Below are 54339 nucleotides of genomic sequence, written 5' to 3'. Positions count from 1 at the left end.
TCATGGCCTTTGTGGTCATCATGGTCGTGTTCAGCGTGTTCAGCGTGTTCAGCGTGGTCATGGCCTTCATGGTCATCATGATCGCCTTCCAAGGTGTTCGTCACCGACTTGAACTTCAGAGTACAGCTTGCATTTTTGAAACCAAATAGCTCATCTGGCTTGTTTAATTGCGCAATCGCTTGTTCAAATACTTTCTTTTGCTCAGCAGTTTCTGGAGCATGTTCAAAGCCAACCACATCAGCGCCGGGAGCTGTTACTTCAACAAGCAGTTCTTGCCCATCTTGAGCGATGTTCACCTCAACTTTACCGTGCACGTGTGCTTCGTGAGAGCGGAATTCTTCGTTAGCTAGAACATTAGTAGAGACAGTCATACCGATAACAACGGCTAGAATAGTAGGTTTCATGTTTTTTTCCTGAATAAAGGTTAATTAAAAAGTAGTGGTAATTAAGAAATCTTTACAGGAGGTGAACGTGCTAAATAAGCGAAATACAGGCGCTGTAACGAAACGACTGACTCTGTGATTGCGACAGTAAATTCCGAATGGAACTCTGGGATCTGTGGAAGTGAATGCGCCGTTATGAACTGATTTATCGAAAACAGCTCACAGTGATGTGAAGAGTGATGATGTGGGTCGATATCCACAATATGTGTCGCTGCTAACACGCTCAACATGAGCATCAGCCCAAGCAAGAAGCCTGTTTTACGTTTCACATTATTAGGTGTGTTTTTCCACATCAGGATGATTAACCACAGAATTAAAAAAGGATACTGTTATAATATAACAATATCCTTTGGTCAGGTCTCGAAAAAGACGCGAATATCTTATTAAAGGCTCGCTTTAATCAACTCAATAACTTGAGTGACTTCTGAGTCGTTTAATGCTCCTTCTTTAACAAACAATATTTTACCTTGCTTGTCTTGAACGATAATCGCTGAGCTCTCTTCTTTTAAAGCCCATGATGACGCTACGGTTCCGTCTTCATCTAGCACCATAGAAGACCATGGAAATTCTTCTTTGCTACTTTCTGCTGACGATTTAACAAAAGACCCAGTTCCCCAAATCGCATCATCTTGGTTGATGATGGTAGTGGTTTGGTAGCTGTCTTCTGCGAATTTCGATGCTGTAATGGCTGCCATCAGTTGTGCGTTGAGCTCTTTCGAGCTGCTACGGCCAGCAATAGCTTGAACGACGCGAACTTTACCTAGAAGATCATTGGTTGCCCAAGCTTGATATCCAGTATTTCCGTCGTTTAGTACGATTTCACCATAGTTGCTAACATCGACAGCAGGCAGAGTTGCACCGACTGATAGATTATGAGCATTGGCGAAAAGTGGAGAGGCTGCGGCTAAAAAAGCCAGTAGAGTTTTGTTTTTCATTATATTTTTGTTCCGCTTATTGGTTTGCTCTGGAAGTATAATATGAAATTTGAAAAATGCCTCTTTAACTTTTTTATCGTACGGTGTAGATATAAGTTGCAGGCTTGTTACCAAAAGGTATAATGCATCAATATCGAGATGAACAATAGATTATCTTGCTGTTTGCTAAAGGAATTAGCGATTGAATGTGCTTTGAATACGTTGGTGTTCAGGTACGTGGCTGTAGTACTCAAATGGAATTGAGGTTGTATTATGTTAAGAAAATTTTCTACTTATCGTCCACATCAGGTGGCGCGTTTCGTTAAAGTCCTGTTCAAAGGCCAGTTTGCTATAGAGGGTATCGGAGAGTTTCGCTTCGACCAAGGCAAGGTGCTTCTTCCTGAAGTTTCAGACAAACAAAAGCTCACTATTTTTAAAGAAGTTAACGGCACGATTGCTGCGCTGCCGGTGTAACTGACTGTTATAGATTTGCATTGCGTCAAATAGATTTCCAATGAAAAAGGGCTTCCTAGCGGAAGCCCTTTTTTAATGGATGTTGTTCTAGTTTGTATGCCTAATACCAATCGTAGTAAATAACTGTTCATCCTAGCTGGTTAAAACACTCGATAACATCGTTAGAAATTTTGATTGTAGAATAACTACTTATCGAAAATTTCTGCCTTGTTCTCAAGCATTTTTCCTGCGCTATTTATGATCACTTACTTACTGTGATTGGTATAACACATTATTGCGGAGGGAAGCACACACCTGTTCCACCCAATCCACAATAACCATTCGGATTTTTAGCTAGGTATTGCTGGTGGTAGGTTTCTGCGAAAAAATATTTTCCAGCAGGCAGAACTTCCGTTGTGATTTCGTTGCCCAATGATTCAGTCATTGCTCGTTGGTATTCACGTTTAGAGTGCTCAGCGATAGTCTGTTGTTCTTCGCTGAAGGTGTATATCGCAGAACGGTATTGAGTCCCTAAATCGTTGCCTTGGCGCATCCCTTGAGTTGGGTCATGACGCTCCCAAAAGGTTTCAAGTACTTGAGCGAGAGATGTTTGTTCGCTATCAAAAATGACACGAACGACTTCGGTATGGCCAGTTTGTCCGCTACATACCTGCTCATAAGTGGGGTTAATCGTGTATCCACCAGCGTAGCCAACAGATGTTGAAATAACGCCGTTCAACTGCCAGAACAAACGCTCAGCTCCCCAGAAGCATCCCATACCAAGTAGGACTTCTTGTTGAGAACCCGTAGGAGCATTGAGCAAGTCAGTTTGATTGACGAAATGGCGCTCAGTGATTCGGATTGGGTCAGCATTTCCCGGTAATGCGGTTGCTGCGGAAACCAGTTGTTGTTTGTTTAGCATGTTATATTCCTTTTCGCATACGTTTACCGCGTTAGTTAACATTAGATCTAGGTTTATATTAACTGGAGGCTCATATTAACGGCCGGTTAATATTGATTAAGTCTTTACATTAGACCGTGTTATTGCCGGATTTATTGCAGACTCAATGTCGTTTTAGCGGTATGATTTCTTTTCACTTATTAACGTATTGATAACTTCTTCACCAATTAAACATGATAAGAAAAACTTTACCAGTTCTGATTGGCACTCTACTGTCATCGACGCTCGCTTTTGCTGACGTTTCCCTTGATATTAAAGGGTTGGATGGCGCGCTTGCAGATAATGTGGATGCTTATCTGAGTGCGATTCCTGAAGAAGAGTATTCGGTCTCATTAAGATTTCAATCTCGCTTGGAGTCGATGATCAACGAAGCGTTGAATGCATTAGGCTACTACCAACCTAATATCACATTTACTCATTCTGAAGATGATACCGAATTGACTGTTACGGTTGAGCCGGGAGAGCCGGTTGTTATTTATGCTTCAGATATTGTTCTGACTGGTGAAGCCAAAGATGATCCTGATTTTTTGGCCTTAATAGCTAAGAGCAAGTTGTCTAAAGGTTCGATTTTGAATCATGGTAATTATGACTCTTTAAAATCATCGATCCGCAATCTTGGATTAGCGAAAGGTTACTTCGATGGGGCGTATGATCTTAGCAAACTAGAAGTCGCTCCTGAATTAAACCGCGCTTATGTCCGCCTTCATTATAACAGTGGTATTCGTTATCACTTTGGCTCTACTCAGGTTACTGGTAGCCAAATAGAAGAAGAGAAGGTGCAGTCACTTAAACCATTTGAAGATGGCGAACCTTACTCGATAACCAAAGTTGGTGAATACAACCAAAACCTTTCCAATACGGATTGGTTCTCTTCAGTCTTTGTTGAGCCTGATTTAAGTCAATTGGGTGAAGGTCGAGAAATTCCGATGAAGGTAAGCCTTGCTCCGCAAGCGCGGAACCAAATTGAAACGGGTATCGGTGTATCAACAGACTTGGGTGTAAAAGGTACCCTTAAATGGAAGAAACCTTGGGTTAATGAGAAAGGTCATAGTTTTAATAGTAGTTTATCGATCTCCAAGCCTGAGCAGACTATTACGGCGGCTTATAAAATCCCATTGGATGACGTGCTTAATGACTACTATCAAATTAAGTATGGAATGAAGAATCTGGATAACCGTGATACCAAGAGTTTGGAGTCAAACTTAGCCTTAGAAAGGTACTGGCGTCTAGATAATGGTTGGCAACGCACGGTATTCATTCGATACCTAGTCGAAAACTATAAACAAGGTTTACAAGACGATTTGGCGCAGTTTGTGTTGCCAGGTGTCTCTTTCTCACGCACTCGAACCCGAGGCGGTTCAATGCCGATGTGGGGCGATAAACAAACCATCATGGTTGAAGCGGCTGATGATACCTTGTTATCTGAAACCCAAGTCGTACGTTTTCAAGGGCAAACCGCATGGATTCGAAGCATTGGTAATAACCACCGAGGTTTAACCCGCCTTCAATTCGGCGGAAACTTTGCGGACGAATTTGATAAGTTATCTCCTTCTTTAAGATTTTTTGCGGGTGGTGATAATAGCATCCGTGGTTATGGCTATGAGTCTATCTCTCCTCGAGATGAAAGTGGCGCACTAACGGGGGCGAAATTCATTGCAACCAGTTCGTTTGAATACCAATATCGCTTAGTTGGGAATTGGTGGGGAGCGGCTTTCTACGATATTGGTGATGCATTCAATGACACGCCAGAGTGGAAACATGGTACTGGTGTCGGGATTCGTTGGGCGTCCCCCGTCGGTCCTGTGAGTTTAGATTTTGCTTGGGGTCTAGATGCGAAAAAAGGTGATGAGTTCCAACTGCACTTTAGTTTAGGGCCAGAATTATGATCAAAGTGGTGGGTAAGTGTATCAAGTGGGCGTCGATTTCATTGACGTCGATTTTGCTATTGTTAATCGCCCTACTAGGTTTTGTTTTGTTCACCAATTCGGGGTTGAATACTGTGTTGTGGGGCGCCGAAAAAGCATTGCCACAACTGAAAGTGGAAAGTACTAAAGGCGCTCTTTTCCCAAGCTTTACGCTTAACAATGTTCAGTTTAAAGATGATAGCCTACATATCGATACCAAGGTTGAAAATTTGGCATTGGCTATCAATCCGCGCTGTCTGCTCGACCCTCAAGTGTGTGTTGACCGCTTAGCGATTCAAGGGCTGGATTTCGCACTTACTGAATTGCCACTAGCTTCTACAGAAGAGGCAGAACCTACTCCGCCCGTAACATCGGTAAAAACACCACTACCAATCGTCATTAATCGAATCGCTTTATCTGATATCAAACTGAATATCTTAGGTCATGAAATTGAATGGGGTTTGTTCTCTACTGCCCTGAGTATGCAGGGGGAAAAGCTGACAGTATCGCCAACTTTATTCAATGATCTTAAGGTTAAACTTGCAGAGTCTACTGAAGATCCACAATCAGAAATAGTCGAGCCAGATACTGCAACTAAGACAGCTATCGAGTTGCCTGAAGTTTGGATTCCTTTGCAGGTTGTACTTGAGCGTTTTGATCTCAACCGTTTCACTCTAGAACAAGAAGCGCCAATTGTTGTGAATCACCTCGGGTTAGAAGCTCGCGCGGGTAAACACACGGTTGACGTTTCCAGTCTCGAACTCGATATGCCACAAGCAAGCGCGAACCTAACGACGAAGGTTGAGCTCAAGGGCGGCTATCCGCTAGAGCTTTCTTTGGGTGCGTTGGTGAAAGAAACCGATCTTGCTGGTCAGAAACTGTCTCTGAAAGCACAAGGCAGCGTGGCTAAGTTAAGTCTAGAGTCTCAGTTCTCCGAATTGATTGAGGCAAAGTTGTCTGGGGATATTCAACCCTTAGAACCGACTCTGCCATTTGACCTTCTTTTAGAGGGAGGTAAAGCGCAATGGCCTTTGACAGGTAAAAGTGACTACCAAGCTGCAATTGAGAAATTCAAAGCCGATGGTTCATTAGATGGTTTTAATGTGCAGCTTAAAGCTGAAGCCGATGGTAAGGAGATACCTGCCTTAACAATAGATCTACAAGGTAAAGGCACCACGGAACAGATTGAACTTGAACGCTTGAAACTGAATACCTTGGGTGGCGAACTAAATGGTGTAGTTAAAGCTAACTGGAAGAAGCTCGTTAATTGGCAAGCCGATGTGACGCTCAAAGACATTCAACCTGGACTACAGTGGCCAGAAGCCGAGGGTAATATTAGCGGAAGCATCGTCACTTCGGGTGAACTGACACAAGCGGGTGGTTGGGCGATTGAACTGCCTAAGCTCGATATTGAGGGAATCCTACGAGAATACCCTCTGGATATCAAAGGGCAGTTGTCAGCGTCAGATCGCAGCGCGAGCGGTGAACCTAAACTGAAAACCAGTGGTTTGAGCTTGGCTCACGGTGTTAATTCGATTAAGGCTCAAGGGCAACTGGATAAGCAATGGGGTATGGGCGTTGCGATTAATTTCCCACAGTTATATAAGAGTGTTCCAGAGCTGACGGGTAAAGTGATGGGTAATATCCAGCTTAGTGGCCCAACGAAAGAGCCAAAGGTCGATTTCGCGCTTAATGTTGATAAGGTCGATTGGAATAACGAAGCAACACTAGAATCCTTATCACTTAATGGCTCGGTGGTTCCCCTGCCATTGCCTGAAGCTCAAGCCGATCTTGTATTAAAAGCTAAGAACTTGAGTTATCAAGAACAAAATGTGGAAAGCATTGATTTAACCGTGAATGGCGGTGAGAAGCAGCATACCGTAACACTTGATGTGATATCCGACATCGTGTCGACCAGTTTGGCTATCTCTGGAGAATTGATTCAGAAGCCTTCTCTTATTTGGGATGGGTCGTTAGACAGAGTCAGAATTACCACTCAGCAGGGGCCTTGGGTATTAGATCAACCTGTCGCAATTAAGGCGGATGTCGATAAGCAGTATGCCGACGTTCAAGCGCACTGTTGGAAGCAATCGGGTTCGAGTGTATGTCTGGATGAAGACGTGCGTGTCGGAAAGTCGGGCGAGGCCAAATTGGCGATCAACCAATTCGATTTCGAACAGATTAAAGCGCTCATGCCTAAAGAAACGCAATTACAGGGCTTAGTTAATGCGACGGCTCATGCCAAGTGGTCAGAGCAAGGTGAACCTGAGGTGACGGTAAGCGTCGATATGCCGAAAGGTCAGGCTGTTCAACAAGTTGGTGAGCCAATCACACTCGGTTGGGAAAGCGTTGCATTGAATGCCCAACTAAAAGACAACCAACTGAACGCTGACTTTAAGTTGGATGTGTCTGACAATGGTGACCTGTCTGGCACGGTGTCGTTACCAGACATTCTCGCAGAAGACAAAATGGTCGATGCGGCAATTAAGCTGACAACCTTCCATCTGGACTTCTTACAGCCAATCCTCGGCGAATACAGCCTGTTGAAGGCCGATCTTGAGAGTGACCTACAGGTAAAAGGCTCTTTGATGCATCCTCAAGTCTTTGGTCAATTCTCTGTTGATGGTATTCAAGTCAAAGGCGATGTCACACCAGTCGATATTAAAGATGGTCGTATTGACCTCGATTTTGACGGCTACAGCGCGAAGTTAGATGCCAATGTTGAAACACCCGATGGTCACCTTGATATCGAAGGCTCCGGGGATTGGCAGGATCTTAAAGCATGGCACTCTAATGTCAGAGTGTTTGCCGACGAGTTGATGGTTGATATCCCGCCTATGGTTAAGGTGAAGGTCGTGCCTGATATGACCATTGATGTCACACCGGAATTGGCGAAAATCACTGGTGATATCGCATTACCGTGGGGACGTATTGTTGTCGAAGACTTACCACCGTCAGCGATCGGCGTCTCTTCTGATCAAGTTATCTTGAATAAAGATCTTGAGCCAGAGAGCGAAGACACGATTCCATTCAATGTGATGACCAATATTAATATCTCCATTGGCGATGACTTTAAACTGTCTGCTTTTGGTCTTGAAGGTGATTTGGTCGGCAAGCTCAACGTGGCTCAAAAAGACCAAGGTCCTTTTATCACAGGTGAGGTAAATATCGTCGATGGTACTTACCAATCCTTTGGACAAGATCTCTTGATCAAAGAAGGTAAGATTTTAATGAATGGTCCTCCAGATCAGCCATATGTAGCGATCAATGCGATACGTAACCCTGATAATACTCAGGATGATGTGACAGCTGGTATTCGAGTGACAGGCCCGGCGACAGAGCCGACCATCGAAATTTATTCTGATCCTGTGATGCCGCAAGCCAATGCGTTGTCTTATATTTTGCGTGGTCAAGATATTGATGGTGAGTCGAATGGTTCAATGACAACGACCTTAATAGGCTTAAGCTTGGCGAAGAGCGGCAAGGTTGTCGGCGAAATTGGTGAGGCTTTTGGCGTACAGGACTTGCAACTGGATACTGCAGGCTCTGGAGATGATTCCCAGGTTACGGTCAGCGGCTACATTCTCCCTGGTTTACAGGTGAAGTATGGCGTAGGTATCTTTAACTCGTTAGGTGAGTTTACTGTTCGTTATCGATTGATGCAGGATCTCTATGTTGAAGCCGTATCGGGGCTAGACAGTGCCGTGGATCTCCTCTATCAATTTGAATTCGAGTAACACTTGAGTCGTGATTGATTAGCGGATGACGAATGCTGAGGAGGGGTTATGCAGCAACTTGTTTTTGTTTATGGAACCTTGAGGCAAGGTCAGTCCAACCACCACTATTTGCAGCAGTGTGAGTGCTTAGGAAGGTTTGACACCCCTGAGGAGTATGCTCTTTTTGATTTAGGTGCCTATCCGGCGATGATTTCTGGAAAGAAAAATGTCGTTGGCGAGGTCTATATCATTAACGACGAAGTTTTGGCTTCGCTCGATCGGCTAGAAGATGTTCCTGTTGAGTATCGTCGCGAACAAATAGAGACTATATTTGGATTAGCATGGGTATATTTGTATCAGCTTGATCTAACGGCTAATAAAGAAATACTTTCGGGTGACTGGTGTAAGCGGGACAATCCGTAAATAGTTATCTATCCGTAACATCTATGTATTCTGAGTTGTCGAACAAAAAGCCAGCATGTAAATGCTGGCTTTTTTAATGGCGTTAATTTGAAAAATAAGCGAGACGATTAGTCTCGGTTAAGTTCAAGGAACTCTTCTACCTTTTTCACCATGTTCTTAGAACCGACAAAGAAAGGCACACGTTGGTGCAGTTCTGTTGGTTTTATATCCATGATGCGTTGGGCGCCATCGGAGGCAATACCGCCAGCTTGCTCCATGATGAAGGCTATTGGGTTGCACTCGTACAGCAGACGCAGTTTACCTTGAGGGTGGCTTTGTGTACTCGGGTATAAGTAGATACCGCCTTTCAGAAGATTACGGTGGAAATCTGATACTAGAGAACCGATGTAACGTGATGTGTAAGGGCGATTGTCGCTTGGCTCATTTTCTTGGCAGTACTTGATGTACTTCTTAACACCCGTAGGGAAGCGAATGTAGTTACCTTCGTTGATGGAATAAATCTTACCTTCATCAGGGATCATCATGTTTTCATGAGACAGACAGAAGGTGCCCAGAGATGGGTCGTAGGTGAAGCCATTTACACCTGCACCAGTTGTGTAAACAAGCATAGTTGAAGAGCCGTAAATTACGTACCCCGCGGCTACTTGCTTGTGTCCTGGCTGTAGGAAGTCTTCTTGTGTTGGTGGGGTACCAACAAGCGATACTCGACGATAGATAGAGAAGATTGTACCAACAGATACATTGACATCGATGTTTGAAGAACCATCAAGTGGGTCCATCAGAACGACGTATTTTGCGTTTTTGTTGAGCTCTTTATTGAAGGCGACAGCTTCGTCTTCTTCTTCACTTGCAACACCACAAACTTGATCACGAGCTTCTAGAGCCGCTTTAAACTTGTCGTTCGCGTAAAGGTCTAGCTTTTGCTGTTCTTCACCTTGAACGTTGTCTGTACCAACAGCGCCAGTGATGTCGACTAGACCAGCCTTGTTGATCTCACGGTTAACAATTTTTGCAGCAAGTCGAATAGACGACAAAAGGGATGATAGATCACCGCTTGCATGGGGGAAGTCACTCTGTTTCTCAACAATGAACTCACCAAGGGTGCGCATCTCAGACATGTTATTTCCTTAAACTTCTCTCAATATTAGGGGGATTTGAGCACTATAGAATTTGCCTCTTACTCGGGCTTTATTCACCTAGACGCCTACTTAAATTCTAAAGGTTAGATCTTTTTAATGGTAATGAACTAAGCGACGCAGATCTCACTTACTATGTCGACTAAATTTGTTTTGCATTGCTACTCGCTTTTAATCGCCATTTAATGATAATGAGTGCAGTAGTTTGATTTAGACATGGTTCATTTAGCCAAGCGTTTGGAAGCAATTTATGCATATTCATATCTTAGGAATTTGTGGCACCTTCATGGGAGGTGCTGCGGTATTGGCTCGTCAATTAGGTCACAAGGTTACCGGTAGTGACGCGAATGTTTACCCACCAATGAGCACTTTGTTGGAGTCTCAAGGGATTGAAATTATTGAAGGGTTTAACCCAAGCCAGTTAGAACCAAGGCCTGATCTCGTGGTGATTGGTAATGCGATGAGTCGTGGCAACCCGTGTGTTGAGTATGTATTGGATAACAACCTTAGATACACCTCAGGCCCGCAATGGTTGCAAGAGTTCTTGTTGCATGATCGTTGGGTATTAGCGGTATCGGGAACGCATGGCAAGACAACAACATCGAGCATGCTGGCTTGGATTTTAGAAGACTGTGGCTATGCGCCTGGCTTCTTAGTGGGCGGCGTGTTAGGTAACTTTGGTATCTCTGCTCGCCTTGGTGAAAGCATGTTCTTCGTGGTCGAAGCTGACGAATACGACAGTGCTTTTTTTGATAAACGATCTAAGTTCGTTCACTACCACCCAAGAACCTTGGTAATGAATAACCTCGAGTTCGATCATGCTGACATCTTCGATGATCTTGAGGCGATTAAGCGTCAGTTCCACCACTTAGTGCGCACTGTGCCAGGTAATGGCCGAATTTTCTCTCCTAAAGAAGATACGGCGATTCAAGATGTTTTATCTCGCGGATGCTGGAGTGAGACAGAATCGAGTGGTGAACAAGGTGATTGGGATGCCAAGAAGCTGGTCAAAGACGGGTCTCAATTTGGAGTGTACTTCCAAGGCGAATGCGTAGGAACTGTCGACTGGGATTTGGTTGGCGACCATAACGTCAATAATGCTTTGATGGCGATTGCAGCTGCGCGACATGTAGGGGTGACACCTGATTTAGCGTGTGAATCGTTGGCGAAGTTCATCAACACCAAACGTCGTCTAGAGTTTAAAGGCGAAGTGGCAGGCGTTTCTGTCTATGACGATTTTGCTCATCACCCAACGGCAATTGAACTTACGCTGGGCGGTTTACGTAATAAGGTCGACACGAAAAAAATAATTGCCGTTTTAGAGCCTCGTTCTGCCACAATGAAACGTGGAGTGCACAAAGAAACGCTGGCTGATTCGTTGAAGCAAGCGGATTCTACTTACTTATTCCAACCCGATAACATTGATTGGTCAGTACAAGACGTCGCCGATGCGTGTAACCAACCCGCGCACGTGAGTGATAACATGGATGCATTCGTTGCTAAAATTGTCTCTGAGGCACAAGCGGGTGACCAAATCTTGGTAATGAGTAATGGTGGCTTTGGTGGTATTCACCAGAAACTGTTGGATGGATTGGCACTCAAAGGTTAACGCATCCTCGACCTTATAATTTGAAGTAATTGAGAACATGACAAAACACGATAAAGCGATAACTCTGGCTTTCACTGGTGCATCCGGTGCGCCTTATGGCCTGCGTTTACTTGAATACCTTTTGGCCGCCGATTATCAGGTCTACTTGCTGATATCATCGGCAGCGCGAGTGGTGTTGGCGACCGAGCATGAACTTAAGTTACCTGCTGGGCCAGATGCTGCGAAACAAGCTTTGGTTAAGCATTTAGATTGCGACCCAGAAAAGCTGGTGGTGTGTGGCAAAGATGATTGGTTCTCACCGGTTGCATCTGGTTCAGCAGCACCGAAGCAGATGGTGGTGTGTCCATGCTCTGCAGGAAGCTTGGCATCGATTGCTCATGGCCTATCAGATAACTTAATCGAGCGTGCAGCCGACGTGGTTATGAAAGAGCGAGGACAGTTGTTGTTGGTGGTTCGTGAGACGCCATTTTCTACGTTGCATTTAGAGAATATGCACAAACTCTCGACCATGGGCGTGACGATTATGCCTGCAGCTCCGGGTTTTTATCATCAACCTAAGTCGATTGAAGACCTGGTCGACTTTATGGTGGCACGCATTCTAGACCATCTTGGTATCGAGCAAGGTTTAGTGCCACGTTGGGGTTACGATCAACGTAATTGATCCAAACTTGATGGCTTATTGTTAAAAATCAAATTACAATCCTGAACACTCATCGGGGAGCGAACCATTCAAATAATGAATGCGAGCTGAGATCAAGCAGACACTTGGGACCCGTAAACCTGAACCAGATAATGCTGGCGTAGGAATTGAGTTAGGAACAACCTCTACCGTTCTCCTCCCTCAAACCTGTGCCGCTCAGACCATGGAGAGCGTCCAGTGAAATTAACATTAACAACTCTTGCTGTTACTACAGCCATCTCTTTTTCTGCCTTCGCAGCAGACAACACCTTAACGGTTTACACTTACGACTCTTTTGCTGCGGATTGGGGCCCTCGTCCTGCCGTTGAAAAAGCATTCGAAGAAAAGTGTGGTTGTGATGTGAATTTTGTCGCGTTAGAAGATGGTGTGTCTATTCTAAACCGCTTACGTCTTGAAGGTGGCAACAGCAAAGCTGACATCATCTTAGGCCTAGATAATAATCTCATGGCTGAAGCGAAATCTACAGGCTTATTGGCTGAGCACAGTGTTGATACATCATCTGTGACGCTTCCTAACGGTTGGAACGACAGTACCTTTGTTCCTTATGATTTTGGTTACTTTGCGTTTATCTATAACAAAGAGAAGCTAGCAAACCCGCCAAAGAGCCTGAAAGAACTGGTTGAGCAACGTGACGATCTTAAGGTTATCTATCAAGATCCACGTACATCAACACCAGGCCAAGGCATGATGCTATGGATGAAGTCGGTTTACGGTGATGAAGCAACTGCAGCATGGAAGAAGCTTGCTCAGAAAACGGTGACTGTGACTAAAGGTTGGTCTGAAGCTTACTCTATGTTCCTAGAAGGCGAGTCTGATTTAGTGTTGTCTTACACAACGTCTCCGGCTTATCACATCATTGCAGAAAGTGATTCTAAGTACGCAGCTGCAAGCTTTGAAGAAGGTCATTACACTCAAGTGGAAGTGGCAGCGAAGGTTAAAGGTAGCAAGAACGAAAAGCTTGCCGGTGAGTTTATGGCATTTATCTTAAGTGATGAGTTCCAATCGGCGATGCCTACTGGCAACTGGATGTACCCAGTGACCGATGTTGAGCTACCAAAAGGGTTCGAGCAACTTACGGTTCCTCAGAAAGCGCTAAGCTTCACACCAGAAGAGATCGCCGAGAAGCGTAAGCCTTGGATTCGTGAATGGCAGAATGCGCTTACTTTTTAACTTACGATTTAACTTATTATTTAGGAACATGAGTTTTCTAACGTACTTTTAAAAAACTAGCTTTCTGTATTTAAAGGTTCATTCGTTATGTTTGGAGTGAACCATTTACGGTAAAAAATCAATTTATGATAAAGAAAACACCTAAGGTCGGGGTTTGGGTTGCGATACTCATTACCACCTTCGTGGTTTCAGCAGTTGGGGCATTGCTTAGCAATGCCCCTTCTCTTGATATCAGCCAAGTATGGTCCGATCCTTACTATTGGCATGTAACGAAATTCAGTTTCTATCAAGCGACACTCTCAACGATGCTGAGTGTTGGCTTTGCTATACCTATTGCTCATGCTCTGTGTCGCAGACAATTTTTTGGACGGGCCTTGTTGTTAAGGCTGTTTGCTTCGACCTTGGTTTTGCCCGTATTAGTTGGCGTATTTGGTTTGCTAGCTATTTATGGAAACAGTGGTTGGTTAGCTAAATTTCTGGCGAACTTCGATATTAAACTGCCATTCTCGATTTATGGGTTGAATGGTATTTTGCTGGCGCACGTTTTCTTTAACCTGCCTTATGCTAGCCGTTTACTTTTACAAGCTTTAGATATCGTACCTGCCGAGCAGCATAAGCTGTGTGCTCATTTGGGTATGAGTCATTGGAACAAATTCAGATGGGTTGAATGGCCTCGCTTAAGACAGCAACTGCCACATGTGTGTGGTTTGGTCTTCATGCTGTGTTTTACCAGCTTTGCTACCGTGATGGCACTCGGCGGTGGACCTAAATCAACCACTATCGAACTCGCTATTTATCAGGCGATTAAATTCGACTTTGACCTGCAGGCTGGTGCCTTGCTCGCGATATGGCAAATGCTGCTGTGTGGTATGCTAGCTGTGAGCATTCAACGCCTATCGAAACCTATTTCAGTGACAGCCAGTCAATTGTCGGAAGAGAAATATTTGGTTAAGGATAGCTCGTGGTCAAAAGCTTGGGATAGCTTTTGGATCATCACCGTCTCAATGCTGGTATTGCCGCCATTAGCTATGGTTATCGTCAGTGGCATTAACTCGCAGGCATTAATCGTACTGAGCAGCGAGCCGTTTTGGGCTGCGTTAATGACCTCGGTTAAAGTCGCGTCATTAGCAAGTGTTATCGCGGTTGGTATTGGTATCGCCATACTGCTGACTAGTCGAGCATGGCGCTTACAGAATAAGAATTTTCGAGCCGATAAAATCGAGCTGATTGGCACTATTATCTTAGTTACTCCCGGGCTTGTGATCAGTACGGGGCTCTTCTTATTACTGCGTTCATTCACCGATGTTTTCAGCTTAGCTTTCTTTATCGTGATTGCAGTAAACAGTTTAATGGCGCTTCCTTACGTAATTAAAACCTTGGCTCAACCTATGCTGCATTTGTCTCAGCAGTATCAGTATGTGTGCGCAAGTTTGGGAATGACTGGTTTCACGCGTTTTAGGCTAGTGGAGTGGCGTGCATTGCGAAAACCGATGGCACAAGCTTTCTCGATCAGCTTTATGTTAGCAATGGGTGACTTAAGTGCGATTGCTTTGTTTGGTAGCCAAGATTTTAGAACTCTGCCTTTGTACCTATTCCAATTGTTAGGCAGCTATCAAATGGAAGCCGCAGCTGTGGTTTCCGTGAGCTTACTGTTACTGAGTGTTGGCAGCTTTAGCCTGATTGAATTTTTATTTACTCGAAGATCTAAGCTCGATGCTAAAGAGTTGAGGAACCGATGATGTTAGTGATGAAAGATGTGGACTACCACTATCACAGAGAGTTGTTTTGCTTTGATTTTCAAGCTGAGCAGGGCGATATTGTTGCGCTGATGGGGCCAAGTGGCGCAGGTAAATCAACGCTGTTGGCATTGGTTGCTGGGTTTATTGAGCCCACTTCGGGTGAGATCTCTGTAGCGGGACAATCACTGATTGGCAAAGAAGCACATCAGCGTCCATTAGCGATGTTGTTTCAAGAGCACAATTTGTTTGCCCATCTCACCGTACGTGAAAATATTGGCTTAGGCTTGCATCCAGGGTTAAAGCTTACGGCAACTCAAAAGCACGAAGTCGAACAGGCCGCTGCACAAGTGGGTGTCGCGGAGTATTTAGATAGATTGCCTGAGCACTTATCGGGCGGTCAACGTCAGCGTGTCGCGTTAGCTAGATGCTTTGTTCAGCCTCATGATATTTGGCTGCTTGATGAACCTTTCTCTGCGCTTGACCCTTTGCTTCGTGAGGAAATGCTTAACCTTGTTAGGCGATTAGCCGCCGAGCGAAACATTACGGTATTGATGGTTACTCACCACTTAGGTGATGCACGCAGTATCGCAAATAAGTTCGTTTTTGTAGCGCTAGGTAAGGTGTTGGTTGCAGACTCGATAGAGACACTGACGGCTGAACATCCACAGCAAGAGCTAAGCTCGTTTGTTAAAGCGGGTGAATGATAATTTTTCACTCCTGTGAGTACTTCTTAATATTGAGTACTTATTGATATTGAGAGCTTCTTGATATCGAGTGCGTCAAAAACAAAAAGACCTAGCATGCGCTAGGTCTTTTATTATCTTTCTGATTAAAGGGCGGCGAAGATTAGTCGCCCAGCTTTAGCTCTTTTAAGATTTGGAATATTTCACGAGAAGACTTAGCCGGTTTATTTGCCGCTTTCTCTTTGTTAGCTTGACGAGCGAGCTGACGAAGACGTTGACGGTCAGCTTCCGGGTACATTTCCATAACGTCTGAAATGGCCGCATCGCCTTCTGCAACAACACGATCACGCAGTTGTTCTAGTTTGTGCAGTTCAACTGTTGCTTGAGAGTGTTTGTTGCGAATCTTATCTAAAGCCGCTTGAATTGGCTCTGGATCGACACTGCGCATTACTTTACCAATGTATTGAAGTTGACGGCGCTTCGCTTCATTTTTAAAGCGTTGTGCATCTTTAATCGCTTGTGCCAAATCTTCAGACAGCGGAAATTTGTCTAATACAGAAGGCTTTAGGTCAACAAGCTCTTCTCCCAGCTTTTGCAGGGCGTCCATGTCCGTTTTCATTTCTGTCTTACTTACCCAGATGATTTCTTCTTCTGGTTCCCATGGGGCTTTTTGGTTTTTGCGAGCCATCTTTTCTGCCTATGTCACTATCTCAAACGAATATATTGCCTATTTTAGCAAGAATCTTGGGGAGAAAGCGAAATTCTTGTTATCCTACGTAATATTGACCTAAAAAATTAGAATAGATATGGATGTAAAACAGCAAGTCGCCCAACAACGAGTTGAGCTAGAAGCCGCAGTAGCTAAAGCGTTGGATATGGCATCAGTGAGTGCAGACGCCGCTGAGGTTGCTATTACTAAGTCAACGGGTTTAAGTGTTTCAACACGTATGTGTGAAGTGGAAAACGTTGAATTTAATAGTGATGGTGCTCTAGGTATTACTGTTTACCGCGGTCAGAAAAAAGGCAGCGCATCTACATCTGATCTGAGTGAGAAGGCAATTGCTCAAACAGTCGCGGCTGCGCTTGATATCGCTCAGTACACTTCTGAAGACCCGTTTGCTGGTCCTGCAGCAAAAGAATACATGGTAAAAGAAATTCCAGACTTGGATCTTTTCCACCCTGATGAACCAAACCCTGACTATGCCGCTGAGATTGCGATTGCAGCTGAGAAGCAAGCGTTAGCTTATAGCGACAAGATCAAACAGAGTGATGGCGCAAGCTACGACAGCCATTATGGCGTTAAGGTTTATGGTAACAGCCATGGCTTACTAGCCAGCTATGCTTCAAGTCGCCATAGCACGAGCTGCTGTGTGATTGGACAAGGCGCTAACGGTGAGATGGAGCGAGACTACAGCTACACCGTTGCACGTCACCGTGATGAGCTATGGACGCCTGAGCGCGTAGGTCAAGAAGCAGCAGAAAAGACCATTAGCCGTTTGGATGCGAAAAAACTACCAACAGGCCAATACCCAATAATGTTCGCTAACGATGTCGCTACTGGCTTGATTGGCCACCTTGTGATGGCGATCAGTGGTGGTAACCTATACCGTAAGTCATCGTTCTTATTGGATCACCTAGGTCAGAAAATTTTACCTGACTGGTTTAACATTTCTGAGCGCCCTCATATCTTACGTGGTTTGGCTTCAAGCCCATTCGATAGCGAAGGTGTGTTCACTCAAGATCGTGAAATCATCACGGATGGTGTGTTAGCAACTTACCTGCTAACTAGCTATGCCGCACGTAAAATGGATATGACACCAACAGGTCATGCGGGTGGTATCCATAACTGGTTTGTTAAATCAACGGGTCAAAACTTTGAGCAGATGCTAAAAGAGCTAGGCACCGGCTTCCTTGTGACTGAAGTAATGGGTCAAGGCGTTAATACCGTGACCGGTGATTATTCACGTGGCGCAGCAGGTTTCTGGGTTGAGAATGGAGAAATCCAATACCCAGTATCTGAAGTGACGATCGCGGGTAACCTAAAAGACATGTTCACTCAGATTGTTGCGGTTGGTAACGATGTCGAAACGCGTTCACAAATTCAAACGGGTTCTATCTTGCTTGAGTCGATGAAGGTCGCGGGTGAGTAATTAAGTTAGCGCCAATATGATGAATTAAAAAAGGGAGCCGATGGCTCCCTTTTGGTTTTCTGTATTTCGCCAAAAATTGGCTAGCTGCTTATGATAACTAGATCAGTATGGTTGCTAAGCCTAAGAACACCGATAGGCCAATAACATCGGTTACTGTGGTCAGAGCCATACCGCCTGCCAATGCCGGGTCGATATTCATCTTTTTCAGCATTACTGGGATGGTTACACCGGCGATACCAGCGACAATCAAGTTGGTCATCATTGCCGCTGAGATGATGCCTCCCAGTATCCAGTTACCTTTCCAAGCAACCACTATACCGCCAATGATAACAGCCCATAACACGCCGTTTAGGAAGCCGATGGCCGCCTCTTTGAGTAGTAGTTCGCGTTTGTTACTGTCACCGATATGACCGAGTGCTAAACCACGAATCACAAGTGCAACGGTTTGGTTACCAGCAACCCCGCCCATTGAAGGTACGATAGTCATTAGAACTGCAATCGCTGCCATTTGGTCGAGTGTTGCTTCAAACATATTTGAAACGGATGCAGCAGCAAGTGCTGCGAGTACGTTAGCACCCAACCAGACACTACGACGACGAGCAGATTTTACGACTGGAGCGAAGGTATCTTCGTCATCGTCCATACCCGCCATGCTCATCATTGAGTGCTCGGCATCTTCACGGATAACATCAACCACGTCATCGATAGTGATACGACCAACAAGATGCTGGTTACTATCAACAACGGGGGCAGAAACCCAATTACGACGTTCGAACAGACTGGCGATATCGGAAGCACTGGTTTCAACCGCGATCGCTTCGTCAGCATCTTCCATCACTTCGGAAACCGGAACATCGGGCTGAGTCGTTACTAGTGTGGTAAGCGATAGGTTACCGATCAGACGTTCTTCTTCATCAATAACATACAGAGCATCGGTTGCGTCGGGCAATTCGCCACGCATACGCATATAGCGCAATACAACGTCGACATCGACGTCGCCACGAATCGTGATTACGTCGGTATTCATGATCGCACCCGCTGAATCTTCTGGGTACGAAAGGGCGGTTTCTACTAATGCACGATCAACTGAGTCCATTTGAGAAAGGACTTCGCGAGAAACATCGTCGGGTAGGCTTCGAAGTACGTACGCGACGTCATCGGTTTCCATACCTTCTGTTGCTTCTGCCAAGGTTTCTGGTGCCATTTTCGACACAAGCGCATCTTTGACGTCTTCGTTTAGTTCATCAAGAATTTCACCGTAGTCTTCTGGATCGGTGAGTTGCCAGAGTACGTCACGACTTTTGCGAGGGGAGGCTTCTAAAAGGTGTGCAATATCTTCAGGTTCCATGTCCTGAAGTTGTCGACGTACGTGAACAAATCGGCCGTTTTCTAGGGCTTCGCTGACTTCTTGGAGGGTTTGGTGAGCTTGGTCGAATTCTAATTGCTCTGCCATATTTTCCTCCTATTTCATTATTCTAACAATGCTTGGAATAGTAACTTAATTCTGGGGCTTATTTAAATCATAAACTTAGCTAGAACTAAGATTTAATACTGGTTGGTTCGAAGTTTGAGTCTTCAGTGTTGTGAGTGACTCGTTTTCGCTACTCACCCTCATCAAACTTGTCTTCAATGAGGTGGCAAACAGCATCAAGTGCTTGTTGTGAATCGGTGCCTATAGCTTGGATCGTGATGTGTTGCCCTTGCGCTGATTCCAGCATAAGCAAACCCATCACACTGTCTGCAGTTGCGATTTTATCTTCTTCGCTATGGATAGTGATAGTTGCATCAAAGCTTTGGGCAAGCTCAACTAATTTTACGGCTGCTCTAGCGTGAAGACCCAAGCGATTTTGGATCAGTACAGTTCGAGTTAATTCCATGGTTAGCCCTGTTGGTGCTTCTCTAGGGAGGCATGTCTGATTTGAACTTGATGACCGAGTTGTTCGAAGTATTCACCAATTTTCTGAGTTAGATAAACTGAGCGGTGTTTGCCGCCAGTGCAACCAATCGCGACCGTTAGGTAACTGCGATTATTCTTCTCTAACATGGGTAACCACTGCTCAACAAAGCCTTGAATTTGTTGCTTGAGTTCAAGAACTTCAGCGTGTTTCTCTAGGAAAGAGTGAATTGGTGCATCAAGTCCTGTCAATGGTCGTAGTGCCGGTTCCCAGTGAGGGTTTGGCAGAAATCGAACATCAAACACATAATCGGCATCACTTGGTAGGCCGAACTTAAAGCCGAAAGACTGAAAAACGATAATGAGTTCTTGTTTTTCTTTGCCCTCAACTTTGAAACGAACCTGTTCACTCAATTCGTAGAGGTTACAGTCACTGCTATCAATCACAATGCTGGCTTGCTCTACAAGAGGAGTCAGAAGTGTTTTTTCTAAATCAATAGCTTGTTCAAGAGAGAGTTTTTCTTGGCCGATCGATAAAGGATGAATTCTGCGTGTTTCGCTGTAGCGCTTGAGTAGCGTCTGTTTACTCGCATCTAGAAATAAGACGTTTAGGTCTATATCTGTGGCGGCTTCTAGCTGGTCTAGCGTTTCTGTAACTAACTGAGGCTCTTTTGGTAGGTTACGAATATCAATGCTAACAGCGACGTTTTGATTGATCTCGCGTACCGATTCGACGAAGTCGTTGAGCAGGTTTACTGGTAGGTTATCAACACAGTAATACCCCAAGTCTTCAAGAACTCGTAGCGCAACACTTTTCCCGGCTCCTGACTGGCCACTAACAACGATTAATCGCATGTTATTACTCGCAAGTTGGCACTTGAATCATGATGTCGTAAAGCTCTTGATCGCTTTGAGCATTACGCAACTGTTTAAGAGTCTGCTTGTCGTTAAGTCGCTCTGCCATACAAGAAAGGGTTTTCAGATGCTCTTTACATTGTTCACTAGGAACAAGTAGAGCAAACAGTAGATCAACTGGGCGGTTATCGATAGCATCAAATTCGATTGGGTCTTGGCATTGTATTAATACAGCAATCGCTTTATCACTGACATTCATGCGTGCATGGGGAATCGCAATACCGTTACCGATACCTGTACTGCCCATTTTTTCACGGCTCAGCATGCACTCAAACAGTTCTGTTGAATCTTGACCGCAGCTTTCTGCTGCGATTTGACTGATCAGCTCAAGGGCTCTTTTTTTGCTTGTGCATTGGACTGCACTTTTAGTGCAGTCCAATGAAAGTACTTCGCTTAATTGCATGTTAGTGACTACTTAGTTTTTCTTTGTGCTTGTTGAGTTGGCGAACAAGTTTATCAACCAATGAATCAATCGCGGCATACATGCTTTCATCTGTTGCTGTCGCATGAATTTCCCCTTGATTTATATGCAGGGTAGCTTCTGCGATTTGATTGATTTTCTCAACTTTTAAAACAACTTGAACACTATTGATATGATCAAAGAAGCGCTCAAGTTTGTCGAATTTGGTGTGAACATAGTCTTGCATTGAATCGGTAAGATCAACGTGATGGCCTTGAATATTGATTTGCATAGACTTTCCTTTTCAGTTGGTTGCCAGGTTACAACTAAATTAATAGTTAACTAATCAATCGTTAATGAATAAAGAGCTAACTACTTTAGTTTATAGCAGGCGTTTACGCTGACTCGATGGGGCAATGCCCAGAGATTCACGGTATTTCGCTATGGTACGTCTAGCTACCTGAATTCCTTGGTCAGCCAGTAAAGCAGCAATCTTACTATCACTTAGAGGCTTTGCGGTATTTTCCGCTGCGACAAGCTTCTTAATGAGTGCGCGAATTGCTGTAGATGAACATTCACCGCCATTGTCAGTGCTGACATGGCTTGAGAAAAAGTACTTGAGTTCGAAGATGCCACGCGGTGTGTGCATGAATTTTTGAGTCGTCACACGAGAGATCGTGGATTCGTGCATATCAACAGCTAAAGCCACATCATTCAGTACCATCGGCTTCATGGCTTCTGCGCCATGTTCGAAGAAACCGCGTTGATGTTCAACAATACACCGAGCGACTTTTAGTAGTGTTTCATTTCGGCTCTCTAGACTTTTAATTAGCCATTTTGCTTCTTGCAAATTTGAGCGGATAAATTGGTTGTCAGCACTACTGCCTTTGCTACTAAGGGCCGCGTATTGTTGATTTACTTTTAGTTTTGGCACGCTATCTGGATTGATGGTGACCAACCATTTCCCAAGCTCTTTGAAGACGGATACGTCAGGAACCACATACTCGGTTTCGTCTGGCGTGATCTTGCTTCCAGGGCGAGGGTCCAGCTGTTGGATTAATTGCAAAACTTCGCGTAGTTCCGCTTCTTTCAACTTGGTCTCTTTGATAACCAGTTTGTAATCGCGATTGCCGAGTTGGTCGATATGGCTAGTAAGTACTAACTTAGCTTCGTTAAGCCAAGGGGTATCTTGTGGGAAGGTCGCCAATTGCAGTAACAAGCAATCTTGCAGATTCACAGAACCGACACCTAGCGGATCAAACTGCTGAATTCGTTTACGAACGGCTTCAATTTCATCAAGCTCGATCTCTTCGTTGTCGAAGTTCTCAAGGATGTCTTCACAAGATACGGTAAGGTAACCGCGGTCATCGATAGCATCAATTAGCGCAAAAGCTATGCTACGGTCAGTTTCAGTAAATGGTGTTAAATCGAGTTGCCAGAGCAGGTAATCGTATAGACTTTGTGTGGTTTCGCCTTGATAAACGGGCATATCGTCATCAATCGCAATGCCAGTGTTACCTGTGTTTGCGCTGTAAACGTCTTCCCAAGTTGTATCGATTTCTAGTTCGTTGCCGATCTCTGATTTTTCGATCAAATCGGAGCTATCAGGTAAGTCTTGTTCAACTGTTTCAACTGTTTCTTTCTCGTCACTGCTAGGTTTTTCTTCCGATGTTGGCGTATCTTCATTGCCGTCTTCGACATCGAGTAGTGGGTTCGATTCAAGTGCTTCTTGAATCTCTTGTTGCAAATCCAAAGTAGACAATTGCAACAAACGAATCGCTTGTTGCAATTGAGGAGTCATTGCTAACTGTTGGCCTAGCTTAAGTTGTAATGAGGGTTTCATTCAGTGTTACTTACCTAGTTATTATTCTAAGAACTCTCGATACTCTCTATCTAATCATAGACGGAATTGTTCGCCTAGATAAACTTGCTTAACTTGTTCGTTATTGAGAACATCTTCAGGAGTTCCCTCAGCTATTAGATGCCCTTGACTTACGATGTAAGCTTTTTCACACACGTCTAATGTTTCACGAACGTTGTGGTCGGTAATCAAAACGCCTAAGCCGCGATCGCGTAAGTGAACAATGATTTTTTTGATATCGATAACCGATATAGGGTCAACACCGGCAAAAGGTTCGTCCAGAAGAATGAACTGAGGGTTTGCTGCTAGCGCACGAGCAATCTCAACACGGCGACGCTCACCACCTGACAAAGCCATACCATTACTCGCTCGAATATGTTGGATGTGGAACTCTTCGAGAAGATCTTCCAGCTTGTCTTGACGTTGCGCGTTAGTCATCTCATCGCGCGTTTGCAAAACAGCCATGATGTTGTCTTCAACTGACAATTTACGAAAAATGGATGCTTCTTGAGGAAGGTAACCGATACCAAGACGAGAACGACTGTGCATTGGTAAGATACTGATGTCTCGGTCGTCAATGCTGATAGTACCTTCATCACGCGCAACCAGGCCCACTATCATATAGAAAGAGGTGGTTTTACCTGCACCGTTTGGGCCAAGTAGCCCGACGATCTGACCTGACTCTACTTGCAAGCTTACGTCTGTTACAACTTTACGTTTTCCGTAGGTCTTCGCTAGGTTCTTTGCTGTAAGGACTGCCATGATTACTTATTCACTTCCGCTGGTTGTAAAACCGTTGATACACGCTCACTGCTATCACTATCGGCAACCAACTTTTGAGAGGTGATCTGATAGGTAATCTTAGAGCCACGAATGATACTGCCATCTTGAGATAGCATCGCGTTCTTAGTCATGATCAATCTATCGGCAATCAGCTGGTAATGTAAATCGTCAGCTTCACCATAGAGTGTTTTCCCATCGTCAGTAAGTTGAGAAAAGGTTGCGGGCTTTCCGAAACCTTGTATTTCTTCAATTTCACCGTTGACGGCATTACGTGTAACAATGACCTTATCGGCATTGATATTGATGCTACCTTGTTTAAGGTTCACATCGCCAAGAAAGGTTACTTGATTGCTTTTCATATCTAATTGCTGACTGTCTGAATCAATATAGACAGGCTGCTCGCTATCCGAAGATAGAGCATAGACATTAGACGCCGCAAGGGTCAAAGCCAATAAACTAAGGTGTGAGAGTTTCATATCTACCCTGAACAGAATTAAAGAGAGTCGCATTGTTGGTACCGAAGTTCCCTTTCATTGCTTGCCCCTCATTTTCAAAAAATGTACCGATCATATGGACCGGAGTGTCTGAATAAAAATCTCGGCTAGTCAGTTCAACAACCATTTTATCAGTGGTCATTGTATCGAAACTAGCATCTGGCAACAGGTTCTTCGCCACAACGTTGTCATAAAAAGTGATGACTTGATTTTCATCCATAATTGCGCGATCAGCGGTCACTCGCCATTCTATCGTATGCCCTTCACGGAATACTGAAAGAATAGGGGCTTGAAAGTGTGTATCGCCAACGACGGAGTAGTGCTCTAGATTGGTCGATTCAACTTGATAGCTACGAATACCGCTTTCGTCATAGCTAATATTATCAAGATTCTTGCCACTAAACGCGGGCAGTTCTAAATTTGGATCTACTTGTATCGTCGAAGTTTGCTCTTTGTCGTACAAGTAATAGGCTGACCAAGAGGCAATAAAGATGAGTATTAAGTAGATAATACGATTAAAACTCATATGCTTAAACCTTTGTGCACGTCGAGTTCGTTTCTTGCTTGTAAAATAAGGTCGCAGACTTCACGTACTGCACCGTAACCGCCGTTAATGGTTGTTACGTAGTTGGCTCTTTGTGCAAGCAATGGGTGACCGTCTGCCACACATACCTTCAAGCCAACCTTTTCCATTACAGGCCAGTCGATTAAATCGTCTCCGATATAACCTGTGTTTTCAGGATTAACTGAAAGTTTATCGCAAATGTCTTGATATGCTTTAACTTTATCATCCTGACCTTGATAAATTAGCTTAATACCGAGAGCGGTCATTCGATTCTCAACAATTTGAGATTTACGGCCAGTGATGATTGCGATTTCAACGCCCGCGTTCATCAACGATTTAATGCCGTAACCGTCGCGCGTATGGAAAGTTTTTAGCTCTTCACCATTGTTACCCATGTAGATGCGACCATCTGAGAATACGCCATCGACATCGCAAATCAGCAGTTTGATCTCTTTTGCTATCGCAAATACACGTGAATCCACGGTGCCGTAAAGGGTTTCAATTGCCTGTGACATTACATTACTCCTGCTTTCAGTAAGTCATGCATATTTAAAGCGCCTACTAATTTGCCATTATCACACAACATCAGGCCATTGATGCTCTTAGCTTGCATCAAATTTAAGCCCTCAACTGCGAGCATATTTGGTTCTGCTACCGTTGGGTTCAGTGTCATTACATCGCCGATCTGCGTGCTATGAATATCAATACGTTTATCTAAGATACGGCGTAAATCACCATCGGTAAAAATGCCCTTCATTTGGCCATATTCACCGACGATTGCCGTCATACCCAAGCCTTTTTGAGATATCTCTAACAGGGCATCTCGAACTAGTGCATCCGGAGCAACAATTGGGAGTGAATCGCCGGTGTGCATGATGTCGTCTAGTTTCAACAGCAGTTGACGGCCCAAAGCGCCACCAGGATGAGACAGTGCAAAATCTTGAGCGGTAAAACCTCTTGCCTGTAAAAGTGCAACGGCTAATGCATCACCCATAACCAAAGTAGCGGTAGTACTGGTTGTTGGTGCTAAACCTAGGGGACACGCTTCTTCGGGTACTGAAATCTGTAAATGAATATCAGATAAAGTCGCCATGTTTGATGCCGGCTTGCCAGTCATGCTGATAATCTTAATGTTTAAACGCTTTAATACTGGGAATAGGCTGAGGATTTCTCCTGATTCACCTGAGTTGGATATTGCTATCACAATATCGCCAGGTTCGATCATTCCCAAATCACCATGCGCCGCTTCACCTGGGTGTACAAAGAAAGCCGATGTACCAGTGCTTGCCAGTGTAGCTGCTATTTTGTTACCAATGTGGCCTGATTTTCCCATGCCCATCACTACGACTTTGCCTTTGTTGTTCAGGATTAGGTCGCAAGCTTTGCTAAAATCATCATTAAAATATTGGTCTAATTGCGTGAGACCTGCAACTTCAGTTTCCAAAACTTGTTTTGCAACGCTGCAATAATCAAATGGCTGAGACATCAAATACTCCAAGTACGGGAAGTTAAATCAACAATTAAGCTGACATGTTCATTAGTAGGTAACTTTGATATGCCACAAACGTCACGATTAACACGCCGCCTTCGATACGATTCACGCTACGAGATTTTCCTAGTGCCATGATAACAAGGAGTAGTGATACGCCTAGCATCACCCAGAAGTCACGACCCATTGCAAACTCGCTCAAGATTGAAGGGTTTAGGATGCCCGGGATACCCATCACGGCAAGGATATTGAAGACGTTTGAGCCAATGATATTACCCACAGCCATATCATCTTCACCTTTCATAACACCGGCTAGTGATGCTGCAAGTTCAGGTAAACTTGTGCCAACGGCAATAATGGTTAAACCAATCACAAGGTCGCTCATACCAAAGAACTTCGCGATAACAACCGCGTTATCAACCAACATGTTGGCCGCTAGAGGTAGAATAATCAGACCACCCACCACCCACATTGCGGCTTTGGGGTTGCTCACGCCTTCTGGAACTTCAGATTCTTGTTCGTCAAGAAAGGCATCACCGTTCTTTTTCTCACTACGGCTGATTTGCAGCATCGCAAATAAGAAAGCGGCAAAAAGAACAAACAACAACACACCTTCATAGAAACCTAAGTGATTATCCCAAAGCAGTGCGCCCGCTAATAGAGTGACACCTATCATTAAAGGTAGTTCACGACGAATCACACCAGAGCTAATCGATAATGGCTTGATAAGGGCTGTAATACCTAAAATCAGCGCGATGTTAGCGATGTTTGAGCCTAATACGTTACCTACCGCCGTATCTGTTTTACCATCAAGGGCTGCTGTCGCAGAAACCATCATTTCAGGGGCTGAAGATCCCATTGCTAAGATTGTCATACCGATAACTAGTGGTGAAATACCGAAGTTGCGAGCAAGAGCAGCGGCGCCGTAAACCAGCTTATCTGCACTCCACACCAAAAAACCTAGACCGATAACGAGAAAAGCAATCGCTTCAAGAAGCATAATGATTCCTAAAAAATTAATAAAAACGGAGAATTAACCGCTAATTTTGACTTGTTGCTGGTAAAAAGGGAAGCCACTCTACAAATTAATTGCCAGTTAGTGGTAAAGAAATGTTGATGAGGAATGAATTTCTCAATGCTTTCAAATCCCTGCCTTTGTTTTCTGTTTTTAATAATTAATTGAACAGCGCTTTTAATTCTAAAGTAGACTCATTATTATTGCAGCCATAATTGGCGTTTTTAAAGCAAGGAAACAACAAAAGTATGTTGAACACTGAGCTTGTGAAAGTTAAGAATCTCAGCTTCTCACGCGGTGAACGAATTATCTTTGATGACATCAGTTTAGAAGTTCCTCAAGGAAAAATAACCGCGATCATGGGGCCGTCAGGGATCGGTAAAACAACCTTATTACGTCTGATTGGTGGACAATTACCACCAGATGAAGGTGAAATTTGGTTTGATGGCGACAACATCCCTGCATTGCCACGTCGAAAGCTATATCAAGCACGTAAGAAAATGAGCATGCTTTTCCAATCGGGGGCACTTTTCACGGATCTTAATGTCTTTGATAATGTGGCGTTTCCTTTGCGAGAGCACACTGAACTTAACGAAAAATTCATTCGTACCATTGTATTGCTTAAGCTTGAGGCGGTAGGGTTGCGAGGCGCGGCGCAATTAATGCCGAGTGAGTTGTCTGGTGGTATGGCGAGACGAGCGGCGTTGGCCCGTGCGATCGCATTGGACCCAGAACTTATTATGTATGATGAGCCTTTTGTTGGCCAAGATCCAATCACCATGGGTGTTTTGGTTGAGTTGATTCGTAACCTCAATCAAGCCTTGGGTTTAACCTCTATTGTCGTTTCTCATGATGTCCCTGAGGTGATGAGCATTGCTGATTGGGTTTATTTGATGGCTGATGGGAAAATTATTGCTGCAGGTTCTCCTGATGAGTTGTACAACAACAGCGACCCAAGAGTGCAGCAATTTTTGCAAGGTGAATCGGATGGCCCTGTGCCATTTAGGTTTCCTGCAAATAGCTTAGAAAAGGATTTGTTTGAATATGATTGCTAAAACTATTGCGGGTGTCGGTAAGCGCGCACTTGCGATCTGTGAGTCATTTGGTCGAGCAAGCCTAATGCTATTTGGGGCTTTGTTTGGCATCCCGAAACTAAAAAACTTCCCTCTATTAGTTAAACAATTTTATAGCGTTGGCGTTCAGTCATTGGCTATCATTTTAGTTTCGGGTTTGTTTATTGGCATGGTACTCAGTCTGCAGGGCTATGTCGTATTAATCGACTATGGCGCAGAGGGTAACCTTGGGCAAATGGTCGCGCTCTCGTTGTTACGGGAATTGGGCCCTGTGGTGACAGCACTTCTGTTTGCTGGCCGTGCGGGTTCAGCATTAACGGCTGAGATCGGCTTAATGAAAGCAACGGAACAGATCTCTAGCCTTGAGATGATGGCGGTTGATCCTCTTAAACGCATTATTGCGCCACGTCTCTGGGCCGGCCTTATTTCTATGCCACTGCTCGCTATGATTTTTATGGCGGTCGGGATTTGGGGTGCTCAGTTAGTCGGTGTGGATTGGAAAGGTATTGACCACGGCAGTTTCTGGTCTGCGATGCAGTCTTCCGTTGAGCTTGGCCGTGATATTGGTAACAGTATGATCAAATGCATGGTCTTCGCTATCACCGTAACTTGGATCGCACTTTTTAATGGTTATGATGCAGTACCGACATCCGAAGGTATTAGTCAGGCAACCACACGCACAGTAGTACACTCTTCTCTAGCGGTATTAGGGCTAGATTTTGTTCTTACCGCATTGATGTTTGGGAATTAATCATGCAACAAACTCGAAAATTAGAATTATGGGTCGGCACCTTTGTTATTGCCGGAATTTGCGCAATCTTAATCATGATCTTTCAAGTCGCTGACGTAAAAGGTCTCGGTTCAAACCATACTTACAACTTAAAAGCGACCTTTGACAATATTGGCAGCCTAAAGGTTCGCTCACCAGTAAAGGTGGGGGGCGTCGTTGTTGGTCGAGTTCAAAGTATTGAACTTGATACTGAGAGCTACCTTCCTGTGGTTGAACTGTCTATTGATGCGAAGTACTCACAATTTCCTGATACCTCTAGTGCTCAAATCTTAACGTCGGGCTTGATCGGTGAGCAGTACATCAGCTTAGTTCCAGGCTTCATCTTTGAAGATGAAGAGATGTTGGTTGATGGTGATTCTATCGAAGACACCAAGTCGGCATTAGTATTAGAAGATTTGATTGGCCAAGTGCTGTATAGCGTCGGTGGTTCTGATAATAGCGAAGCTAAGGAGTAGGCTCATGTTAAAGACTCATTACTTATTGAAAAGACTGCTTCTGACAGCTGTCGCTTTGCTGATGTCGACTCCAGCTTTTTCGGCAAAACCGATTGACCGAACTCAGCCTTATCAGATGATGACTCAAGTTGCAGAAGAGGCTTTCGCCCGTTTGAAGAACGAGCAAGAGAATATCCAACAAGATCCAGAGTTACTGAAGGTCATCGTGGAAGAAGAGTTGATGCCTTATGTGAATGCTCAATATGCGGCGCTGAAGTTGCTAGGGCCGAACTTGAAAGGTGCTGATAGAGGAGACGTGCGCGTATTTATTGATGCATTTCGTAAATATCTCGTTTCTTCTTATGCTCAAGTGTTAACTCAATATACAGATCAGACGATTAAATTTGGTCCAGAACCAACAATTAAAACAGATAGCCGTATTACCAGTATTAAGGTTGATATCATTGATACGTCTCGACCAAACATTAACCTTGAGTTTAAACTGCGCAAAGATAAGAAGTCAGGTGAGTGGAAGGCATTTGATATGGTTGCCGAAGGTATAAGCCTGCTATCAAGCAAGAAGTCTGAGTGGAACACTAAGATTCGTCAAGAGGGTATCTTACAAGTAGCTGACGAACTCGAGAAACTGGCTTCTCAACCGATTCGTTTTGAGAGTAATAAATAATGAGCCATTCTCAATGGCAAGCGCTAAGCTCTAAAGAATATCAACTTCTTGGTGATATAGATCGAGATAGTGTACCTGCAATCTGGCGTATATTGGAAAAGTGGCAAACGACGGAATCGAGCGTTGAAATTGACCTTAGCCATATAAATCGAGTCGATTCAGCAGGAATGGTGATGCTAATTCACTTATTAGAGCATGCAAAAAATCAAAACTGTCATATAATGCTCAGTTTCGTGCCAGAACAATTACGAACGTTGTTCCAATTGAGCAATATCCAGCCAATGATGGCAGAACACATAAAAAATTAGGCAGGAGCTATTTGTGGACAGCACAAAAGTACAAGAATTATTAGCAGAGGCTCTGAACCTTCAGGAAATTATCGTGAAGGGTGAAGGCAGTCATTACGAAGTTGTTGCGGTTGATCCATGTTTTGACGGCATGAATCGAGTTAAGAAGCAGCAACTAATCTACGGCCCACTAATGGAATACATTCAACGCAATGATATCCATGCTCTTTCTATTAAGGCTTTCACGCCGGAAGAGTGGGAACGTGATAAGAAACTGATGTCACTTTAAGGTTTATGATGGAAAAGTTTCGAGTTATTGGATCGGATAAGCCGCTAAGCGGTGAAGTGACGATCTCAGGCGCAAAAAATGCAGCCCTACCAATCCTATTTGCTTCAATTCTAGCTGAAGAGCCGGTTGAAGTAAGTAATGTTCCTCACCTACGTGACATCGATACTACGATGGAATTGCTTAAGCGTTTAGGCGCAAAAGTATCACGCAATGGTAGTGTTCATGTTGATGGCAGCGAAATTAATGAATTTTGTGCACCTTACGATTTAGTAAAAACAATGCGCGCTTCTATTTGGGCTTTAGGTCCTCTAGTCGCTCGTTTTGGTGAAGGTCAAGTGTCACTTCCTGGTGGTTGTGCAATTGGCGCTCGACCTGTTGATTTACATATCCATGGCCTAGAGCAACTAGGTGCGACCATTAAGTTGGAAGATGGTTATGTAAAAGCAAGTGTTGACGGCCGTTTGAAAGGCGCGCACATCGTGATGGATAAAGTAAGTGTGGGTGCCACCATTACTATCATGTGTGCAGCAACGCTAGCGGAAGGTACAACTGTATTAGATAACTCAGCGCGTGAGCCTGAGATTGTTGATACGGCTGATTTCCTAAACAAACTAGGTGCTAAGATTTCTGGCGCAGGTACAGACACGATTACTATCGAAGGCGTTGAACGTCTTGGTGGTGGTCATCACTCTGTGGTTGCTGACCGTATCGAAACGGGTACGTTCCTTGTTGCTGCTGCGGTTTCTGGCGGTAAAGTGGTTTGTCGCAACACCAACGCTCATCTTCTTGAAGCTGCATTAGCGAAGCTTGAAGAAGCGGGTGCGAAGGTTGAAACGGGCGAAGACTGGATCAGCCTTGATATGACTGATCGTGAGTTGAAAGCGGTGAAAATCGTAACGGCACCTCATCCAGGCTTCCCAACCGACATGCAAGCACAGTTTACCCTGCTTAACATGATGGCGAAGGGCAGTGGTGTTATCACTGAGACTATCTTTGAAAACCGCTTTATGCACATTCCTGAACTACAGCGAATGGGAGCAAAAGCCGAGATCGAAGGTAACACGGCTATCTGTGGTGACACGGATAAATTGAGTGGCGCTCAAGTAATGGCTACGGATCTTCGTGCATCTGCGAGCCTTGTTATTGCTGGTTGTATCGCTCAAGGTGAAACCATCGTTGACCGTATTTATCACATCGATCGTGGCTACGATAAGATTGAAGATAAACTGTCAGCCTTAGGCGCAAACATTACACGATTTAGTGAGTCGAACTAACTTAGGTTAGTGGATTCATGAATCAGTAAGATGAAAACATAAAAGTCGGAACCTTGGTTTCGGCTTTTTTATAGTTGTATTTACCGCAAGTGAGTCTATTGCCCATTGTTGTGCGAATAGATGAATGAGCTTTGCGGTTGGTGAGGAACAAAATGATAGCAATATTACGTATTTTCGCTGTAGCGATATTTGCGATTCTTATGTTTGTATTTGGTTGTGGTTACTGTCTATTGAGTCCACGTAACCCGAAACACGTATTTACCTTTGGCCGCTATTTCGGTCGCATGTCGAAAATCTTTGGCATGAAGTTAGAGCTTCGTATCCCAGAAGATGCTTACTCTCGTGGCCAACACGTTTACGTTGCAAACCACCAAAACAGCTGGGATCTATTTACGATTTCATCAGCGGTAACACCTAAAGTTGTGACAGTCGGCAAGAAAAGCCTAGCGTGGATGCCTCTTTTTGGTCAGCTGTACTGGTTGACGGGTAATATCCTCATTGACCGAGCTAACCGCAGCAAAGCGGTAGGTACGATCGATCAAGTGGTTACTAGCCTTAAAGAGAGTGATGTTTCAGTATGGATGTTCCCTGAGGGGACTCGTTCTCGTGGTCGTGGTTTGTTGCCATTCAAAACGGGTGCTTTCCATGCTGCAATTGGCGCTGGCTTACCTATTATCCCTATCGTGTGTAGCTCAACAGGTGGCGTGAAGCTGAACCGTTGGAACAATGGTCATGTGATTGTTGAGATGCTGCCACCAATCAGCACTGAAGGCTACGATAAGTCTAATGTTCGTCAACTGGCTAACCTAGCTCGTGAGCAGATGGCAGCTAAACTTGAAGAGTTAGACAAAGAAGTAGTTGAGCTTAATAAGAAGTAATCATCTAAGCGAAACGATGAACAATAAAAAGGTTGCCAACTGGGCAACCTTTTTTGTATCTGATAAACGCTCAGCTTTATGCCAACTTGTTTACTAGAAACCGTTTATTCTAGATATTAAAATCTATTTGCGAACTGCAATAGCTTCGATCTCGATACCTACATCTTTTGGCAGACGAGCTACTTCAACACATGAACGTGCAGGGTAGTTTGCAACACCGTGCTCATCGAAGAATTTACCGTAAACTTCGTTTACTGTGCCGAAGTCGTTTAGGTCTTTAACGAATACCGTTAGTTTTACGATGTCTTTTACAGTCAGGCCAGAAGCTTCAACAACCGCTTGAACGTTGTCTAGAGATTGGCGAGCTTGCTCTGCGATATCAGCAGATACTTCACCAGTTGCTGGGTTTACTGGGATTTGGCCAGAAGTCAGAACCATGTTGCCAAGGTCAACACCTTGTACGTATGGGCCGATTGCAGCTGGAGCTGATTCTGTGTGAAGTACTTTAGTCATTGGTTATTCCATCAGTTATTGGATAAAAAGCGATTTTTAGTGTGCCTTCAAACTTAGGATAGGTAAAGAGCAAAATACCCCGCACAGGCGAGGTATTGAATAGTTTTTGCGTTCGATCGTCGTTGCCGTATGACGTTATCTTTCTGTCACGATCTCACGAGAGAAGACTTTTTCGCAGTATTTACACTTCAATCGAATATCTTCTTTCTTTTCAAAGATCTTAAAGCTGCTTTCAACCGGTTCATTGTGAGTAATACAGTTGGTGTTTGGACACTCGAACACATCGTTGATTTGCTCTGGAAGTTCTAGTGGTAGCTTCTTAACCACTTCGTAATCTTCGATTTGGTTTACGGTCGCATGAGGCGCGTAAAGTGCTAACTTGCTCGCCTGTTCTTCAGTGATAAACACATTCTCTATCTTGAGTAAGTCTTTACCGCCTAGAGCAGAAGATGGCAGGTTTAGGCCGATGGTTACTCGCTGATTAGAGTTATGCATGTCGAACAGTTTGAGTACTTTGATCCCGATGTTGGCTGGGATATGGTCGATAACCGTTCCGTTCTTGATTGCTTCAACTTTTAATTGAGTCTCTTTAGACATGATATCTCTCCTCTACAGCGTTTCGTTAAGAACAAGGGCTAGCAGTGCTTCACGTGCGTAAACACCGTTCTCTGCTTGCTGGAAGTAGTAAGCGTAAGGTGTTTTATCGACATCGACAGTAATTTCATCAACACGAGGAAGAGGGTGAAGAACTTTTAGGTTATCACGTGCATTTTCCAGCATAGGAGCTGTCAGGATGTACGCTGATTTGATGTGCGCGTATTCCGATTCATCAAAACGTTCTTTCTGAACTCGAGTCATGTACAGAACATCCAGCTCAGGAATCACATCTTCCATGTCTGTCAGTAGTTGGTACTTGATTCCCGCTTCATCAAGCTCTTCACAAATGTAGTCAGGCATCGCCAGTGCTTCTGGAGCAACGAAATAGAAACAGATGTTGTCGAACTTCGCTAGTGCTTGAGTCAGCGAGTGAACCGTGCGGCCGTACTTAAGGTCACCAACGAATGCCACGTTTAGGTTATCTAAGCGACCTTGAGTTTCGGCAATAGAGAACAGGTCTAATAGTGTTTGTGTTGGGTGTTGGTTTGCGCCGTCGCCCGCGTTAATCACAGGTACACCGTTAGAGAACTCAGAAGCTAGACGCGCTGCGCCTTCTTGAGGGTGGCGCATTACGTAAGCATCAACGTATGAAGAGATAACCTGTACTGAGTCCGCTAGCGTTTCGCCTTTCTTCGCCAGTGACGTGTTACCACCGCTGTCGAAACCAATTACGTCACCACCGATGCGTTGAATTGCCGTTTCAAAAGAGAGACGAGTTCGCGTTGAAGGTTCGAAGAAGCAGCTTGCAACAACTTTGTTCTTGATGAGTTCTGGGTTTGGTTCAGCTTTGAGTTGACCTGCCGTTTGAACAATTAATTCTAGCTCTTCACGAGAAAGCTCTGGAATTGAGATGATGTGCTTTTGATAGAGCGAATTCGCCATGATCTTCTTCCCCACAATAATGTATTGGCCATAAAAAAGCCCCCCATAATGGGAGGCTTTAAAAAAGTGCTGAAAAGCAGAATAGACGGCCTGGCAAGCATGCTAGCTTGCGAGCAATATTTGGTGTTTTCACAATTTTATTATGTTTTATCACAACATTGCTTGGCGTCATTTTCACTACTCTCAGACAAATTGCCGAGAATTATACGCTTTCAATTTGTGAGCGCAAGCGATTACATCAAGCTTTTGTTTACTTTCATTATTCTCTATTGGCCAAGTGTCGCGACCATTACCGCTTTGATGGTGTGCATACGATTTTCTGCTTCATCAAATACAATCGAGTAGTCAGACTCAAATACTTCGTCTGTTACTTCTAAACCGTTCATTCCATATTTGTCTGCGACTTGCTGGCCGATCACGGTTTCATTATTGTGGAAAGCAGGCAGGCAATGCATGAACTTCACTTGAGGGTTACCTGTGAGCTTTATGACATCCATATTCACTTGGTAAGGTGTCATCACAGCCACGCGTTCGTCCCAAGCTTCAGGTGCTTCACCCATAGAAACCCAAACATCGGTGTAAAGGAAATCACAACCTTTTACGCCTTCGGCAACGTCTTCAGTCAGCGTTATTTGTGCACCTGTATTTTGCGCAATTGCTTGGCATTCTTCGACAAGCTGTTCTTCTGGCCAGAAAGCTTTAGGTGCGACAAGGCGAATATCCATACCCATCTTCGCGGCACCGACTAACAGAGAATTACCCATGTTGTTGCGTGCATCGCCTAGGTAAGCAAAACTGATTTGATGCAGATGTTTACCGCGACCATGCTCAAGCATAGTGAGGAAATCAGCCAAGATCTGAGTTGGATGGAACTCATCAGTAAGGCCATTCCACACTGGAACGCCAGCATAAGCGCCAAGATCTTCGACAATACTCTGGCCAAAACCACGATATTCAATACCATCGTACATACGACCTAATACACGCGCGGTATCTTTCATTGATTCTTTTTGACCAATCTGAGAACCAGAAGGGCCTAAATAAGAGACTTGAGCTCCTTGATCAAAAGCAGCTACCTCAAAGGCACATCGAGTTCGAGTTGATGCTTTTTCAAAGATCAAAGCGAGGTTTTTACCGTTAAGCTTTTTCTGCTCTGTACCTGCATACTTAGCTTTTTTAAGGTCAGCAGACAGGTTGAGTAAAAACTGAATCTCTTTAGGAGTAAAGTCGAGAAGTTTTAGAAAGTTACGATTGCGAAGATTAAATGCCATCTCTCGCTCCTTGGGTATATAGAATCAATGAAGAACTTAGTTAAACATAAAAATGCTATATTTGTGAATATTTATTTTATTAATTTGATAAAAAAGGCCAGTACAATGGTACTGGCCTAGATAAGTTATGTGTTCGCTTTACTGAACTACTTGAGTTAAATACCGTCTCTTTCTATAGGACAGCTCATGCAACGAGCGCCACCACGACCGCGACCCAGTTCATTGCCTGGAATTGTCAGAACTTCGATGCCTGCTTTGTCGTATTTCTCATTGGTGTAAACATTACGCTCATAACCGATAACCGTACCCGGTTTCACTGTCAGTACGTTGTTAGCGTCATTCCACTGTTCACGTTCAGCTTCGTAGTTATCACCACCAGTTGTGATGATCTTCAGTTGATCGAGGTCCAGTGCGCCTTCAATCGCTGTTAGGTAGTTTTCAGCTTTCTCTACTCGCATTTCGCCATTTTCTTTTGGCGTTAAGCGCCAGGTGTCTAAGTCTTTGCGAACGATCTCTGGATAGACAGAGAATGTGTCGATATCCATGTGCGTCATGACCGTATCAAGGTGCATACAAGAGCGGTGCTTCGGTAAATCAATCGCAATCACTTCTTTAGCTTGACCGGACTTGAATAAACTCGCAGCTAGGTTTTCGACACCTTGTGGCTTGGTACGCTCTGAAATACCGATAAGAACAGCGCCTTTACCGATTACCAGTACATCACCACCTTCAATATTGGCGTTGTCGTAATGAAGATCTTCATCACCGAAGTACTTAATGAAATCTTGTCCTGCGAATACAGGGTGCCAGCGATATATTGCTCGCAAGTGATTCGTTTCTCGTTGACGAGCAGGCATCATCATAGGGTTAAGAGAGACACCGCCATAAACCCAGCAAGAAGTATCGCGGGTAAATAGATGGTTAGGTAGCGGCTCAATAACGAAATCAAGTGGGCGGTGCATCTTCGGTAGCATTGACGAAGATTTAATAGGAAGCTCAGAGTAGGCTAAACCACCAAGTAGGATCGTCGCCAAGTGCTCATTGTCCATTTGAGCAAGGTACTCTCTTAAATCACGTGCGAATGTAGGGCCGTAACGGAAATCAGAGATTTGAGTATTAAGCAGCCACTCACGAGCTTGTGCTACAGCGAGTGTCTCAACCAGTAGATCATGCAGTAATAACACTTCAACGTCTTGGTTACGAAGTGTTGTCGCAAAGGCATCGTGTTCTTCACCTGCTGCTTCTACTGCAAGTACATCATCAAAGAGTAGCTCATGACAGTTAGAAGGGGTGAGGTGGGTGAGTGCCCTTTCAGGCCTATTTAGGAGAACTCGTCTTAATTGACCGACTTCGGAGCCAACGTACAGCTTACTCATTTTGCATCCTTACTATTAATCCAGCGTCTATTTATGACAAGCTTGTTCGTAATATGCAAGTTTTGAAACTTGTGTAAAGGTTATGTTATTTTGATATTTTTGGTTTTAAATGCTGAGTTGTTTGTGATTGTCAATATTAAAATCCAACTGAAAGGCTGAGTTCTGGAACAAACTTTTTGCGGATCTATGCTCTAATTTCAGTGATTTGATAATCCACTTTGCTTGGTGAACGTGATTTTTCATTCAAAATTTATGCAGTTACTTACTTATAAGTGAGGTTTTATGCATCGATGAAGTGTTCGGCAGTATGCATCTGATATGACTAACCACTCAATTTTGAAGGAGTAAGGCTAAAAGTAACAATAAAAATGAAATGCTAAAACACACGGTAGTTAATAATATGTTGAAAATTTGTTTCTGTGATTTTGATTTCACTTTTTAATTGATATCCCTTCTGTTATCTAGCGATAAACTTGCTCTTCTACACCTGATCTAGGTGGCTTTTCTAGGCGATCCGTGCCATATTTCGTGGCAATCAAATTTGATCTTTTCATAGTCAACACTCTGGAGCAGACACATGTCTCACGAAGATGAATATCTATCAGTAGCGGAATTAATTGAATTTCAAAAAGGAGAGACTCGCGACATCATTGAAGCACTAATCGAAGATGGTAGCGATCCTGAAGCTCTATACGATATCGAGCATCACCTATTCGCTGAAGATTTCGCAGTACTTGAGAAAGCCGTTGTTGAAGCATTCAAAATGGGCTTTGAAGTGCTTGAAGCTGAAGAGACAGAAGACGAAGATGGCAACAAGCTACTTTGTTGTGATGCAACGATGCAGTGTACTCTGAACGCAGAAGCGATTGATGAGCAAGTTGAGAAGCTTGTAAATCTTGCAGAGAAGTTTGACATTATCTACGACGGTTGGGGCACTTACTACGAAGGTGAAGATGCTATCTACCCTGACGAAGATGATGAAGACGAAGAGTAATCTCTCCCAGTTTTAAAGAATGCCAGCCTTGAGCTGGCATTTTTTTGTCCTCAGAAAAATAAATGTCTTTATATGCATTCATTCATTATAATGCGGTCAAAATTGATCTAGCTCAAGGAATGACATGCGGCTACCTCTCGATGGTCTTTGGCAAATTTCGCCACTGACGGATCTCTCTATCCCACAAGATGACATTACCTTTCCTGCTCCATTAAGCTCAAAGCTCCCTAATAGCTTGAGTGAAGAGGAAATCGCAGAGCAAGAATGGCACCTGATGCATGACATCGAAGTGGATGATGCCATGTTGGCGTGCCCATTTGTTGAGCTAATCGTCGCAGGCGTTGACTACTTTGCAGAAGTGCGACTCAATGGCGTTGCCGTGTTTGACTGTGATGGCAGCGAAGCTGAATATCGTAAAGACATCCGCCCTTATATGCAGCCTGGTCGAAATCGTTTTGAGATCCTTTTCCTTGAAGAAGAGGAGAGCCTGTTGCTTGAAGAGGATATGGATGACTCTATCCCTTCACAGGTCGTCGCTAAATCAGATTCTCGGATTGGAATCTGGCAAGCTCCATATTTGCAGTTCGTTCGTAACGTCAAGCTTGAGCAAGTCGTCACCGAGCAAATCTGGCATCACGGTGGTGGCTGTGAGTTTAAAGTAGATGTTATCTATCAAACGCTAAAGCCAGGGTTAATATCGGCATCAATCAAGTTTAATGGTATGACTCTCGTGATGCCGATTGATGTGCGAGCAGAACATACGGGTGTTGTGTTTCAGGTTGAGGCTCCAATGGTATTTAACCTTGAGAAGCCCAACCCTAAGCATTTATATCAGTTAGAAGTGGAACTCGATGGGCAAAAAGAGAGTTCTTTCGTAGCCTTGAATCCAGCCTCTTGCGTGAGTAATTTTTTGCGTAGTTAGCGGTTATTTAATTAGCCCGTTACGTAAGGAATCAATTCGCTCACTTGCTTATCATCTGATGAACTGCCGACGCTAACCCTATTTCAAAAACACATTATAGCGTTTTGGCCATGACAACCTCACAAGCGTCATGGCCTGTTTCTCCCCAAGCTGAATCAAGGTGTTCAAAGCCCAATTTTTCGTAAAGTTTTACGGCGGCATTAAGGCATTCGGTCGTTTCTAGATACATATGTTGATAACCCAGTTCCTTAGCTTTCTCCATCGACATATTAACCAACCTCTTCGCTAAGCCTCTGCCTCTTGTTTCTGGCAAGAAGTACATCTTTTGCAGTTCACAGACTTCTGGCATACCTGCTAATGGTGCAAATCCACCACCACCGACAACCTTTCCATCAAGTTCAATTACCCAATACTGAGATCTTTCATTGTTATAAACGCTAAACATGTCTTCTAAGGTAGGATCTGCTACACCATAACCTTTATCTTCGGTTAGCCCGTTCTCATAAGAGACTTGGCGAATTACATTGGCCACTACGGTGTTGTCTTGCTGTTGTAGGGGACGAACCACCACACCGCTTGAAGCGTGGCTTTGTTGCAGTGCTTTAAGGTAGTGCTTAATTCCCCCCGAAACTTGTTGAGTTTCCGCTTCCGTTAAACGCTCAAGTACCGAGTCATAAAACTGATTCTGTTGACTGTGAAGTTGGGTAAGAGTGTTTATCCCTTGTTCTGTAACTGAAGCAACAACACTGCGCTTATCGTTGGGGTGTGGCGAGGTTTGAATTAACGAGTTCTTCGCTAGATTGTTGACTGCTCTACTGGCGTTGGACTTATCAATATTGAGCTTATCCGCTAATTGATTCACGGTTAATGGCTGCTGCTCTAGTTCGATAAGCGTATGCGCTTGAATCGGAGGTAGGGCAATATCACCACAATCTTTGTCGAGCATTCCAAGCTGTCGAACGAGCTGACGTGATAATTCTCTAAGTTGTGCTGAAGTCATGTTGCCTCTCAATATGGTTGCGATGTACAACTACAATTTAATTGCGCGCCGCAACTATGTCAACAATAAACTCTCTAGGTTAAGCGTGTTGGTGCAAACAAAACTGTGGCTGTGTTGTTTGGCTTTCTGCCTTTCGTAGCCAAACTTTCTCATGGAAGTAGTAAGCCACGGTATTCAAAGCGGGTTCTAACGTTGCCATCACACCACCAACAAAGGCATCGCCAGTCAATAAGTAGACAACGGTAAAGGCAACACTAAAGTGGATAGTAGCGAAGCTTGCTGTTTTTAATTTAGTCATCCACTGACGAGCTTTAAGCGCTGGAACTTGAGCCCAAGCCTTTTCATGAAAATAGAAGGCGACGGTATTCACAGAAGGCTCAATCATAGCGATTAAGCTACCAATTAATATATCGCCTGTTAGTACATAAGCGACACTAAATGCGATAGTAAAATGTAATGCGGCAAAGGTTAGTGTCTTTTTCATGATAATTACTCAGTCGTTGTGTTGTTTCGATAGAACTATTATTGAGAATTATTATCATTAAATCTAATGGGAAGTTAAGATTGTTTTGATAGGCAAAAGCTATTAAAGAATTCTAGAGATAACATTACCCCTAGTTAAGTGCAATTGTATGGTGACAAATACCTTAGTAAGAGTTATTCAACCCTTTGTTAGTATTTGTAAAGTTTATGATAACTCCCTTTGATTTATCCACTCAAATTATTGATTAACATGGCGTGTTTCTATAGCGTGCATTCTCTCAATGAGCACTAAGATGCACATGGTTTAATGATAAACGTCAGATGGAGTTAAAATGGAAAACAAAGAGTTGGAAACTAAGGTTCTCTTTAGTGGAAAAGGGAAAGAGTACTTTGGAATATGGATTGTTAACATTCTACTATCAGTGATCACGTTCGGTATTTATTCGGCGTGGGCAAAAGTACGTAATAAGCGGTATTTCTACGGCCATACGTCGATCGCAGGTGATAGCTTTGAATATCATGGGCAACCAATGCAGATCCTAAAAGGGCGTATTATTGCGGTCGTTTGTGTAGTGATTTGGTTTGTTTCTGAACAAGTTTCACCTTTGTTGTCTTTAGGGCTAATAGTCGCATTTGTACTACTGTTACCTTTATTGTCTCGTAGCAATGCTCGCTTTGATTCAGCGATGACCAGCTTTCGTAATGTACATTTTTCATTTAATGGAACAATTGCAGGCGCGTATTGGGCGATTCTAGGGCGCGGTACTTTAGCGACTCTAGGATTTGTTGCAGCAATTGGTGTGGTTGTGTTTGCAATGAAGCTGAACATAGTGGCAGGCGTGCTAGCAACGTTGGTGTTATTACCTGCTTATGTATGCCTACAAGCGTGGTCGTTGGTTGGCATTGCAAACTATTTCTCTAATGGTTATCGCTATGGCGAACGCCAGTTCAAAGCGGATTACAAAAATGCGTTTTACTTTAAAACCTATATTATCGCGACACTGATTTGGTTGGCGCTGATGGCTCTAGTTTTGGTGAGCTTTGTTGCTATTGTTGGCGTAAACCTAGTTAGTAACCTTGAATCATTTACTGAGATCATGAGTCATAGCGATATTGCTACCTTTATGATCGGGTACTACTTGGTCTTTATTGCTATCGGTCTTGCGATTGGTGCGTACCTTAAAGTAAAAGTGCGCAACTACACATTCTCTCGATTGGTTCTAGAAGGAAAAGACTCAGAGGCTGCGTCTGAATTTAGCTTTGCATCGACGTTGACCGTTAAAGGTTATGTGAGCGTAGTGGTAACTAATTTCTTACTTCAAGTTGTGACTATTGGTCTTGCTCGACCTTGGGTTATGGTAAGAACGACGAACTATCTTGCTAATAATACCTTTGTTTACGGTGACATAGAGTTATTAGTTGCTAGCGATCAAGACTCTAATGTGAAGTCAGCTGTTGCTGATGAAGTGGCGCAAGCTTTTGATGTCGATCTCGGTATTGGCTAATGTTATTGGGATTAGCTCACCCGCCTCGCAGCTCTGAACGCTGCGAGGCAAAGCTTGATACTTCATTGGATGGTATGTTGGTACTTTATGTCGGAGAGCAACGTATATCTGCGAGGCTTGAGAGGGTCGAGGTCAGTGTTGGTGTTGGTGTTGGTTCAACGCCAAGTAAAATTACTTTTCCTGATGGTTGGCTTTTTGTCGCTCAACCTTGTGATGAACTAACGACATTTTTAAAGCAGCATAACCAGTATGGTTGGGTCGGAAAGTTAGAAAAGAACGCACTAGTGCTCGTAATCTGCAGCGTAGTCATACTTTCCTTGACGGTTGGAACATTTACTCATGGTATTCCGTGGATTACTGAGCGTGTCGTCGCTTATCTTCCTGAACCGGTCTCAAAAATGGTAGAAGAGCGAGTTTTAGTTTCTCTGGACAAGCAATTATTTGAGCCGTCTGAATTAGATCTGTCTCGTCAGGGCAAAATTCGGCAGCGATTTGAAGGACATTTAAGAGAGCTTGGTATTGATGGAAAGGTTCGTTTACTATTTCGCTCTTCCGATTTAGGAGTAAATGCTTTTGCGTTAAGCCATAACACTATTATTGTGCTCGATGACTTGGTAAAGCTCATGGAAACCCAGCAGCAATTGGATGGTATTTTGTTTCATGAATTGGGGCATTTAGAGCATCAGCATGTCATGAAAAGCATTGTGCGTTCGAGCTTGCTCTCGATCTCTGTCGCATTGTTGACCGGAGAGAGTTCCGGAGTGATTGATAACTTAGCGGGAATTGGTGTATTTGTTGCTAACAATGGTCAGTCACAGCAAGCGGAACGCGAAGCTGATAGGTATGCTGAGGACTCGATGTGGCTGATACATGGTACCAACAAGCCAATGAGTGAGATGTTTGAATTGTTGCAAGGAAGTTCTGACCATCTGACTGAGTTACCAGCTTGGTTAAGGACTCATCCTGAGTTAACAGAGCGTATTGATTTACTGAAAAGAGTTCAATAGTAATAACTAACAAGATCAAAAAAGGGCAGAATAATCTGCCCTTTTTATATGCTTGAATTGGTAGGTTAATTTACCAATTACAATGCAGCGATTGTCGCTTTTTGCTCTTCTAGCTTAACCAGAGTTTCTTGGTAGCCTTCAAGCTTTTCACGCTCTTTCGCGATAACCGCTTCTGGTGCTTTAGCAACAAAACCTTCGTTACCTAGCTTACCTTCGATACGCTTAATCTCACCGTGAGTCTTCGCTACTTCTTTATCTAGACGAGCAAGCTCAGCATCTTTGTCGATAAGACCCGCCATTGGGATCATCAGCTCAGATTTGCCAACAAGTTTAGTTGCACAAGCTGGAGTCGCTTCGCCGTCTGCTAGAACTTTAATATCGTCTAGCTTAGCTAGAGAAGTAAGAACGATCTTATTTGCTTCGATACGAGCTGCATCTTTCTCATCAGCGACTTTGATCATTACTTCTAAGCCTTGGCTTGGTGCAATGTCGTATTCCGCACGTAGGTTACGGATAGCTGTGATGAAAGTTTTAACCCATTCGATGTCGTCAACGATCTCAGCATTGAAGTTAGCTTCATTAAACTGAGGAAGCGCTTGAGTCATGATGGTCTCGCCTTCAACGCCGTCTACTAGCGGCTTAACGCTTTGCCAGATAGATTCAGTGATGTAAGGAAGAACAGGGTGAGCAAGACGCAGAGTCTTCTCTAGAAGCGTGATAAGCGTGTAACGAGTCGCTTGTTGTTGAGCTTCAGTACCCTTCCAAAGAACAGGTTTAGTTAGCTCTAGGTACCAGTCACAGAATTGGTTCCAGATGAATTCGTAAAGCGTGTTTGCTGCCATGTCTAGACGGTAGTTGTCTAGATGAGCGTTAAATTCTTTCGCTGCAACTTCAAACTGAGATTCAATCCACTTGTCTGCTAGAGAGAATTCCATGTTTGCACGGTCTTCAACAGACAGTGACATGCCACAATCGTGCTCTTCTGTGTTCATCAGTACGTAACGGCTTGCGTTCCATAGCTTGTTACAGAAGTTACGGTAACCTTCAAGACGCTTCATGTCCCAGTTGATGTCACGGCCAGTTGAAGCCATAGCAGCAAGAGTGAAACGCAGTGCATCAGTACCGTATGGTTCGATACCATCTTCGAAAGTCTTACGTGTTGCTTTTTCGATCTTAGCAGCCAGTTTAGGTTGCATCATGTTGCCACAACGCTTTTCTACTAGCTCTTCAAGGCCGATGCCGTCAATCATATCGATAGGGTCAAGTACGTTACCTTTCGATTTAGACATCTTGTCGCCGTTTTCATCACGGATAAGGCCCGTCATGTAAACTGTTTTGAAAGGTACTTGAGCCTTGCCGTCTTCGTCTTTCACGAAGTGCATGGTCATCATGATCATACGAGCAACCCAGAAGAAGATAATATCAAAACCAGATACTAGTACTTCTGATGGGTGGAATGTTTTCATTGCTTCAGTATCTTCAGGCCAGCCTTGTGTGCCGAACGTCCAAAGTGCAGAAGAGAACCATGTATCAAGAACGTCGTTGTCTTGCTTAAGAACAATTACCGGTGAAAGGTTGTTCTTTTCACGAACTTCTTCTTCAGTGCGACCTACGTAAACTTTACCATCGTTGTCGTACCATGCTGGGATACGGTGGCCCCACCAAAGTTGACGAGAGATACACCAGTCTTGCACGTCACGCATCCACGCGAAGTACATGTTTTCGTACTGCTTAGGTACGAATTGGATCTCACCATCTTCAACGGCTTTAACAGCAGGAGCAGCAAGAGGCGCTGTACGCACGTACCATTGGTCCGTCAGCATTGGTTCGATAACCACACCACCACGGTCACCGTAAGGAACGGTTAGATCGTGATCTTTGATTTCTTCAAGTAGGCCTAGCTCTTCAAATTCAGCAACCGTTGCACGACGAGCTGCAAAGCGCTCCATACCTTGGTATTTTTCTGGAAGCTCTGTTGAGTACACATCGCTTTCTTCACCGTTCGTTGTGAAGATTTCAGCCGCATCACGGATATCACCGTTGAACGTTAGGATGTTGATCATTGGTAGGCTATGGCGCTTGCCCACTTCGTAATCGTTAAAGTCATGAGCTGGCGTGATTTTCACACAACCCGTGCCTTTATCCATGTCAGCGTGCTCATCACCTACGATAGGGATAAGACGATTTACGATAGGAAGCAGGATTTCTTTGCCGATAAGATCTTTGTAGCGAGGATCTTCAGGGTTAACTGCAACGCCTGTATCACCAAGCATGGTTTCAGGACGTGTAGTTGCAACGACAATGTAGTCTTTGCCATCAGCGGTTTTAACACCATTCGCTAGTGGGTAGCGGAAGTGCCACATGAAACCTTTTTTGTCTTTGTTTTCAACTTCAAGATCAGAAATTGCAGTGTGCAGTTTAGGATCCCAGTTTACTAGACGCTTACCACGATAGATTAGGTCTTCTTCGTATAGGCGAACAAATACTTCTTGAGTCGCAGCTGATAGGCCGTCATCCATAGTGAATCGCTCACGATCCCAGTCTACAGATGCACCAAGACGACGAAGTTGTTGAGTGATCGTGCCACCAGATTCGCCTTTCCATTCCCAGATCTTGTCGATGAAAGCTTCACGGCCGTAGTCGTGTTTTGTTTTGCCTTCTTCAGCAGCGATCTTACGCTCAACAACCATTTGAGTTGCGATACCAGCGTGGTCAGTACCCACTTGCCAAAGCGTGTTTTTGCCTTTCATACGTTGAGCACGGATAAGCGTATCCATGATCGTATCTTGGAACGCGTGACCCATGTGTAGGCTACCAGTGACGTTCGGTGGCGGGATCATGATGCTGTAAGCTTCTTTTGATGTGTCACCGTGTGGCTTAAAGTAGCCTTTCTCTTCCCAAGTCTTATACAGAGCTTGTTCGATTGATGTTGGGTTGTATGTCTTTTCCATAGTGCTCTTATAACGGATACTGTGAATGGTTAATCGTGGTCAAACTTCATAAGTGAAGCTTCTTGAATCTAAATCCAAAGATAGCTTTAACTATGAGGTTTGACTATGGATGTTGAATCTCGATAGTTTGTAGCTGATATCCAGCCTGACGGTAAATTTTATACCTTTCTCGAGCGAGTTGCTTAGCTTTTTCTTCGCAAGGAACGAAGTCTATCACCTGAGCAAAGGCGTTCGCAAAGGTTGTATGATTATCGGCCAGATTTATTACCAATTGGCGGTTCCAATTAGGTTTGACTCCTTGATGGCCTATCTCAATATTCGTTGAATATTTTGGACCTTCGCCAACCAAGTTGTGCGCGATAAATTCAGTAGGCTCTACCTGCCAAAAAACTTCAGCGATACGCTCAGCATGAACTTTATCGTTACAGTTGAGATAAAGTTTAGCGCCTTGTTTTGCAAAATGCTGAGCAAGAAACAACACGTAGTGAGCAAAACCCTCTTCGCCGGCTTGTGGGCTGTCTGAAGACACAATGTAAAATGTGGCAGTCTGCATACTGAATACTCGAACTTGGAATCGTGGAAACCAATCATACTTGGTCAACAGGAGCTAGCAAATAACGCTTATTAAAAAAGGGCCCGTAGGCCCTTTCTATTATTTTGAAGATTGCTCTTCAGTCTCATGGCCGCTGCGGTTCAATAAGAATTGGACAAGCATTGAGACAGGACGACCTGTCGAGCCTTTCGCTGCGCCTGACTTCCAAGCTGTGCCGGCACTGTCAATGTGTGCCCAGTGGTACTTTTTAGCAAATTTAGATAAGAAACATGCTGCTGTGATTGTACCAGCAGGTCGGCCACCGATATTTGCCATATCTGCAAATGGACTCGTTAGTTGCTCATGGTATTCATCGGCCATTGGCATGCGCCATGCTCTGTCACTTGCTTGCTCAGAAGCATTCACTAACTCGTGAGATAGTGGGTTGTGATTAGACAGTACAGCACTGATGTGGTGACCTAACGCCATCACACACGCGCCAGTGAGTGTTGCTACATCGACAACACAGTCTGGTTCAAAGCGTTCAACGTAAGTAAGCGCATCACATAGAACCAAGCGACCTTCAGCATCCGTGTTTAACACTTCAACTGTTTGGCCTGACATGGTCGTTAGGATATCACCTGGGCGGTAAGCATTGCTGCCTGGCATGTTTTCACAACCTGCTAGGATACCAACTACATTAATTGGTAGGTTCAGTTTAGCTAGTGCCTTCATTGTACCGAATACAGAAGCCGCACCACACATGTCGTACTTCATCTCATCCATACCTTCACCAGGCTTAAGCGAAATACCGCCTGAATCGAAAGTAAGACCTTTACCGACTAGAACAATCGGTTTTGCATCTGGGTCAGCAGCACCTTTATATTCCATGATAGACATCATAGATTCGTTCTTAGAACCACGGCCTACCGCTAAGTATGAAGTCATACCCAGCTTTTCCATCTCTTCTTCGCCAATGATCTTAGTTTTCACTGTCTCGTAATCATCGGCCAAGCGACGAGCTTGAGAAGCAAGGTAAGCAGGATTTGCGATGTTAGGTGGCATGTTGCCTAGATCTTTAGACGCTTTCACACCTGAAGCAATCGCAAGACCGTGAGAGATTGCTTTCTCACCAAGGCTCAATTCACGACGAGTTGGTACGTTGAATACCAGTTTACGTAGTGGACGACGAGTCTCTGGTTTATTACTCTTGAATTGATCAAAAGTGTAAAGGCCATCTTTAGTCGCTTCTACTGCTTGGCGAACTTTCCAGTAAGTATCACGACCTTTAACGTGCAGTTCAGTCAGGAAACATACTGCTTCCATAGAACCTGTTTCGTTTAGTGTGCTGATGGTTTTTTGGATAATTTCTTTATATTGACGCTCGCCTAGCTCACGTTCTTTACCGCAGCCTACAAGCAGAACACGTTCTGAAAGTACACCAGGTACTTGATGCAGTAGTAGCATCTGGCCAGGTTTACCCTCTAGATCACCGCGACGAAGCAGTGAACTAATATAGCCATCGCTAATCTTATCTAACTGCTCGGCTACTGGAGAAAGGCGGCGCGGTTCGAATACACCGACAACGATACATGCGCTGCGCTGTTTCTCTGGGCTGCCACTTTTTACACTGAACTCCATGCGTACTCCTACATCCTGAAGACAAATCGAACTAAATGTTGGATAATGGGTTCTTACTTGTTGGATCCTATAATGGAACTGACCTTAAAGAAGAACGTTAACACTTAGCTAAAAATTTAAAAAATAAAAGGTTCAACGGGAAATTATAGTGATTCAATCAAAAAAACAAGTTTTGTATAGGTAATTTGAGCGTGATTATTGTTAGATATTTGATCCGAGAGACAATCAAGAGCCAATTTGCGATATTTTTTGTTCTCTTTCTCGTGTTTCTCAGCCAAAAGTTCATCAGTGTTTTAGCCGACGCCTCTGATGGTGATATTCCAGCAAGCCTTGTATTATCGATCGTGGGTCTAAATATGCCAGCGATGGGGCTCTTGATGCTTCCACTTAGTATCTATATTGGCATTTTGCTGACTTTTGGCCGCCTTTATGCCGAAAGTGAGATTGTGGTGATGAATGCTACGGGTATTGGCAATAAATTCCTCATCCAATCAGCACTTTATCTGGCGTTGATTACCGCAACTGTCGCTGCTTTTAACTCCTTTTGGCTGTCTCCGTGGTCACAAGATAAAGTAGAACAAATGTATGAGGAAGTGGCTGCAGAGAACAGCGTCGATTTACTACCCAAAGGCAAATTTGCAAGGACTCCCGATGGTTCTTCAGTTGTGTTTATAGAGGGTATCGATGGTAATCAATTAGACAATGTGTTCGTTTCTCAAATGCGACCTCGTGACTCAGTGCTTCCTAGTGTGATGTTCTCTAAGTCGGGAGACGTAAAAGAATTGAGCGATGGCCGCCAAGTTATTGTGATGTACGATGGTACTCGTCATGAAGGAGTGCCTTCTCGCCTTGATTATAGAGTGACGCACTTTGAAGAGTATGAAGGCTTAATTGGTCAGCGTGAAGTAGAGAAGAAAGGTCGAGAGTGGGAAGCGATTCCAACTATTGATCTTATTGGAAATCAAGATAATCGTGCCAAGGCTGAATTGCAGTGGCGCATGTCACTGGTGTTGTGTATCCCATTGTTGACTATGCTCGTTGTACCGCTGTCAGCAGTTAATCCACGACAAGGTCGTTTTGCAAAAATAGGTCCGGCAATCCTGATTTATTTGACTTACTTCTTGGCAATCAGTGCAACCAAATCTTCAATTGAAGAAGGGGACATTCCTGCTGCAATAGGCATGTGGCCAATCAATGCATTATTATTGTTTGTCGCGATTGGTGCCAACTTTATGGATAGTGTGCCTGTTAGGCGTTTGAAAGAAAAATTCAAGAATAAGAGGTTGGCTTAAGCCGTGTTTAAGATTCTCGATTTATATATAGGCAGAACCATCATCGCGACCACGTCACTGGTATTGGTGACGTTTGTCGGTCTCTCTGGAATTATCAAGTACGTTGAGCAATTGCGGAAGGTAGGTCGTGGTACATACGATCTATTACAAGCGTTGTATTTCGTTTTATTGAGTATTCCTCGTGATATCGAAATGTTCTTCCCAATGGCGGCATTGCTTGGTGCATTGATTGGGCTTGGTATGCTTGCTGCGAGTTCTGAACTTGTGGTTATGCAAGCCGCGGGTTTCTCTAAGTTAGATATTGGTTTATCGGTACTTAAGACTGCGATTCCGTTAATGGTGATAGTGACATTACTTGGGCAGTGGGGAGCTCCGCAAGCGCAGAAGATGGCTCGTGATTTAAGAACCATCTCGGTTGCTGGTGGTAGTATTATTTCTACTCAAAGCGGTGTTTGGGCTCGAGATGCCAACGACTTCATTTTCATTGTTAAAATAGACGATGATAAGCTCTATGGTTTAAACATGTGGCGCTATGATGAGAACAAGGCTCTGAAAACGGCCATATACTCAAAAGAAGTCGATTACGTTGGAGACAACGTTTGGACAATGCGCGATGTTGAGGTCACCTCTTTTGAGAATGAAATCCAGGTCACTAAAGAGAGTTTACCGACTTTCTCTTGGGAAACATCGTTAGCTCCAGACAAACTCGCGATAGTGACGGTGAAACCGGAAGAGCTTTCGTTAAGTGGCTTGTATGATTATGTTTCTTATCTCAAAGCATCAGAGCAAGATGCTGCACGTTATGAGCTAGCTTTGTGGAGGAAGATTACTCAACCTATTTCGATAGCGGTCATGATGTTGATGGCGTTGTCGTTTATCTTTGGTCCTCTACGTAGCGTGACCATGGGTGCAAGGATTCTCTCTGGTGTAATTGCTGGCTTTACTTTCTATATATCCAGCGAGTTCTTTGGGCCAATCAGCTTGGTGTATCAAATACCACCTGCCTTTGGTGCGATAGCCCCTAGCGTGGTGTTCTTCGGAATTGCCATCATGCTCTTGAGACGGAAACTATAAATGATAAAGGAAGGCGTTAAGCCTTCCTTTTTTGATCTTGCTTTAAGTTCGCTTAATAGCGTTATTGTGCCTTTGGCAACACAACGACTTCGGTTTTTGCCCAGATATCGTGAAAGCCACGTTTCTGAGGGTCGAATGGAACACATAAGTTTGCAAGTCCAAACCCCGATGTACCTATACGTATTAGCGCTTGAGTTATTGTGATCGCAGAGCCATCTTTGTTTTGAACTCGTAGCTTCCAAGCTCTCATCCCTAGAGTTTGACCTGCTCTGGTCCAGAAGAAGACAAAGAAGTAAACCCAAACGACGACTAAGTAAAAAGTATACGCAGGGCTCCAAATCGGATGATTAGTCAAGAAGTCACTGACATCGGCATACCCGCTATGGTTAAAAATACCAAGAGCCATGAGTGCGTGCAGTAGAGCAACAATGATGCCGGCAGCCATCATTTCAATAGCGATTACAATGAGTGCGTCATAGAACAAGGCACCAAATCGGCGCATTACCCCAGCTGGTGGCAGAGTGTTTGTTGATGTCATGGTGTTATTACTTCTTTAAAAATTGAGGCGTCAGAATATAGTTTAAGGCTTGGCCTGAAAAGAGACATGACGCACAGCTTATGACTTAGTGGCGAAATTATCGGCAAACACACATGAATTCAAGTTTTTATACTTGCCACATCAGTTCGCATACGTATAATGCCAAACATCGACAGGGCAACGCCCCAAGATAATGCCGGTATGGTGAAATTGGTATACACGACGGATTCAAAATCCGTTGCTTTCGGGCGTGGCGGTTCAAGTCCGCCTACCGGTACCATATTTAAATAACAAAGCCTCGACTCAAGTCGGGGCTTTGTTATATCTGGAGAATAGAAAGCGTTGCCTTCGTAGTAGCGGCAGGAACGCCTGTCCAATCAGTCAGTTCTTATTGTGCCATTCCAAAATGTTACCGTTTCCGTTCGTAATGCGATTCCTTAGTAAATTAATTATCTTAAATCAGAACGTTATCTGTCATTCTCACGTCTATTGTCTATGTTTAAAGGACTAATAGAGGAGAAACATATGCTGACAGTAACCCCTTACTTGTTTTTTGATGGTCGTTGTAGTGAAGCGTTAGATTTTTATCATAAATGCTTTGGTGGTGTTGTTTTATCGAAGCAACTCTTTAGTGATGCTCCTCAGGTAATAGAGGGGGCACAACCTAGTTGGGTTATGCACGCTGAGTTCGAAGCATTTGGTATGAAGCTCATGATGTCTGATGGCGTTAAAGCTAAAGAACTTGAAGGGAACAATCTGGCACTTTCCTTGGTTACCGAGGATACCGCGACTCAAGAGAAAATTTTTGAGAAGCTTAAACAAGGAGGGCGAATAATGACGCCACTCGCAGATACGTTTTGGGGCGCTAGATTTGGTAAAGTGGAAGATAAGTTCGGTATTCGTTGGATGGTGCATTGTGATTCTTTAAGTTGAACCTGTGAAATTGGATAGTGAAATTCCCGTGTGGTTTTATTAGAATTATAAATATAGATTATTAATCAATATTATATAAATATGGGCAGCATAAAGATTACTGTAGATCGCATCCAGCCCGGCCTACACATACGACTCCCCCTAAAATGGAACGAACACCCATTTTTATTCAACAGCTTCAAAATAAAAGATGACGCTCAAGTGAAAATAATTCGGCATCTTGGGATTAAGCATGTCTATATAAATCTAAGTCAAAGCGATACTGCACCTTTACCTTCTAATCACGAGATAGATAAAGGGGCCGATTCAGATCTACAGATAAGCCTTGAAACTGAAAGGATGTGGAAAGATAAGCATGAACGTATCGAAACCCTAAGCTCTTACCGTCGTAGAGTCAGTCATTGTGAGAAAGAGTTCGAGCGCTCGCTTGCTCGAATGCGTTCAGTAATGACAAAAATTCGTAACCGACCTATAGATGCGGTAGGAGAGGTTAAAAGTCTAGTTGATGATATTGTTGAAATACTGGCAAGTGACGATAGCGTTACCTTACATCTTATGAATGCTAAAGCTGACTTTGAAGACATTTACTTTCATACATTAAATGTCTCTGTCGTTGCGTTAATGATAGGTAAAGCTAAAGGCTACAATACTCAACAATTGAAAGCGCTTTCTTTTGCTGCTTTGTTCCATGATGTAGGAAAGATCAAAATACCAGCTGCAATACTTAGAAAGCAGAGTACGCTGACAGCACCGGAAGAGAATTACCTAAAACTTCATACGAAATATGGTGCTGATATTGTCTCTGGAATTGATGACTTTCCTGAAAGTGCCAAAAAAGTAATCGTTCAACATCATGAAATGAATGATGGCTCTGGTTATCCTGAAGGCTTAAAAGAAGAAGAGATAGATGAACTAACCAAAATAGTTTCAGTGGCTAACGCATTCGATAATCTTTGTCATGGTAAAGCGCAATCTCAACAAATGATCCCATACTTGGCATTGTCCCACTTATATAAGAACTGCAAACATCTATATAGTCAGGATAATTTGAGTCTATTGGTTAAGTTCATGGGAGTCTATCCGCCGGGTACTGTCGTGCAGCTTTCCAATGAATCAATTGGAATCGTGATTTCGGTTAATGCCAAACATATGCTTTATCCGAACGTACTGATCTATGATCCTAGCGTTCCAAGAACCCAAGCCCCGATCATTGACCTATTTACTAAAGAGATAAAAATTGTCAATGCAGTTCATCCAAGCAAGTTACCGGAGCAAGTTAGAGAATATCTAAACCCTAGGGCTCGTTTATCTTACTTTTTTGATAATGGTGAGTAGTTATCCACAGGTTCTTGTGGGTAGTTTGTTCGAAACTTGGGTTGAAAGTTGTATAAATAAGCCCTTGGTTGAAATGTCTTCACTTAACCTCTTTTTTAAATAAAAAACGTATTTAATGCTTGCCAATGAGAGCTGCATCTCTATAATGCCGCCTCACTGACACGGCAGACGCCATAAGGCTTCAGCGAAGAATGTTAGTAAGGCAACTAGCTTTAAGCGATGATTCGCTTTTACTTTTTAAAAGTAGAAATTAATTCCGAATAAGTGTTTGACACTGAGAATTAAATAGCTAGAATGGCCGCCTCT

55 protein-coding genes, 1 tRNA gene and 1 riboswitch are annotated in these 54339 nt (G+C 43.8%); of the genes, 27 read left to right on the top strand and 29 right to left on the bottom strand.

Features of this window, described 5'->3' with window-relative positions; translation table 11 throughout:
- The 3 genes from AB4232_RS15315 to AB4232_RS15305 all read right to left on the bottom strand — a co-directional run.
- Positions 1-404: DUF2796 domain-containing protein (locus AB4232_RS15315; RefSeq protein ID WP_372087460.1), on the bottom strand; the 404-nt coding region annotated here is incomplete at its 3' end.
- Positions 405-445: 41 nt separating this feature from the next.
- A complete protein-coding gene (locus tag AB4232_RS15310; protein ID WP_012604884.1) occupies positions 446-736 on the bottom strand; it encodes a DUF2607 domain-containing protein in 291 nt (96 codons plus the stop codon).
- Positions 737-826: 90 nt separating this feature from the next.
- A complete protein-coding gene (locus AB4232_RS15305) occupies positions 827-1378 on the bottom strand; it encodes a YtfJ family protein (protein WP_009847759.1) in 552 nt (183 codons plus the stop codon).
- A gap of 252 nt (positions 1379-1630) precedes the next feature.
- Between AB4232_RS15305 and AB4232_RS15300 the strand changes: the two genes are divergently transcribed.
- Complete coding sequence (locus AB4232_RS15300; RefSeq protein ID WP_004735283.1) at positions 1631-1831, top strand: DUF1107 family protein; 201 nt, start codon at positions 1631-1633, stop codon at positions 1829-1831.
- 271 nt (positions 1832-2102) lie between these two features.
- Here AB4232_RS15300 and msrA read toward each other — a convergent pair whose 3' ends face one another.
- Positions 2103-2732 (bottom strand): peptide-methionine (S)-S-oxide reductase MsrA, encoded by a 630-nt coding sequence (gene msrA, locus AB4232_RS15295; RefSeq protein WP_017100023.1) that lies wholly within the window; start codon positions 2730-2732, stop codon positions 2103-2105.
- Positions 2733-2944: 212 nt separating this feature from the next.
- On the opposite strand from msrA, the gene AB4232_RS15290 reads away from it, so the two are divergent.
- The 3 genes from AB4232_RS15290 to AB4232_RS15280 are packed head-to-tail and all read left to right on the top strand — an operon-like array spanning position 2945 to position 8814.
- Entirely contained in the window at positions 2945-4657 is a 1713-nt protein-coding gene (locus tag AB4232_RS15290; protein ID WP_017100024.1) for an autotransporter assembly complex family protein, read from the top strand.
- Positions 4654-8412, top strand: coding sequence for a translocation/assembly module TamB domain-containing protein (locus AB4232_RS15285; RefSeq protein ID WP_372087459.1), 3759 nt, complete (start codon positions 4654-4656; stop codon positions 8410-8412). Before AB4232_RS15290 ends, AB4232_RS15285 begins: the two co-directional genes overlap by 4 nt.
- Positions 8413-8460: 48 nt before the next feature.
- The gene (locus AB4232_RS15280; protein ID WP_135384611.1) at positions 8461-8814 is read left to right on the top strand and encodes a gamma-glutamylcyclotransferase; all 354 of its coding nucleotides are present in this window, start codon (positions 8461-8463) and stop codon (positions 8812-8814) included.
- Positions 8815-8921: 107 nt separating this feature from the next.
- Here the strand turns inward: AB4232_RS15280 and fbp are convergent, their stop codons facing one another.
- A complete protein-coding gene (gene fbp, locus AB4232_RS15275; protein ID WP_372087458.1) occupies positions 8922-9932 on the bottom strand; it encodes a class 1 fructose-bisphosphatase in 1011 nt (336 codons plus the stop codon).
- Between the two features lie 268 nt (positions 9933-10200).
- Between fbp and mpl the strand changes: the two genes are divergently transcribed.
- The 5 genes from mpl (at position 10201) to thiQ (ending at position 15872) form a co-directional block, all read left to right on the top strand.
- The gene (gene mpl, locus AB4232_RS15270) at positions 10201-11559 is read left to right on the top strand and encodes a UDP-N-acetylmuramate:L-alanyl-gamma-D-glutamyl-meso-diaminopimelate ligase (RefSeq protein ID WP_372087457.1); all 1359 of its coding nucleotides are present in this window, start codon (positions 10201-10203) and stop codon (positions 11557-11559) included.
- A gap of 37 nt (positions 11560-11596) precedes the next feature.
- On the top strand, positions 11597-12220 hold the full coding sequence (locus AB4232_RS15265; RefSeq protein WP_372087456.1) for a flavin prenyltransferase UbiX: 624 nt from the start codon (positions 11597-11599) through the stop codon (positions 12218-12220).
- 43 nt (positions 12221-12263) lie between these two features.
- A riboswitch (TPP riboswitch) is annotated at positions 12264-12383 on the top strand.
- Positions 12384-12436: 53 nt separating this feature from the next.
- Positions 12437-13429 carry a thiamine ABC transporter substrate binding subunit gene (thiB, locus tag AB4232_RS15260; RefSeq protein WP_017103696.1) on the top strand — a complete coding sequence of 331 codons (993 nt, stop codon included), beginning with the start codon at positions 12437-12439 and terminating at the stop codon, positions 13427-13429.
- A gap of 125 nt (positions 13430-13554) precedes the next feature.
- Positions 13555-15168 carry a thiamine/thiamine pyrophosphate ABC transporter permease ThiP gene (thiP, locus tag AB4232_RS15255; protein ID WP_372087455.1) on the top strand — a complete coding sequence of 538 codons (1614 nt, stop codon included), beginning with the start codon at positions 13555-13557 and terminating at the stop codon, positions 15166-15168.
- A complete protein-coding gene (gene thiQ / locus AB4232_RS15250) occupies positions 15168-15872 on the top strand; it encodes a thiamine ABC transporter ATP-binding protein (RefSeq protein WP_009847749.1) in 705 nt (234 codons plus the stop codon). The genes thiP and thiQ overlap by 1 nt, the downstream gene beginning before the upstream one ends.
- A gap of 142 nt (positions 15873-16014) precedes the next feature.
- Here the strand turns inward: thiQ and yjgA are convergent, their stop codons facing one another.
- The gene (gene yjgA / locus AB4232_RS15245; protein ID WP_009847748.1) at positions 16015-16539 is read right to left on the bottom strand and encodes a ribosome biogenesis factor YjgA; all 525 of its coding nucleotides are present in this window, start codon (positions 16537-16539) and stop codon (positions 16015-16017) included.
- Positions 16540-16657: 118 nt separating this feature from the next.
- Between yjgA and pmbA the strand changes: the two genes are divergently transcribed.
- Positions 16658-18001, top strand: coding sequence for a metalloprotease PmbA (pmbA, locus tag AB4232_RS15240; protein WP_017058910.1), 1344 nt, complete (start codon positions 16658-16660; stop codon positions 17999-18001).
- A gap of 97 nt (positions 18002-18098) precedes the next feature.
- Here the strand turns inward: pmbA and mgtE are convergent, their stop codons facing one another.
- The 12 genes from mgtE to AB4232_RS15180 form a co-directional block, all read right to left on the bottom strand.
- The gene (gene mgtE, locus AB4232_RS15235) at positions 18099-19454 is read right to left on the bottom strand and encodes a magnesium transporter (protein WP_012604872.1); all 1356 of its coding nucleotides are present in this window, start codon (positions 19452-19454) and stop codon (positions 18099-18101) included.
- A 148-nt stretch (positions 19455-19602) separates the two neighbouring features.
- The gene (locus AB4232_RS15230; protein WP_372087454.1) at positions 19603-19878 is read right to left on the bottom strand and encodes an HPr family phosphocarrier protein; all 276 of its coding nucleotides are present in this window, start codon (positions 19876-19878) and stop codon (positions 19603-19605) included.
- A 2-nt stretch (positions 19879-19880) separates the two neighbouring features.
- A complete protein-coding gene (rapZ, locus tag AB4232_RS15225) occupies positions 19881-20750 on the bottom strand; it encodes an RNase adapter RapZ (protein ID WP_017097544.1) in 870 nt (289 codons plus the stop codon).
- 4 nt (positions 20751-20754) lie between these two features.
- On the bottom strand, positions 20755-21213 hold the full coding sequence (gene ptsN, locus AB4232_RS15220; protein WP_009847743.1) for a PTS IIA-like nitrogen regulatory protein PtsN: 459 nt from the start codon (positions 21211-21213) through the stop codon (positions 20755-20757).
- Position 21214: 1 nt separating this feature from the next.
- The gene (hpf, locus tag AB4232_RS15215; RefSeq protein WP_009847742.1) at positions 21215-21502 is read right to left on the bottom strand and encodes a ribosome hibernation promoting factor; all 288 of its coding nucleotides are present in this window, start codon (positions 21500-21502) and stop codon (positions 21215-21217) included.
- A 90-nt stretch (positions 21503-21592) separates the two neighbouring features.
- Entirely contained in the window at positions 21593-23053 is a 1461-nt protein-coding gene (locus AB4232_RS15210; RefSeq protein ID WP_009847741.1) for an RNA polymerase factor sigma-54, read from the bottom strand.
- A gap of 54 nt (positions 23054-23107) precedes the next feature.
- Entirely contained in the window at positions 23108-23833 is a 726-nt protein-coding gene (lptB, locus tag AB4232_RS15205) for an LPS export ABC transporter ATP-binding protein (protein ID WP_009847740.1), read from the bottom strand.
- A gap of 2 nt (positions 23834-23835) precedes the next feature.
- Positions 23836-24330 carry a lipopolysaccharide transport periplasmic protein LptA gene (gene lptA, locus AB4232_RS15200; protein ID WP_009847739.1) on the bottom strand — a complete coding sequence of 165 codons (495 nt, stop codon included), beginning with the start codon at positions 24328-24330 and terminating at the stop codon, positions 23836-23838.
- The gene (gene lptC, locus AB4232_RS15195; protein WP_372087453.1) at positions 24311-24874 is read right to left on the bottom strand and encodes an LPS export ABC transporter periplasmic protein LptC; all 564 of its coding nucleotides are present in this window, start codon (positions 24872-24874) and stop codon (positions 24311-24313) included. The genes lptA and lptC overlap by 20 nt, the downstream gene beginning before the upstream one ends.
- Positions 24871-25428, bottom strand: coding sequence for a 3-deoxy-manno-octulosonate-8-phosphatase KdsC (gene kdsC / locus AB4232_RS15190; RefSeq protein WP_086048681.1), 558 nt, complete (start codon positions 25426-25428; stop codon positions 24871-24873). Before kdsC ends, lptC begins: the two co-directional genes overlap by 4 nt.
- On the bottom strand, positions 25428-26399 hold the full coding sequence (gene kdsD / locus AB4232_RS15185; protein WP_372087452.1) for an arabinose-5-phosphate isomerase KdsD: 972 nt from the start codon (positions 26397-26399) through the stop codon (positions 25428-25430). The genes kdsC and kdsD overlap by 1 nt, the downstream gene beginning before the upstream one ends.
- A gap of 34 nt (positions 26400-26433) precedes the next feature.
- The gene (locus AB4232_RS15180) at positions 26434-27402 is read right to left on the bottom strand and encodes a calcium/sodium antiporter (RefSeq protein WP_372087451.1); all 969 of its coding nucleotides are present in this window, start codon (positions 27400-27402) and stop codon (positions 26434-26436) included.
- Between the two features lie 263 nt (positions 27403-27665).
- Between AB4232_RS15180 and mlaF the strand changes: the two genes are divergently transcribed.
- The 8 genes from mlaF (at position 27666) to AB4232_RS15140 (ending at position 33127) form a co-directional block, all read left to right on the top strand.
- Positions 27666-28472 (top strand): phospholipid ABC transporter ATP-binding protein MlaF, encoded by an 807-nt coding sequence (gene mlaF / locus AB4232_RS15175; RefSeq protein WP_009847734.1) that lies wholly within the window; start codon positions 27666-27668, stop codon positions 28470-28472.
- Positions 28462-29241 carry a lipid asymmetry maintenance ABC transporter permease subunit MlaE gene (gene mlaE / locus AB4232_RS15170; protein ID WP_009847733.1) on the top strand — a complete coding sequence of 260 codons (780 nt, stop codon included), beginning with the start codon at positions 28462-28464 and terminating at the stop codon, positions 29239-29241. The genes mlaF and mlaE overlap by 11 nt, the downstream gene beginning before the upstream one ends.
- A 2-nt stretch (positions 29242-29243) precedes the next feature.
- Positions 29244-29735, top strand: a complete 492-nt coding sequence (mlaD, locus tag AB4232_RS15165; protein ID WP_017100037.1) for an outer membrane lipid asymmetry maintenance protein MlaD — start codon at positions 29244-29246, stop codon at positions 29733-29735.
- A 4-nt stretch (positions 29736-29739) separates the two neighbouring features.
- Complete coding sequence (locus AB4232_RS15160) at positions 29740-30399, top strand: ABC transporter substrate-binding protein (protein WP_372087450.1); 660 nt, start codon at positions 29740-29742, stop codon at positions 30397-30399.
- A complete protein-coding gene (locus AB4232_RS15155; RefSeq protein WP_004735315.1) occupies positions 30399-30707 on the top strand; it encodes a lipid asymmetry maintenance protein MlaB in 309 nt (102 codons plus the stop codon). Before AB4232_RS15160 ends, AB4232_RS15155 begins: the two co-directional genes overlap by 1 nt.
- Before the next feature lie 13 nt (positions 30708-30720).
- A complete protein-coding gene (gene ibaG / locus AB4232_RS15150) occupies positions 30721-30975 on the top strand; it encodes a BolA family iron metabolism protein IbaG (protein WP_004738686.1) in 255 nt (84 codons plus the stop codon).
- Between the two features lie 8 nt (positions 30976-30983).
- Positions 30984-32249: a UDP-N-acetylglucosamine 1-carboxyvinyltransferase gene (murA, locus tag AB4232_RS15145; protein WP_372087449.1), complete on the top strand. Its 1266-nt coding sequence runs from the start codon at positions 30984-30986 to the stop codon at positions 32247-32249.
- 152 nt (positions 32250-32401) lie between these two features.
- Positions 32402-33127 (top strand): 1-acylglycerol-3-phosphate O-acyltransferase, encoded by a 726-nt coding sequence (locus AB4232_RS15140; protein ID WP_372087448.1) that lies wholly within the window; start codon positions 32402-32404, stop codon positions 33125-33127.
- 123 nt (positions 33128-33250) lie between these two features.
- Here AB4232_RS15140 and AB4232_RS15135 read toward each other — a convergent pair whose 3' ends face one another.
- The 5 genes from AB4232_RS15135 to arcA form a co-directional block, all read right to left on the bottom strand.
- Complete coding sequence (locus AB4232_RS15135; RefSeq protein ID WP_004735319.1) at positions 33251-33640, bottom strand: RidA family protein; 390 nt, start codon at positions 33638-33640, stop codon at positions 33251-33253.
- A gap of 135 nt (positions 33641-33775) precedes the next feature.
- Positions 33776-34237, bottom strand: coding sequence for an aspartate carbamoyltransferase regulatory subunit (pyrI, locus tag AB4232_RS15130; RefSeq protein ID WP_004735320.1), 462 nt, complete (start codon positions 34235-34237; stop codon positions 33776-33778).
- A gap of 12 nt (positions 34238-34249) precedes the next feature.
- Complete coding sequence (pyrB, locus tag AB4232_RS15125; protein WP_004735321.1) at positions 34250-35179, bottom strand: aspartate carbamoyltransferase; 930 nt, start codon at positions 35177-35179, stop codon at positions 34250-34252.
- Positions 35180-35445: 266 nt separating this feature from the next.
- Positions 35446-36450: an ornithine carbamoyltransferase gene (locus AB4232_RS15120; RefSeq protein ID WP_372087447.1), complete on the bottom strand. Its 1005-nt coding sequence runs from the start codon at positions 36448-36450 to the stop codon at positions 35446-35448.
- A gap of 155 nt (positions 36451-36605) precedes the next feature.
- Positions 36606-37826 carry an arginine deiminase gene (gene arcA / locus AB4232_RS15115; protein WP_009847726.1) on the bottom strand — a complete coding sequence of 407 codons (1221 nt, stop codon included), beginning with the start codon at positions 37824-37826 and terminating at the stop codon, positions 36606-36608.
- Between the two features lie 577 nt (positions 37827-38403).
- Here arcA and rraB point away from each other — a divergent pair.
- Together rraB and AB4232_RS15105 are read left to right on the top strand one after the other, a co-directional pair.
- Complete coding sequence (rraB, locus tag AB4232_RS15110; RefSeq protein ID WP_004735324.1) at positions 38404-38820, top strand: ribonuclease E inhibitor RraB; 417 nt, start codon at positions 38404-38406, stop codon at positions 38818-38820.
- A gap of 124 nt (positions 38821-38944) precedes the next feature.
- On the top strand, positions 38945-39742 hold the full coding sequence (locus tag AB4232_RS15105; RefSeq protein WP_009847725.1) for a glycosyl hydrolase 2 galactose-binding domain-containing protein: 798 nt from the start codon (positions 38945-38947) through the stop codon (positions 39740-39742).
- A gap of 94 nt (positions 39743-39836) precedes the next feature.
- Here the strand turns inward: AB4232_RS15105 and AB4232_RS15100 are convergent, their stop codons facing one another.
- Together AB4232_RS15100 and AB4232_RS15095 are read right to left on the bottom strand one after the other, a co-directional pair.
- Positions 39837-40742 carry a bifunctional helix-turn-helix transcriptional regulator/GNAT family N-acetyltransferase gene (locus AB4232_RS15100; protein ID WP_009847724.1) on the bottom strand — a complete coding sequence of 302 codons (906 nt, stop codon included), beginning with the start codon at positions 40740-40742 and terminating at the stop codon, positions 39837-39839.
- Positions 40743-40821: 79 nt separating this feature from the next.
- On the bottom strand, positions 40822-41226 hold the full coding sequence (locus AB4232_RS15095; protein ID WP_009847723.1) for a DUF2061 domain-containing protein: 405 nt from the start codon (positions 41224-41226) through the stop codon (positions 40822-40824).
- A 331-nt stretch (positions 41227-41557) separates the two neighbouring features.
- On the opposite strand from AB4232_RS15095, the gene AB4232_RS15090 reads away from it, so the two are divergent.
- Together AB4232_RS15090 and AB4232_RS15085 are read left to right on the top strand one after the other, a co-directional pair.
- A complete protein-coding gene (locus tag AB4232_RS15090; protein ID WP_372087446.1) occupies positions 41558-42730 on the top strand; it encodes a YjgN family protein in 1173 nt (390 codons plus the stop codon).
- Positions 42730-43737 carry a M48 family metallopeptidase gene (locus AB4232_RS15085; RefSeq protein WP_372087445.1) on the top strand — a complete coding sequence of 336 codons (1008 nt, stop codon included), beginning with the start codon at positions 42730-42732 and terminating at the stop codon, positions 43735-43737. The genes AB4232_RS15090 and AB4232_RS15085 overlap by 1 nt, the downstream gene beginning before the upstream one ends.
- A 77-nt stretch (positions 43738-43814) precedes the next feature.
- Here the strand turns inward: AB4232_RS15085 and AB4232_RS15080 are convergent, their stop codons facing one another.
- The 3 genes from AB4232_RS15080 to pepA form a co-directional block, all read right to left on the bottom strand.
- Entirely contained in the window at positions 43815-46688 is a 2874-nt protein-coding gene (locus tag AB4232_RS15080; RefSeq protein WP_372087444.1) for a valine--tRNA ligase, read from the bottom strand.
- 103 nt (positions 46689-46791) lie between these two features.
- A complete protein-coding gene (locus AB4232_RS15075) occupies positions 46792-47241 on the bottom strand; it encodes a DNA polymerase III subunit chi (protein ID WP_009847719.1) in 450 nt (149 codons plus the stop codon).
- Between the two features lie 99 nt (positions 47242-47340).
- The gene (gene pepA / locus AB4232_RS15070) at positions 47341-48861 is read right to left on the bottom strand and encodes a leucyl aminopeptidase (protein WP_017097529.1); all 1521 of its coding nucleotides are present in this window, start codon (positions 48859-48861) and stop codon (positions 47341-47343) included.
- A gap of 191 nt (positions 48862-49052) precedes the next feature.
- Here pepA and lptF point away from each other — a divergent pair, with 191 nt between their 5' ends.
- Together lptF and lptG are read left to right on the top strand one after the other, a co-directional pair.
- A complete protein-coding gene (lptF, locus tag AB4232_RS15065) occupies positions 49053-50153 on the top strand; it encodes an LPS export ABC transporter permease LptF (RefSeq protein WP_009847716.1) in 1101 nt (366 codons plus the stop codon).
- Between the two features lie 3 nt (positions 50154-50156).
- Positions 50157-51227: an LPS export ABC transporter permease LptG gene (gene lptG, locus AB4232_RS15060; protein WP_012604850.1), complete on the top strand. Its 1071-nt coding sequence runs from the start codon at positions 50157-50159 to the stop codon at positions 51225-51227.
- Positions 51228-51288: 61 nt separating this feature from the next.
- Here the strand turns inward: lptG and AB4232_RS15055 are convergent, their stop codons facing one another.
- The gene (locus AB4232_RS15055; protein ID WP_269335793.1) at positions 51289-51765 is read right to left on the bottom strand and encodes an RDD family protein; all 477 of its coding nucleotides are present in this window, start codon (positions 51763-51765) and stop codon (positions 51289-51291) included.
- A 195-nt stretch (positions 51766-51960) separates the two neighbouring features.
- Between AB4232_RS15055 and AB4232_RS15050 the strand changes: the two genes are divergently transcribed.
- The 3 genes from AB4232_RS15050 (at position 51961) to AB4232_RS15040 (ending at position 54033) form a co-directional block, all read left to right on the top strand.
- Positions 51961-52045 (top strand) — tRNA-Leu (locus tag AB4232_RS15050).
- A gap of 245 nt (positions 52046-52290) precedes the next feature.
- Complete coding sequence (locus tag AB4232_RS15045; protein WP_029223884.1) at positions 52291-52698, top strand: VOC family protein; 408 nt, start codon at positions 52291-52293, stop codon at positions 52696-52698.
- Between the two features lie 81 nt (positions 52699-52779).
- On the top strand, positions 52780-54033 hold the full coding sequence (locus AB4232_RS15040) for an HD-GYP domain-containing protein (RefSeq protein ID WP_009847713.1): 1254 nt from the start codon (positions 52780-52782) through the stop codon (positions 54031-54033).
- The last annotated feature ends 306 nt before the right edge of the window (positions 54034-54339 follow it).

Source organism: Vibrio sp. 10N.286.46.A8, from assembly GCF_041470165.1.
In the GTDB taxonomy this organism is placed as follows: Bacteria; Pseudomonadota; Gammaproteobacteria; order Enterobacterales; family Vibrionaceae; genus Vibrio; species Vibrio tasmaniensis_A.
The sequence above is the reverse complement of the archived record's forward strand: the minus strand, read 5'-3'. Positions and strand labels throughout refer to the sequence as shown.

Bases quoted from the DNA above. Each gene is read 5' to 3' on its own strand.
- mlaE (WP_009847733.1), top strand. From the start codon at position 28,462: ATGATTGCTAAAACTATTGCGGGTGTCGGTAAGCGCGCACTTGCGATC.
- AB4232_RS15080 (WP_372087444.1), bottom strand. From the start codon at position 46,688: ATGGAAAAGACATACAACCCAACATCAATCGAACAAGCTCTGTATAAG.
- ptsN (WP_009847743.1), bottom strand. From the start codon at position 21,213: ATGCAATTAAGCGAAGTACTTTCATTGGACTGCACTAAAAGTGCAGTC.
- AB4232_RS15075 (WP_009847719.1), bottom strand. From the start codon at position 47,241: ATGCAGACTGCCACATTTTACATTGTGTCTTCAGACAGCCCACAAGCC.
- AB4232_RS15155 (WP_004735315.1), top strand. From the start codon at position 30,399: ATGAGCCATTCTCAATGGCAAGCGCTAAGCTCTAAAGAATATCAACTT.
- AB4232_RS15305 (WP_009847759.1), bottom strand. From the start codon at position 1,378: ATGAAAAACAAAACTCTACTGGCTTTTTTAGCCGCAGCCTCTCCACTT.
- fbp (WP_372087458.1), bottom strand. From the start codon at position 9,932: ATGTCTGAGATGCGCACCCTTGGTGAGTTCATTGTTGAGAAACAGAGT.
- AB4232_RS15230 (WP_372087454.1), bottom strand. From the start codon at position 19,878: ATGGAATTAACTCGAACTGTACTGATCCAAAATCGCTTGGGTCTTCAC.
- murA (WP_372087449.1), top strand. From the start codon at position 30,984: ATGGAAAAGTTTCGAGTTATTGGATCGGATAAGCCGCTAAGCGGTGAA.
- pyrI (WP_004735320.1), bottom strand. From the start codon at position 34,237: ATGTCTAAAGAGACTCAATTAAAAGTTGAAGCAATCAAGAACGGAACG.
- mpl (WP_372087457.1), top strand. From the start codon at position 10,201: ATGCATATTCATATCTTAGGAATTTGTGGCACCTTCATGGGAGGTGCT.
- lptC (WP_372087453.1), bottom strand. From the start codon at position 24,874: ATGAGTTTTAATCGTATTATCTACTTAATACTCATCTTTATTGCCTCT.
- AB4232_RS15160 (WP_372087450.1), top strand. From the start codon at position 29,740: ATGTTAAAGACTCATTACTTATTGAAAAGACTGCTTCTGACAGCTGTC.
- thiQ (WP_009847749.1), top strand. From the start codon at position 15,168: ATGTTAGTGATGAAAGATGTGGACTACCACTATCACAGAGAGTTGTTT.
- thiP (WP_372087455.1), top strand. From the start codon at position 13,555: ATGATAAAGAAAACACCTAAGGTCGGGGTTTGGGTTGCGATACTCATT.
- kdsC (WP_086048681.1), bottom strand. From the start codon at position 25,428: ATGTCACAGGCAATTGAAACCCTTTACGGCACCGTGGATTCACGTGTA.
- mlaD (WP_017100037.1), top strand. From the start codon at position 29,244: ATGCAACAAACTCGAAAATTAGAATTATGGGTCGGCACCTTTGTTATT.
- msrA (WP_017100023.1), bottom strand. From the start codon at position 2,732: ATGCTAAACAAACAACAACTGGTTTCCGCAGCAACCGCATTACCGGGA.
- AB4232_RS15055 (WP_269335793.1), bottom strand. From the start codon at position 51,765: ATGACATCAACAAACACTCTGCCACCAGCTGGGGTAATGCGCCGATTT.
- pepA (WP_017097529.1), bottom strand. From the start codon at position 48,861: ATGGAGTTCAGTGTAAAAAGTGGCAGCCCAGAGAAACAGCGCAGCGCA.
- AB4232_RS15265 (WP_372087456.1), top strand. From the start codon at position 11,597: ATGACAAAACACGATAAAGCGATAACTCTGGCTTTCACTGGTGCATCC.
- AB4232_RS15040 (WP_009847713.1), top strand. From the start codon at position 52,780: ATGGGCAGCATAAAGATTACTGTAGATCGCATCCAGCCCGGCCTACAC.
- AB4232_RS15085 (WP_372087445.1), top strand. From the start codon at position 42,730: ATGTTATTGGGATTAGCTCACCCGCCTCGCAGCTCTGAACGCTGCGAG.
- mlaF (WP_009847734.1), top strand. From the start codon at position 27,666: ATGTTGAACACTGAGCTTGTGAAAGTTAAGAATCTCAGCTTCTCACGC.
- mgtE (WP_012604872.1), bottom strand. From the start codon at position 19,454: ATGGCAGAGCAATTAGAATTCGACCAAGCTCACCAAACCCTCCAAGAA.
- AB4232_RS15180 (WP_372087451.1), bottom strand. From the start codon at position 27,402: ATGCTTCTTGAAGCGATTGCTTTTCTCGTTATCGGTCTAGGTTTTTTG.
- rraB (WP_004735324.1), top strand. From the start codon at position 38,404: ATGTCTCACGAAGATGAATATCTATCAGTAGCGGAATTAATTGAATTT.
- AB4232_RS15310 (WP_012604884.1), bottom strand. From the start codon at position 736: ATGTGGAAAAACACACCTAATAATGTGAAACGTAAAACAGGCTTCTTG.
- yjgA (WP_009847748.1), bottom strand. From the start codon at position 16,539: ATGGCTCGCAAAAACCAAAAAGCCCCATGGGAACCAGAAGAAGAAATC.
- pmbA (WP_017058910.1), top strand. From the start codon at position 16,658: ATGGATGTAAAACAGCAAGTCGCCCAACAACGAGTTGAGCTAGAAGCC.
- AB4232_RS15105 (WP_009847725.1), top strand. From the start codon at position 38,945: ATGCGGCTACCTCTCGATGGTCTTTGGCAAATTTCGCCACTGACGGAT.
- AB4232_RS15280 (WP_135384611.1), top strand. From the start codon at position 8,461: ATGCAGCAACTTGTTTTTGTTTATGGAACCTTGAGGCAAGGTCAGTCC.
- lptB (WP_009847740.1), bottom strand. From the start codon at position 23,833: ATGGCAGTCCTTACAGCAAAGAACCTAGCGAAGACCTACGGAAAACGT.
- AB4232_RS15300 (WP_004735283.1), top strand. From the start codon at position 1,631: ATGTTAAGAAAATTTTCTACTTATCGTCCACATCAGGTGGCGCGTTTC.
- lptA (WP_009847739.1), bottom strand. From the start codon at position 24,330: ATGAAACTCTCACACCTTAGTTTATTGGCTTTGACCCTTGCGGCGTCT.
- AB4232_RS15290 (WP_017100024.1), top strand. From the start codon at position 2,945: ATGATAAGAAAAACTTTACCAGTTCTGATTGGCACTCTACTGTCATCG.
- AB4232_RS15120 (WP_372087447.1), bottom strand. From the start codon at position 36,450: ATGGCATTTAATCTTCGCAATCGTAACTTTCTAAAACTTCTCGACTTT.
- kdsD (WP_372087452.1), bottom strand. From the start codon at position 26,399: ATGTCTCAGCCATTTGATTATTGCAGCGTTGCAAAACAAGTTTTGGAA.
- AB4232_RS15210 (WP_009847741.1), bottom strand. From the start codon at position 23,053: ATGAAACCCTCATTACAACTTAAGCTAGGCCAACAGTTAGCAATGACT.
- AB4232_RS15140 (WP_372087448.1), top strand. From the start codon at position 32,402: ATGATAGCAATATTACGTATTTTCGCTGTAGCGATATTTGCGATTCTT.
- arcA (WP_009847726.1), bottom strand. From the start codon at position 37,826: ATGAGTAAGCTGTACGTTGGCTCCGAAGTCGGTCAATTAAGACGAGTT.
- AB4232_RS15135 (WP_004735319.1), bottom strand. From the start codon at position 33,640: ATGACTAAAGTACTTCACACAGAATCAGCTCCAGCTGCAATCGGCCCA.
- AB4232_RS15095 (WP_009847723.1), bottom strand. From the start codon at position 41,226: ATGAAAAAGACACTAACCTTTGCCGCATTACATTTTACTATCGCATTT.
- AB4232_RS15285 (WP_372087459.1), top strand. From the start codon at position 4,654: ATGATCAAAGTGGTGGGTAAGTGTATCAAGTGGGCGTCGATTTCATTG.
- AB4232_RS15090 (WP_372087446.1), top strand. From the start codon at position 41,558: ATGGAAAACAAAGAGTTGGAAACTAAGGTTCTCTTTAGTGGAAAAGGG.
- AB4232_RS15045 (WP_029223884.1), top strand. From the start codon at position 52,291: ATGCTGACAGTAACCCCTTACTTGTTTTTTGATGGTCGTTGTAGTGAA.
- rapZ (WP_017097544.1), bottom strand. From the start codon at position 20,750: ATGCGATTAATCGTTGTTAGTGGCCAGTCAGGAGCCGGGAAAAGTGTT.
- hpf (WP_009847742.1), bottom strand. From the start codon at position 21,502: ATGCAAATCAATATTCAAGGCCATCACGTTGATCTTACCGATTCAATG.
- AB4232_RS15100 (WP_009847724.1), bottom strand. From the start codon at position 40,742: ATGACTTCAGCACAACTTAGAGAATTATCACGTCAGCTCGTTCGACAG.
- pyrB (WP_004735321.1), bottom strand. From the start codon at position 35,179: ATGGCGAATTCGCTCTATCAAAAGCACATCATCTCAATTCCAGAGCTT.